50 protein-coding genes and 1 riboswitch (2 of these 51 running past the window's edge) are annotated in these 57,173 nt (G+C 62.0%); of the genes, 30 read left to right on the forward strand and 20 right to left on the reverse strand.

The annotated features are described in order from the left end of the window. Window positions 1-88, forward strand: the final stretch of a protein-coding gene (locus LBW87_RS05900; protein WP_225200519.1) for a hypothetical protein. It extends 119 nt beyond the left edge of the window; 88 of the gene's 207 nt are visible here — the last part of the coding sequence; its start codon lies off the left edge, out of view; its stop codon occupies window positions 86-88. 101 nt (window positions 89-189) lie between these two features. On the opposite strand, the gene prpF is transcribed toward LBW87_RS05900, so the two are convergent. Genes prpF through LBW87_RS05915 form a run of 3 tightly spaced genes read right to left on the reverse strand, consistent with a single transcriptional unit; the run spans window position 190 to window position 4,782 of the window. Then, a complete protein-coding gene (prpF, locus tag LBW87_RS05905; protein ID WP_225200520.1) occupies window positions 190-1,380 on the reverse strand; it encodes a 2-methylaconitate cis-trans isomerase PrpF in 1,191 nt (396 codons plus the stop codon). Between the two features lie 57 nt (window positions 1,381-1,437). After that, entirely contained in the window at window positions 1,438-4,047 is a 2,610-nt protein-coding gene (acnD, locus tag LBW87_RS05910) for a Fe/S-dependent 2-methylisocitrate dehydratase AcnD (protein ID WP_225200521.1), read from the reverse strand. Between the two features lie 27 nt (window positions 4,048-4,074). Beyond that, window positions 4,075-4,782 carry a GntR family transcriptional regulator gene (locus LBW87_RS05915; RefSeq protein WP_225200522.1) on the reverse strand — a complete coding sequence of 236 codons (708 nt, stop codon included), beginning with the start codon at window positions 4,780-4,782 and terminating at the stop codon, window positions 4,075-4,077. A gap of 249 nt (window positions 4,783-5,031) precedes the next feature. Here LBW87_RS05915 and LBW87_RS05920 point away from each other — a divergent pair, with 249 nt between their 5' ends. The 10 genes from LBW87_RS05920 to LBW87_RS23870 all read left to right on the forward strand — a co-directional run bounded on the left by LBW87_RS05920 (window position 5,032) and on the right by LBW87_RS23870 (window position 13,639). Next, window positions 5,032-5,769 carry an IclR family transcriptional regulator gene (locus LBW87_RS05920; RefSeq protein ID WP_225200523.1) on the forward strand — a complete coding sequence of 246 codons (738 nt, stop codon included), beginning with the start codon at window positions 5,032-5,034 and terminating at the stop codon, window positions 5,767-5,769. A 117-nt stretch (window positions 5,770-5,886) separates the two neighbouring features. Next, entirely contained in the window at window positions 5,887-6,642 is a 756-nt protein-coding gene (locus LBW87_RS05925) for a glutamine ABC transporter substrate-binding protein (RefSeq protein ID WP_225200875.1), read from the forward strand. 107 nt (window positions 6,643-6,749) lie between these two features. Beyond that, on the forward strand, window positions 6,750-7,415 hold the full coding sequence (locus LBW87_RS05930) for an amino acid ABC transporter permease (protein WP_225200524.1): 666 nt from the start codon (window positions 6,750-6,752) through the stop codon (window positions 7,413-7,415). After that, window positions 7,415-8,188 (forward strand): amino acid ABC transporter ATP-binding protein, encoded by a 774-nt coding sequence (locus LBW87_RS05935; RefSeq protein WP_265112876.1) that lies wholly within the window; start codon window positions 7,415-7,417, stop codon window positions 8,186-8,188. Before LBW87_RS05930 ends, LBW87_RS05935 begins: the two co-directional genes overlap by 1 nt. After that, on the forward strand, window positions 8,178-8,774 hold the full coding sequence (locus tag LBW87_RS05940) for a HutD family protein (RefSeq protein WP_225200525.1): 597 nt from the start codon (window positions 8,178-8,180) through the stop codon (window positions 8,772-8,774). Before LBW87_RS05935 ends, LBW87_RS05940 begins: the two co-directional genes overlap by 11 nt. A 46-nt stretch (window positions 8,775-8,820) precedes the next feature. Further along, window positions 8,821-10,236: a formimidoylglutamate deiminase gene (locus LBW87_RS05945; protein ID WP_225200526.1), complete on the forward strand. Its 1,416-nt coding sequence runs from the start codon at window positions 8,821-8,823 to the stop codon at window positions 10,234-10,236. 15 nt (window positions 10,237-10,251) lie between these two features. Continuing rightward, window positions 10,252-11,052, forward strand: a complete 801-nt coding sequence (gene hutG, locus LBW87_RS05950) for an N-formylglutamate deformylase (RefSeq protein ID WP_225200527.1) — start codon at window positions 10,252-10,254, stop codon at window positions 11,050-11,052. A 223-nt stretch (window positions 11,053-11,275) separates the two neighbouring features. Then, complete coding sequence (locus tag LBW87_RS05955; protein WP_225200528.1) at window positions 11,276-11,713, forward strand: universal stress protein; 438 nt, start codon at window positions 11,276-11,278, stop codon at window positions 11,711-11,713. A 191-nt stretch (window positions 11,714-11,904) separates the two neighbouring features. Further along, window positions 11,905-13,089 carry a Na+/H+ antiporter NhaA gene (gene nhaA / locus LBW87_RS05960; protein WP_225200529.1) on the forward strand — a complete coding sequence of 395 codons (1,185 nt, stop codon included), beginning with the start codon at window positions 11,905-11,907 and terminating at the stop codon, window positions 13,087-13,089. 421 nt (window positions 13,090-13,510) lie between these two features. Further along, on the forward strand, window positions 13,511-13,639 hold the full coding sequence (locus tag LBW87_RS23870; RefSeq protein ID WP_265112877.1) for a hypothetical protein: 129 nt from the start codon (window positions 13,511-13,513) through the stop codon (window positions 13,637-13,639). On the opposite strand, the gene LBW87_RS05965 is transcribed toward LBW87_RS23870, so the two are convergent. After that, entirely contained in the window at window positions 13,633-13,779 is a 147-nt protein-coding gene (locus LBW87_RS05965; protein ID WP_225200530.1) for a hypothetical protein, read from the reverse strand. The two genes, LBW87_RS23870 and LBW87_RS05965, sit on opposite strands and share 7 nt — an antisense overlap. Between LBW87_RS05965 and LBW87_RS05970 the strand changes: the two genes are divergently transcribed. After that, on the forward strand, window positions 13,778-13,954 hold the full coding sequence (locus LBW87_RS05970) for a hypothetical protein (RefSeq protein ID WP_225200531.1): 177 nt from the start codon (window positions 13,778-13,780) through the stop codon (window positions 13,952-13,954). The two genes, LBW87_RS05965 and LBW87_RS05970, sit on opposite strands and share 2 nt — an antisense overlap. Here the strand turns inward: LBW87_RS05970 and bioB are convergent. Continuing rightward, window positions 13,939-14,934, reverse strand: a complete 996-nt coding sequence (gene bioB / locus LBW87_RS05975; protein WP_225200532.1) for a biotin synthase BioB — start codon at window positions 14,932-14,934, stop codon at window positions 13,939-13,941. The two genes, LBW87_RS05970 and bioB, sit on opposite strands and share 16 nt — an antisense overlap. A 144-nt stretch (window positions 14,935-15,078) precedes the next feature. On the opposite strand from bioB, the gene LBW87_RS05980 reads away from it, so the two are divergent. Then, window positions 15,079-15,726 (forward strand): GntR family transcriptional regulator, encoded by a 648-nt coding sequence (locus LBW87_RS05980; protein WP_225200533.1) that lies wholly within the window; start codon window positions 15,079-15,081, stop codon window positions 15,724-15,726. A 12-nt stretch (window positions 15,727-15,738) separates the two neighbouring features. Here the strand turns inward: LBW87_RS05980 and LBW87_RS05985 are convergent, their stop codons facing one another. The 6 genes from LBW87_RS05985 to LBW87_RS06010 all read right to left on the reverse strand — a co-directional run bounded on the left by LBW87_RS05985 (window position 15,739) and on the right by LBW87_RS06010 (window position 24,166). Beyond that, the gene (locus tag LBW87_RS05985) at window positions 15,739-17,229 is read right to left on the reverse strand and encodes a PepSY-associated TM helix domain-containing protein (protein ID WP_225200534.1); all 1,491 of its coding nucleotides are present in this window, start codon (window positions 17,227-17,229) and stop codon (window positions 15,739-15,741) included. Then, window positions 17,229-19,670, reverse strand: coding sequence for a TonB-dependent siderophore receptor (locus tag LBW87_RS05990; protein WP_225200535.1), 2,442 nt, complete (start codon window positions 19,668-19,670; stop codon window positions 17,229-17,231). Before LBW87_RS05990 ends, LBW87_RS05985 begins: the two co-directional genes overlap by 1 nt. An 87-nt stretch (window positions 19,671-19,757) precedes the next feature. Beyond that, on the reverse strand, window positions 19,758-20,771 hold the full coding sequence (locus tag LBW87_RS05995) for a FecR domain-containing protein (protein ID WP_225200536.1): 1,014 nt from the start codon (window positions 20,769-20,771) through the stop codon (window positions 19,758-19,760). Further along, window positions 20,768-21,298, reverse strand: coding sequence for a sigma-70 family RNA polymerase sigma factor (locus LBW87_RS06000; RefSeq protein ID WP_225200537.1), 531 nt, complete (start codon window positions 21,296-21,298; stop codon window positions 20,768-20,770). The genes LBW87_RS05995 and LBW87_RS06000 overlap by 4 nt, the downstream gene beginning before the upstream one ends. 76 nt (window positions 21,299-21,374) lie before the next feature. After that, on the reverse strand, window positions 21,375-22,700 hold the full coding sequence (locus tag LBW87_RS06005) for an LLM class flavin-dependent oxidoreductase (RefSeq protein WP_225200538.1): 1,326 nt from the start codon (window positions 22,698-22,700) through the stop codon (window positions 21,375-21,377). Window positions 22,701-22,729: 29 nt separating this feature from the next. Next, entirely contained in the window at window positions 22,730-24,166 is a 1,437-nt protein-coding gene (locus LBW87_RS06010; RefSeq protein WP_225200539.1) for an FAD/NAD(P)-binding protein, read from the reverse strand. A 250-nt stretch (window positions 24,167-24,416) separates the two neighbouring features. On the opposite strand from LBW87_RS06010, the gene LBW87_RS06015 reads away from it, so the two are divergent. Then, on the forward strand, window positions 24,417-25,208 hold the full coding sequence (locus tag LBW87_RS06015; protein ID WP_225200540.1) for a VOC family protein: 792 nt from the start codon (window positions 24,417-24,419) through the stop codon (window positions 25,206-25,208). A 33-nt stretch (window positions 25,209-25,241) separates the two neighbouring features. On the opposite strand, the gene LBW87_RS06020 is transcribed toward LBW87_RS06015, so the two are convergent. After that, a complete protein-coding gene (locus LBW87_RS06020) occupies window positions 25,242-27,212 on the reverse strand; it encodes a hypothetical protein (protein WP_225200541.1) in 1,971 nt (656 codons plus the stop codon). A gap of 82 nt (window positions 27,213-27,294) precedes the next feature. Beyond that, window positions 27,295-28,905 (reverse strand): phosphoethanolamine transferase, encoded by a 1,611-nt coding sequence (locus LBW87_RS06025; protein ID WP_225200542.1) that lies wholly within the window; start codon window positions 28,903-28,905, stop codon window positions 27,295-27,297. Between the two features lie 258 nt (window positions 28,906-29,163). After that, a riboswitch (yybP-ykoY riboswitch) is annotated at window positions 29,164-29,307 on the forward strand. A gap of 34 nt (window positions 29,308-29,341) precedes the next feature. Between LBW87_RS06025 and mntP the strand changes: the two genes are divergently transcribed. From mntP to LBW87_RS06040, 3 genes are all read left to right on the forward strand, one after another. After that, entirely contained in the window at window positions 29,342-29,905 is a 564-nt protein-coding gene (gene mntP / locus LBW87_RS06030) for a manganese efflux pump MntP (protein ID WP_225200543.1), read from the forward strand. A gap of 766 nt (window positions 29,906-30,671) precedes the next feature. Next, window positions 30,672-32,159, forward strand: coding sequence for a ShlB/FhaC/HecB family hemolysin secretion/activation protein (locus tag LBW87_RS06035; RefSeq protein WP_225200544.1), 1,488 nt, complete (start codon window positions 30,672-30,674; stop codon window positions 32,157-32,159). An 18-nt stretch (window positions 32,160-32,177) separates the two neighbouring features. Next, window positions 32,178-38,798, forward strand: coding sequence for a hemagglutinin repeat-containing protein (locus LBW87_RS06040; protein ID WP_225200545.1), 6,621 nt, complete (start codon window positions 32,178-32,180; stop codon window positions 38,796-38,798). Window positions 38,799-39,300: 502 nt separating this feature from the next. Here the strand turns inward: LBW87_RS06040 and LBW87_RS06045 are convergent. Beyond that, window positions 39,301-39,486, reverse strand: a complete 186-nt coding sequence (locus LBW87_RS06045) for a hypothetical protein (RefSeq protein WP_320442712.1) — start codon at window positions 39,484-39,486, stop codon at window positions 39,301-39,303. Between the two features lie 692 nt (window positions 39,487-40,178). Between LBW87_RS06045 and LBW87_RS06050 the strand changes: the two genes are divergently transcribed. Next, window positions 40,179-40,484: a hypothetical protein gene (locus LBW87_RS06050; protein WP_225200547.1), complete on the forward strand. Its 306-nt coding sequence runs from the start codon at window positions 40,179-40,181 to the stop codon at window positions 40,482-40,484. 166 nt (window positions 40,485-40,650) lie between these two features. Here LBW87_RS06050 and LBW87_RS06055 read toward each other — a convergent pair whose 3' ends face one another. Beyond that, complete coding sequence (locus LBW87_RS06055) at window positions 40,651-40,971, reverse strand: hypothetical protein (RefSeq protein WP_225200548.1); 321 nt, start codon at window positions 40,969-40,971, stop codon at window positions 40,651-40,653. Between LBW87_RS06055 and LBW87_RS06060 the strand changes: the two genes are divergently transcribed. Then, entirely contained in the window at window positions 40,931-41,497 is a 567-nt protein-coding gene (locus tag LBW87_RS06060) for a hypothetical protein (protein WP_225200893.1), read from the forward strand. The two genes, LBW87_RS06055 and LBW87_RS06060, sit on opposite strands and share 41 nt — an antisense overlap. Window positions 41,498-41,691: 194 nt before the next feature. Continuing rightward, window positions 41,692-42,153, forward strand: a complete 462-nt coding sequence (locus LBW87_RS06065) for a hypothetical protein (RefSeq protein WP_225200549.1) — start codon at window positions 41,692-41,694, stop codon at window positions 42,151-42,153. 658 nt (window positions 42,154-42,811) lie between these two features. Here the strand turns inward: LBW87_RS06065 and LBW87_RS06070 are convergent. Beyond that, a complete protein-coding gene (locus tag LBW87_RS06070; RefSeq protein ID WP_225200550.1) occupies window positions 42,812-43,828 on the reverse strand; it encodes a LacI family DNA-binding transcriptional regulator in 1,017 nt (338 codons plus the stop codon). A gap of 330 nt (window positions 43,829-44,158) precedes the next feature. Here LBW87_RS06070 and LBW87_RS06075 point away from each other — a divergent pair, with 330 nt between their 5' ends. The 5 genes from LBW87_RS06075 (at window position 44,159) to LBW87_RS06095 (ending at window position 50,558) form a co-directional block, all read left to right on the forward strand. Then, window positions 44,159-45,307: an ABC transporter ATP-binding protein gene (locus LBW87_RS06075; protein WP_225200551.1), complete on the forward strand. Its 1,149-nt coding sequence runs from the start codon at window positions 44,159-44,161 to the stop codon at window positions 45,305-45,307. A gap of 31 nt (window positions 45,308-45,338) precedes the next feature. Continuing rightward, entirely contained in the window at window positions 45,339-47,309 is a 1,971-nt protein-coding gene (locus LBW87_RS06080) for a beta-galactosidase (RefSeq protein WP_225200552.1), read from the forward strand. 115 nt (window positions 47,310-47,424) lie between these two features. Continuing rightward, a complete protein-coding gene (locus LBW87_RS06085; protein WP_413927618.1) occupies window positions 47,425-48,663 on the forward strand; it encodes an ABC transporter substrate-binding protein in 1,239 nt (412 codons plus the stop codon). Window positions 48,664-48,764: 101 nt separating this feature from the next. Then, window positions 48,765-49,697, forward strand: coding sequence for a carbohydrate ABC transporter permease (locus tag LBW87_RS06090; RefSeq protein ID WP_225200553.1), 933 nt, complete (start codon window positions 48,765-48,767; stop codon window positions 49,695-49,697). A gap of 9 nt (window positions 49,698-49,706) precedes the next feature. Next, on the forward strand, window positions 49,707-50,558 hold the full coding sequence (locus LBW87_RS06095) for a carbohydrate ABC transporter permease (RefSeq protein ID WP_225200554.1): 852 nt from the start codon (window positions 49,707-49,709) through the stop codon (window positions 50,556-50,558). Window positions 50,559-50,639: 81 nt separating this feature from the next. On the opposite strand, the gene LBW87_RS06100 is transcribed toward LBW87_RS06095, so the two are convergent. After that, window positions 50,640-50,981 (reverse strand): CCDC90 family protein, encoded by a 342-nt coding sequence (locus LBW87_RS06100; protein ID WP_225200555.1) that lies wholly within the window; start codon window positions 50,979-50,981, stop codon window positions 50,640-50,642. A 152-nt stretch (window positions 50,982-51,133) separates the two neighbouring features. Here LBW87_RS06100 and LBW87_RS06105 point away from each other — a divergent pair, with 152 nt between their 5' ends. From LBW87_RS06105 to LBW87_RS06115, 3 genes are read left to right on the forward strand one after another with little or no spacing between them, the layout of a single operon-like run. Continuing rightward, entirely contained in the window at window positions 51,134-52,390 is a 1,257-nt protein-coding gene (locus LBW87_RS06105; protein WP_225200556.1) for an MFS transporter, read from the forward strand. Continuing rightward, complete coding sequence (locus tag LBW87_RS06110) at window positions 52,387-53,379, forward strand: GlxA family transcriptional regulator (protein WP_225200557.1); 993 nt, start codon at window positions 52,387-52,389, stop codon at window positions 53,377-53,379. Before LBW87_RS06105 ends, LBW87_RS06110 begins: the two co-directional genes overlap by 4 nt. 40 nt (window positions 53,380-53,419) lie before the next feature. Beyond that, entirely contained in the window at window positions 53,420-54,301 is an 882-nt protein-coding gene (locus tag LBW87_RS06115; RefSeq protein ID WP_225200558.1) for an AraC family transcriptional regulator, read from the forward strand. On the opposite strand, the gene LBW87_RS06120 is transcribed toward LBW87_RS06115, so the two are convergent. Genes LBW87_RS06120 through LBW87_RS06130 form a run of 3 tightly spaced genes read right to left on the reverse strand, consistent with a single transcriptional unit; the run spans window position 54,219 to window position 56,059 of the window. Further along, window positions 54,219-54,686: a YeeE/YedE family protein gene (locus LBW87_RS06120; protein WP_225200559.1), complete on the reverse strand. Its 468-nt coding sequence runs from the start codon at window positions 54,684-54,686 to the stop codon at window positions 54,219-54,221. The genes LBW87_RS06115 and LBW87_RS06120 overlap by 83 nt on opposite strands. Window positions 54,687-54,690: 4 nt before the next feature. After that, entirely contained in the window at window positions 54,691-55,125 is a 435-nt protein-coding gene (locus tag LBW87_RS06125; protein ID WP_225200560.1) for a YeeE/YedE family protein, read from the reverse strand. Window positions 55,126-55,177: 52 nt separating this feature from the next. Continuing rightward, window positions 55,178-56,059, reverse strand: coding sequence for a LysR family transcriptional regulator (locus LBW87_RS06130; protein WP_225200561.1), 882 nt, complete (start codon window positions 56,057-56,059; stop codon window positions 55,178-55,180). A gap of 101 nt (window positions 56,060-56,160) precedes the next feature. Here LBW87_RS06130 and LBW87_RS06135 point away from each other — a divergent pair, with 101 nt between their 5' ends. Continuing rightward, complete coding sequence (locus LBW87_RS06135; protein ID WP_225200562.1) at window positions 56,161-56,781, forward strand: LysE family translocator; 621 nt, start codon at window positions 56,161-56,163, stop codon at window positions 56,779-56,781. A gap of 133 nt (window positions 56,782-56,914) precedes the next feature. Next, a protein-coding gene (locus LBW87_RS06140) for a sugar ABC transporter substrate-binding protein (RefSeq protein ID WP_225200563.1) crosses the window boundary here: on the forward strand, window positions 56,915-57,173 show its 5' portion. The gene runs 689 nt beyond the window's last position; the window shows 259 of its 948 coding nt (coding positions 1-259); its start codon is at window positions 56,915-56,917; its stop codon lies off the right edge, out of view.

A 57,173-nucleotide genomic window follows, 5' to 3' on the forward strand; every position in this document is an offset into this window, starting at 1 on the left:
TCGGCTCACCGATGGACGCACCGTCGATCCCCTGACCAACGAAAAATTCAGGATCGTGCAGACCGGCGAAAAGATTTACCGGGTGTAGTGCAGGTAACGCCTCATGCAATGCTCAAGGCCGGCAATCACTGGATGTGACGCCGGCCTTTTTAATTGCCGTGCAGCCGCTGCGCCTGGCCTGAACTTTACTTAGAAAGCGTCGCCCGGTATCCGCACCCAGCCTTCCATCAGCACCCGCGCACTGCGGCTCATGATGGCCTTGGTCACTTCCCATTGCTGGCCCTGTTGCCGTGCCTCGGCGCCTACCCGCAAGGTGCCCGACGGATGGCCGAAGCGTACGCTGTTGCGTTCACCGCCCCCGGCAGCCAGGTTCACCAGGGTGCCGGGGATGGCCGCCGCGGTGCCGATGGCGACCGCTGCCGTACCCATCATCGCGTGATGCAACTTGCCCATCGACAGCGCCCGCACCAGGACATCGGCATCAGCGGTGGTGACCGGCTTGCCGCTGGACGAAATGTAGTCGCGCGCAGGCGCCACGAAGGCGACCTTGGGCGTGTGCTGGCGCTTGGCGGCTTCTTCCACCGAACTGATCAAACCCATGCGGATGGCGCCATGGGCGCGAATGGTTTCGAACCGCTTCAATGCGGCCGCATCGCCGTTGATGGCCTCTTGCAGCTCGGCGCCGGTGTAGCCGAGCTCATCGGCATTGAGGAAGATGGTCGGGATGCCGGCATTGATCATGGTCGCCTTGAAGCTGCCCACGCCGGGCACCTCCAGGATGTCGACCAGGTTCCCGGTGGGGAACATGGCGCCGCCACCGCCTTCTTCCTCGGCTGCGGGGTCCATGAATTCAAGCACCACTTCGGCCGCCGCAAACGTCACCCCATCGAGTTCGAAATCGCCGGTCTCCTGCACTTGTCCCGCGCGGATCGGTACGTGGGCGACGATGGTCTTGCCGATGTTGGCCTGCCAGATGCGAATCACCGCCACGCCATCATGCGCAATCCGGGCCGGATCGATCAGGCCGGCGCTGATGGCGAACGGGCCGACGGCGGCCGACAGGTTGCCGCAATTGCCGCTCCAGTCGACGAAGTCGCTATCGATGGCGACCTGGCCGAACAGATAGTCGACGTCATGATCGGCGCGGGTGCTGCGCGAGACGATCACCGTCTTGCTGGTGCTCGAGGTGGCGCCGCCCATGCCATCGATCTGCTTGCCGTACGGGTCGGGACTGCCGATGACCCGTTGCAGCAGCCGGTCGCGCGCGCGACCGGGCACGCGCGCGGCCTCGGGCAGGTCGTCAAGCTTGAAGAAGACACCCTTGCTGGTGCCGCCGCGCAGGTAGGTGGCGGGGATGCGAATTTGCGGAACTTGGGACATGACTCACTCCGTTGGATGACTGGCCGGCCCTGCCAGGGCCGGCCCACAGCATGATGATCAGGCAGCGTGGCCCTGCGGCTTGGAGGCTTCCAGGAAATCCTGGGCAAAGCGCTGCAACACGCCGCCAGCTTCATAGATCGAGACTTCCTCGGCGGTGTCCAGCCGGCAGGTCACGTTGATCTCGACCCGTTCACCGTTCTTGCGCACCATCACCACGGTCAGGTCGGCACGCGGCCGGCGCTGACCGATCACGTCATAGGACTCGGTGCCGTCGATGCCATAGGTGTTGCGGTTTTCGCCGGGCTTGAATTCGAGCGGCAACACGCCCATGCCGATCAGGTTGGTGCGGTGGATGCGCTCGAAGCCTTCGGCCACGATCGCCTCGACCCCGGCCAGGCGCACGCCCTTGGCGGCCCAGTCGCGCGACGAGCCCTGGCCGTAGTCGGCGCCGGCAATGATGATCAGCGGCTGCTTGCGTTGCATGTAGGTCTCGATGGCTTCCCACATGCGGGTGACATTGCCCTCCGGTTCGATCCGCGCCAGCGAGCCTTGCCGGATGCTGCCGTCGGCTTTCCTGACCATTTCGTTGAACAGTTTCGGATTGGCGAAGGTGGCGCGCTGCGCGGTCAGGTGGTCGCCCCGGTGGGTCGCATAGGAATTGAAGTCTTCCTCGGGCAAGCCCATCTTGTGCAGGTATTCACCGGCGGCGCTGTCGAGCAGGATGGCGTTCGATGGCGACAGGTGATCGGTGGTGATGTTGTCGCCCAGCACCGCCAGCGGGCGCATGCCGGCCAGCGTGCGCTCGCCCGCCAGCGCGCCTTCCCAGTAAGGCGGACGGCGGATGTAGGTGCTCTGGGGGCGCCAGTCGTACAGCGGGCTCACGCTGTCGTCGCGCACCACGCGGGCAGCAAACATGGGCGTATAGACATTGCGGAACTGCTGCGGCTTGACGGCCGCCTTGACCACGGCATCGATCTCTTCGTCGGCCGGCCAGATGTCCTTGAGCCGGATCTCGCGGCCATCGGGCGCCAGTCCCAGGACGTCCTGCTCGATATCGAAGCGGATGGTGCCGGCAATCGCATAGGCCACCACCAGCGGCGGCGACGCCAGGAACGCCTGCTTGGCATAGGGATGGATGCGGCCATCGAAATTGCGGTTGCCCGACAACACCGCCGTGCTATAGAGATCGCGCTCAATGATTTCCTGCTGGATCGCCGGATCAAGGGCGCCCGACATGCCATTGCAGGTGGTGCAGGCGAAGGCCACGATGCCGAAACCCAGTTTTTCCAGGTCTTCGGTGAGGCCGGCTTCGTCGAGGTACAGCTCGACCGCCTTGGAGCCCGGCGCCAGCGAACTCTTGACCCACGGCTTGCGGGTGAGGCCCAGGCGATTGGCATTGCGCGCCAGCAGTGCGGCGGCAATCACGTTGCGCGGGTTGCTGGTATTGGTGCAACTGGTGATGGCGGCAATGATGACGGCGCCATCCGGCATCTTGCCGGGTTCGTTCTCGACCACGCCGGCAATGCCGGACGCGGCCAGTTCGGACACCGGCAGCCGCTTGTGCGGGTTGCTGGGGCCGGCCAGGGTGCGCACCACGGTCGACAGGTCGAACTGCAGCACGCGCTCGTATTGCACCCCGGCCAAGCTGTCGGACCACAGGCCGGCCACCTTGGCATAGGTCTCCACCAGTTGCACCTGCTCATCTTCGCGGCCGGTCAGCTTGAGGTAATCGATGGTCTGCCGGTCGATCGAGAACATGGCGGCGGTGGCGCCGTATTCGGGGGCCATGTTGGAAATCGTGGCGCGGTCGCCCAGCGTCAGGCTGGTGGCGCCCGCCCCATAGAACTCCAGGTAGGCACCCACGACCTTCTGGCGGCGCAGGTACTCGGTCAGCGTCAGCACGATGTCGGTGGCGGTGATGCCGGGTTGGGCGCGTCCGCTCAGCTCGACCCCGATGATGTCGGGCAGGCGCATCCACGAGGCGCGGCCCAGCATGACGTTCTCGGCTTCGAGGCCGCCCACGCCGATGGCGATCACGCCCAGCGCATCCACATGCGGGGTGTGGCTGTCGGTGCCGACCAGCGTATCGGGAAACGCCACGCCATCCTTGGCATGGATCACCGGCGACATCTTCTCGAGGTTGATCTGGTGCATGATGCCGTTGCCGGGCGGGATCACTTCCATGTTCTCGAACGCCTGCTTGGTCCAGTCGATGAAGTGAAAGCGGTCTTCGTTGCGGCGGTCCTCGATGGCGCGATTGCGGGCAAAGGCGTCGGGCACGTCGCCGCCGCATTCCACCGCCAGCGAATGGTCGACGATCAATTGCACCGGCACCACCGGATTGACCTTGGCCGGGTCGCCGCCCATGTCGGCGATCGCGTCCCGCAGGCCAGCCAGGTCCACCAGCGCGGTCTGGCCCAGGATGTCGTGGCACACCACGCGCGCCGGGAACCACGGGAAATCCAGTTCGCGCCGGCGCTCGATCAGCTGACGCAGCGAATCGCCCAGGGTCGCGGGGTCGCAGCGACGCACCAGATTCTCGGCCAGCACCCGCGAGGTGTAGGGCAGGCCGTCCCAGGATCCCGGCGTAATGGCCTCGACAGCGGCGCGGGCATCGAAATAGTCCAGCTTGGTGCCGGGCAGTTGCTTGCGATATTGAGTATTCATGGCGGTTGGCTCGTGGGAAGGGTGGAATCAGGCTTCGTCGCGACGCGTTGCAGCGTGCGCGATCTGGGCTTCGATATTACGGCGTGAGGCGCCGATATGGCGGCGCATCAGCAGGTCGGCCAGTTCGCCGTCGCCATCGGCCAGCGCATCGAGAATGCGGTGGTGTTCGGCAAAGGCCTGGCGCGGGCGATTGGGCACGGCGGAATACTGGATGCGATACATGCGGGCCAACTGATAGAGTTCGCCGCACAGGATGCGGGTCAGGATCTGGTTGCCGCTGGCCTGGATGATCTTGTAGTGGAAGTCGTAGTCGCCTTCCTGCTGATAGTAGCCACGCCCGGCCTGGAAGGCTTCGTCCTTCTCGTGGGTGTCGAGCACCCGGCGCAGTTCGTCCAGTTCGGCGCGCGTCATGCGCTGGGCCGCCAGGCGGCAGGCCATGCCCTCCAGCGATTCGCGAATCTGGAACAGTTCGACCAGGCCTTCCAGCGTCAGCGACACCACCCGCGCACCCACGTGCGGCACCCGCACCAGCAGGTTCTGTCCTTCCAGGCGGTGGATGGCTTCGCGCAAGGGGCCGCGGCTGATGCCGTAGGTGCGCGCCAGTTCCGGTTCCGAAATCTTGCTGCCGGGGGCAATCTCGCCTTGCACGATCGCGCTCTGGATTTTGCGAAAGACATGTTCAGACAATGTCTCGCCGTCTCGCTCCGCGCCCGGTAATGCGATCAATTCACTCATGTGTCGACAATCCTGGCTGTATTGTGAGGTTAATCATAGCACTGGCGCCAGAAAATCACAAAAGTGTCGACAACTAAATTTTTTGAGGGCTGATCGGTTAAAAAATAGCATGGGGGAAACCTGGTGCTAAGTGAGAAAATCCGGGTCGCCTTGAGAAATTTAGAAACAACACTTGAGATTTTTTAGGTTTATTTCTCAAAAAGCGAGAAGTAAAAACCTAAAATGAGAAAATAACCTTATATTTCACCCATGGACTCTCCTCAAACCTCAACCATCGTCGATCGCGTCCTGCATGTGCTGGCAGGCGTGGCGCGCGCCGGCAAGCCGGTCAGCGCGAAACAGATCGCCGCCATGGTGCAGCAGCCGGTCAGCACCGTTTATCGCCACCTGGCGTCCCTCAAGAAGTGGGGACTGCTGCAGGAGCACATGAATTCAGGCACGTTCGAACCCGGGCCCACCGGCGTTCAACTGGCCTGGGGCTTTGATCAGAACTCGAACCTGATCAGCCAGAGCCGTGAAGAAATCAGCAACCTGGTCGAGCGCAGTGGTGAAAGCGTGGGCCTGCTGGTCTACACCAATGGCGAGATGGTCTGTATTGCCATGGAAGAAAGCACCCAGCCGCTGCGCTGTTCGTTCACCAAGGGTCGTGCCCACTCGCTGCACAAGGGCGCCTCGGCCAAGAGCCTGCTGGCCTTCATGCCGCGCAAGTTGCAGCAGAAGCTGCTGGCCGAGCAACTGGCCGATCGCCCGCAAGAGATCGCCGCGCTCGAAGTGCAACTGGACGAGATTCGCCGCCGTGGCTATTCGATCAGCGAAAGCGAAGTCGATCTGGGCGTGTGGGGCGTGTCGGTGCCGTTGCTGACGCCCAATGCGCGCCTCGAAGGCACGCTCACCCTGATGGCCCCGGCACTGCGCGTGGGGACGCGCGAGCCGGAGCTGGTCCGCATGGCGGTCGAGACCGCACAGCGCATTTGTAATCGTTTTTAAGTCGGCGGCGGGCCAGGTTGCAGCCGACCTGGCCCGTGCAATGCCTTATTGTCGTCGTCGCCCGAAAATCATCCGGCGCCGCTCCAGTTCGCTTCATCTTTCTTCGAGGATCCCATGATGAAAATGTCCCAGTTGCTGCGCGCTTGCACTGCCGTGTTCGCCCTGATCACCACCGTCGCCATCACGCCGGCGGCGCACGCCGCCGATGTCATCCGCGTCGGCACCGATGCCACCTTCCCGCCGATGGAGTTCGTCAAGGACGGCAAGCGCACCGGTTTCGATATCGAACTCATCGAAGCCCTGGCCAAGACCATGGGCAAGAAGGTGCAATGGGTCGACATCGACTTCAAGGGCCTGATTCCCGGCCTGATCTCGAACCGTTTCGACATCGCCGCATCGGCCATCTACATGACCGACGAGCGTCGCAAGGTCGTCAATTTCAGCGATCCTTACTATCGTGGCGGTCTGGCCGTGCTGGTGCGTCGCGATGACAACAGCATCAAGCTGCCGGCTGACCTGAACAACGGCAAGAAGGTGTCGGTGCAGGTCGGCACCAAGTCGGTCAGCTTCCTCAAGGAAAGCTATCCCGGCGCCGAGCGGGTCGAGGTCGAGAAGAACCAGGCCATGTTTGACCTGCTGGCCACCGGCCGCGTCAATGCGGCCGTCACCGGTCGTCCCGCTGCCGTCGAATATGCCCGTACCCAGCCACTGGTGCGCGTGCTCGACAAGGGCCTGACCACCGAACTGTACGGCTACGCCATGCGCAAGGGCGACACCGAACTGGCCGAACAGCTCAACAAGGCGCTGGCGACCCTGCGCGTCAACGGCACCTATACCGCGCTGACCGACAAGTGGTTCGGCAAGAGCGAGTAAATCGTTTCACCTGCCGCCGGCCTGCCTGGGCCGGCGGTCGTTTTTCCTCCTTCACTGCATGATCGATCGGCCTCGCCCCGGTGCCGCATCCGTCCTCGGAGCCCCCTATGGATTTTGACTTTTCGCCCGTCTGGGCAAGCTGGCATTCGCTCGCCACGGGTACCGCCGTCACGGTGGAAATCACCGCCGCCGCGCTGGTGCTGGGATGCCTGTTGGGCCTGCTGGTGGGCCTGGGCCGGCTGGCGCCGCAGCGCCGCTTCATCTATGGCATCTGCACCGTCTACCTGACGCTGGTGCGCGGCACGCCGCTGCTGGTGCAATTGTTCATCTGGTTCTTCGGCCTGCCGCATTTCGGCATCCTGTTGCCGGCCTATGTGTGCGGCATCCTGGGGCTGGGCATCTATAGCGCCGCCTATGTGTCGGAGATCGTGCGCGGCTCGATCCAGTCGATCGAGCGCGGTCAGATGGAAGCGGCGCGTTCGCTGGGCCTGCCCTACAAGCTGGCGATGCGCCGTGTGATCCTGCCGCAGGCCTTCGTGCGGATGATCCCGCCGCTGGGCAATGAATTCATCGCGCTGATCAAGAACTCGGCGCTGGTGTCGCTGCTGACCATCGCCGACCTGATGCACGAAGGCGAGAAGATCATCAGCACCTCGTATCGCTCGCTCGAGGTCTATCTGGTCATTGCTGCGATCTACCTGATACTGACCAGCGTGACCACGCTGATCCTGCGTCGTATCGAAAAAGTCCTGCGTTCGGAAGGGAGGGTGTGATGAGCGAAGCCATTATCGACGTCCGTGGCTTGAAGAAGTCGTTTGGACAACACCTGGTGCTGACCGGCATCGATTTTGCGGTCCAGCCCAGCCAGGTGGTGGTAGTGATCGGCCCCAGCGGTTCGGGCAAGAGTACCTTCCTGCGTTGCCTCAACGGGCTGGAGACGGCCGAAGGCGGCACTATCGTCGCCTGCGGTCATCCGGTGGTGCAGAACGGGCAGATGATGCCCGAGACCAAGCTCGATGCCCTGCGCACCGAGGTCGGCATGGTGTTCCAGTCGTTCAACCTGTTCCCGCACCTGACGGTGCTGGACAACATCACGCTGGCGCCGACCGCACTGCGTGGCCTGACGCGCCGCGACGCCGAAGAGCAGGGCATGCAGTTGCTGGCCAAGGTCGGTCTCGAACACAAGGCCAAGGTGTATCCCGGCACCTTGTCGGGCGGCCAGAAGCAGCGCGTGGCGATCGCCCGCGCACTGGCCATGCAGCCCAAGGTGATGCTGTTCGATGAGCCCACCTCGGCGCTCGACCCGGAACTGGTGGGTGAAGTGTTGCAGGTGATGAAGAATCTGGCGGGCGAGGGCATGACCATGCTCATCGTCACCCATGAAATGGGTTTTGCCCGCGAAGTGGCCGATGTGGTGGTGGTGATGGACCACGGCAATATCGTCGAGGCCGGGCCGCCGTCGCAGATCTTCGGCGATCCGCGCGAAGCCCGCACCCGCAGCTTCCTGCAGACCATGCTGGCACGCGAGGTGGCGCATGGCGGTTAGCACGCTGGTGGCGGCCAGCGGCAGCCTGGGAGCAATCACCGCGATGCCGTGGAAGAATGGCGGCGGCGCCACGCGCGAATTGCATGTCGAGCCGCCTGGCGCCGATTATGCCGACTTCGTCTGGCGCGCCAGCGTGGCCGATGTGGTGCGCGACGGCGCTTTCTCGAGTTTCGATGGCATCGATCGCACCATCGTGCTGCTGGGTGGCGACGGTTTCGTGATGCACGCCCAGGGCCAGCCATCGCATGACTTGCGCACGCCTTTTGCCCCGCACCGCTTTACCGGTGAAGCGCACATCAGCGTGGTGCTCGACGGCAGCCCTTGCCAGGACTTCAACCTGATGGTGCGGCGTGACCAGGCCGAGGCCGAACTGCAGGTGCTGGGCGAACAGGATTCGCCGCGCCTGCCGCCCGACACCGTCTTGCTGTACGTGGCGCAGGGCGCGGCCAGCCTGTCTGACGCCGACGGCCTGCAACACCCGCTGGGCAGCGGTGAGTTTGCCCGGCTGCGCGAAGGCGGGGCCATGCCCGATCTGCATTGCGCCACCGGCGCGGTGGTGCTGGCGGTGCGCGTGCGCCGCCGCTGAACCCGGCCGCCAGCGCATGTATCGAAGAATCCAATAAACGACAATCATGCCAAATCCGATCCAATCCCCCCAAGCCGGCAGCAGCCTGTTCTGTGCGCACGCATTGCTGCCCGACGGCTGGCAGCGCAATGTGATGCTGCGCTGGGACGCCAGCGGCGACCTGCTGGCGGTCACGCCCGACAGTGAGCGCGGCGATGCGCCCGCGGCTGCCGGTCCGGTGATCCCTGGCATGCCCAATCTGCATTCGCATGCCTTCCAGCGCGCCATGGCCGGGCTGACCGAGACCATGGGCAGTCCGACCGATTCATTCTGGAGCTGGCGTACGCTGATGTATCGCTTTGCCCAGCGCCTGCAGCCGCATCACTTGCAGGCCATCGCCCGCCATCTGTATATCGAGATGCTCAAGGCGGGATATACCTCGGTGTGCGAATTCCACTACCTGCATCATGCCGAAGGCGGCCAGGCCTATGCCGACCCGGCCGAATTGTCGCTGCGGGTGGCGCGTGCGGCGCAGGATGTCGGCATCGGCCTGACGTTGTTGCCGGTGCTGTATCAGTACGGCGGCTTTGGTGCCAAGACGCCGTTGCCGCACCAGGCGCGGTTCATTTCATCGCCGCAATGGATGCTCGACCTGCGCCATCGCCTGCAGCAGGTCATGCCGGAAGACGCCATGCGCCGCTATGGCGTGGCGCCGCACTCGTTGCGGGCCGTCAATGCCGAGGGCCTGGCCGCATTGGTCGATGGCCTGCGCGCGCAGCCGAACGGCGCCGATGCGCCGATTCACATCCATATCGCCGAACAGACCGCCGAAGTCGACGATTGCCTGGCCTGGTCCGGCAAGCGGCCGGTCCAGTTGCTGCTGTCGCAGCAGAAGATCGACGCCCGCTGGTGCCTGGTGCATGCCACCCACATGTCGGATGACGAATATGCGGCGGTGGCCGCCAGCGGCGCCGTGGTGGGCCTGTGCCCGACCACCGAGGCCAACCTTGGCGATGGTCTCATCGATGCGCCGCGGCTGCTGGCCGATGGCGCCAACTGGGGCATCGGCTCAGACAGCAATATCGCCATCAGCCTGCGCGCCGAGCTGCGACTGCTCGAATACGGCCAGCGCCTGCATCACCGTCGTCGCAATGTGCTGGCCAGCGACGCCATGCCGGCAGTGGCCGATCGCCTGTTTGCCCAGGCGGTGGCGGGAGGCACGTTGGCCACCGGGCGCCGAGTGGCCGGATTGGCGGCAGGCCAGCGGGCCGATTTCGTGGTGCTCGACGGCGACGATATCAACCTGGCCGATCGCGCGCCGGCGCAATTGCTGTCGGCCCTGGTATTTTGCGAACACGACGGCCAGCCGATACGCGATGTGGTCGTCGGCGGTCGCCCGGTGGTCAGCCAGGGCCGCCACGCACTGGAACAGCAGGCCCGCGCCGACTATCGCGCGGCAGTCGCAGACCTGCTCAATGATTGATAAAGGAATGACCGCATGACACAGGAAATCTTCAAGCTGCAGCAGGGTACAACCCCGCTGCTGATCTCGATGCCGCACGTCGGCACCCAGTTGCCCGACGATCTCAAGCCGGTCTACAGCGACACCGGCCTGCAGGTGGACGACACCGACTGGCACATCGCCGAGCTGTACGACTTTGCGCAGGCGCTGGGCGTGTCGACCATCCGGCCCGTGTATTCGCGCTATGTGATCGACCTGAATCGCCCGGCCGATGGCCAGAGCCTGTATCCGGGTCAGAACAGCACCGGCCTGTGTCCCTTGACCACCTTCGACAACGTGCCGCTGTACCGTGACGGCATGGAACCCGATGCTGCCGAAACGGCGCGCCGCCTGCCGCTGTACTGGCATCCGTATCACAATGCGCTGGCCGGCGAGCTGGCGCGCATCAAGGCGATCCACGGCTATGCGCTGCTGTGGGACGCGCATTCGATCCGCTCGTTGATTCCGCATCTGTTCGAGGGTGAACTGCCGGTGTTCAACTTCGGCTCGGCCAGTGGCGCGTCGTGCGCGCCGGGCGTGGCTGAAGCGTTGCTGGCGCAGGTGCAGCAGCTGGCGCCGCAGTATCCGGCGGTATTGAATGGTCGCTTCAAGGGTGGTTTCATCACCCGCAACTATGGCCAGCCGGCCGATCGCATCCATGCCGTGCAACTGGAACTGGCGCAACGCAGCTACATGCAGGAACAGGCGCCGTATGCGCTCGATGCCAGCCTGGCTGCGCAATTGAAGCCGGTGCTGGAAGTGCTGATCAAGCAGTTCCTGGCGTTCAAGCCGGCCTGAACCACCTGCCGTGGTGCCGGCCCAGGCCGGCACCCAGCGCCTTTCTGCGCCACCAGACAAGATGCAATGGGCGCTGGCCTCGGATTTGATCCAGCGCAAGCCAGCCCCAGCCTGCCGTACCACGCTTCCCACGCTTGACCCACATCAATCCACGCCAGCCGGCGTCGGCCTACGATGAAGCCATCGGATCTCGTGCATCCGACCTACCAGGGAGGGCTTCATCATGTTCAAGAAAATCCTGCTCGCCACCGACGGCTCCAGGCTCTGCAACGAATCGGTGAAGGCCGCCATCGAGCTGGCCAGGAATTGCGGCGGTCGGCTGGTCGGCCTGTCGGTGGCGGCCCGGGTGCGCGCGCTGACCATCACCGAAGCCAACTGCGGCCTTGATCCACAGCAACCGGGCCAGGCCGGACGCGATCGCGCCGTGGCCAGCGTCAACCTGATTTCCGACATGGCGCGCCAGCAAGGCGTGCCGTGCACCGTGCAAGTGGCCGAGGGCGCGCAGCCCTATCAAGAAATCATGCGCGTGGCGGAGCGCGAACAGTGCGATGCGATCTTCATGGCCTCTCATGCCAAATCGGCACTGCAGCGCGTGCTGCTGGGCAGCCAGACGCAAAAGGTGCTGGCGCAGAGTCGCTTGCCGGTGCTGGTGTTTCGCTAGGCCCAGGATTTAAAAGGTGGAGACCGGGTCGCGGCTTGACCCGATAGTTTGTGGCGTGGGTGGGGCCGCTCTCGTGGAGAAGAGTGGCCCCTTTTTTATTCGTGCTTCAAATCTCACATAAGTTGGAGAAACTCGTTGCTCTTGGTACAGTCTGCCGTGGGTCCGAATCATCTATCCCGGGGGAACATACATTGAGCAACACATCATCACAACCGAGAAAGGGCCGCGCCTTTGCCCGATTCTTTGCGCACGAGGCCTCTGGCGGCCTGATACTGGCGGCCGCAGCCGTATTGGCGCTGATTGCCAGCAATTCCGCCTGGCACGATCTTTACCAATCCTTCATCCGCACCACCGGCACGCTCGACATCGGCGGGGTGCTGGTGTTGACCAAGCCCTTGCTGGTGTGGGTCAACGACTTGTGGATGGCGGTATTTTTCTTCCTGGTCGGTCTTGAGATCAAGCGCGAGTTCGTCGAAGGCGAACTGGCTTCCCGCCGCCAGGCCTTGTTGCCGGCAGCCGCGGCGCTGGGCGGCATGGTGGTGCCGGCGGTGATCTATGCGCTGATCAACCTGGGCGATGCGCACGCATTGCGGGGTTGGGCGATTCCGGCGGCGACCGATATTGCCTTCGCGATCGGCATCGTGATGCTGCTCGGCTCGCGGGTGCCGACGTCGCTCAAGGTGTTCTTGACGGCCGTGGCCATCATCGACGACCTGGGCGCCATCGTCGTCATCGCCCTGTTCTATACCGACAACCTGTCGCCAGGCATGCTGGCCGCCGCCGTCGGCGCCGGCTTGTTGCTGCTGGCGATGAATCGCGCTGGCGTGCGCCGGGTCGACGTCTACCTGCTGCTGGGCCTGGTGATGTGGGTCTGCGTGCTGAAGTCGGGCATCCATGCCACGCTGGCCGGGGTGGTGACCGCATTGGCGATCCCGCTGCGCCACGCCGACGGCCGGCCGCTGGCCGGACCACTCGAACATGGCCTGCATCCCTGGGTCGCGTTCCTGGTGCTGCCGCTGTTTGCCTTTGCCAATGCGGGCGTGTCGCTGCAGGGGATGTCGCTGGGCAGCTTGCTCGACCCGGTTCCGCTGGGTATCGCCGCCGGGCTGGTCGTGGGCAAGACCATCGGCGTGTTCGGCGCCAGCTGGCTGATGATCCGCAGCGGCCTGGCCAGTCCGCCGGGCGGCGCCAACACCCGGCAGTTCATCGGGGTATGCGTGTTGTGCGGCATCGGTTTCACGATGAGCCTGTTCATCGGTGGCCTGGCATTCGACGGCCTCGGACCTGATTTCGAAATCCGCCTGAAGCTGGGTGTCCTGTTCGGTTCTCTCGTGGCCGGTCTGCTGGGTACGCTCATCTTGTGGCGGCGGGCCTGAGTCGGGCTTGCCTGCGTCGCCATCAGGCGACGCAGGCGAAACTTTTCGTATTGCGATGCAAGATGCGGTTTCCTTAGTCCTGACTAATCAGGAACCCGCAGTTCCTTGAGGAAATTCGTAAATCTTTTATCTGCAAAATAGAATTATTGATATGCTTTTTCTCGAATAATTGCTGCTTTGCACGATAAGTGCTTCTTTACTTCATCATTTTGCTAGAGCAAGATGAGTTCAAACCTCAGGTCTGGAGCGGAGTTCGGGAAATTTCGCCGCTGATCTGATGGTGTGGGAATAGTCGGGGAGCCGGTTGCTGAGCGTTGTTGATCTCGGGCGGCGAGAAACATAACAAGACCATTTATTTCTTATTTGATATTTCAGTGTCTCTGCTTTTACTGCGACACATAAAAAATAGGTGGAGACGCTCATGAATCTCATCGAACTCATCATGTCCTACGGGGCGCAGGCCCTCATCTGGTATATCGCTTACGTGCTGATCGGCAGCTTTGCCTTCGGCGCCTACGTCTGGCGCAGCACGACCCGATTCGGTCACTGATCCATGCGCGTGCATTCGGCGGCCCGATGGGCGCGCCGGCAGGGATGATGTCGGGTCGCTGGCCCGGCATCGGCGGTGGCCGCCATGCGTCTTTCGCGCATGTCGTGCCGCAAGCCATTATCGAGGGGGAGGGTAGCCATGAAGATCATCATCGACTGGCTCATGGAGTACGGACCCGGCGCGCTGATGGCCTACGCCATCTACGTGCTGGTCGCAGGCTGTGCCTTCGGCGCTTACCTGTGGTACCGCATCTGGCACCACGAACACGATCCGCGTTTCAAGACACACGACATCGGGCATCACGGGGCCGAGTGACGGGTGCTGGCCTGCATCGGCTTCAATCCCAATCGCTTGAACAGCTGCTGATCACGATCGGCCTCCGGGTTGGGCGTGGTCAATAGTCGCGCGCCGGTGAAGATCGAATTGGCGCCGGCCGCAAAACAGAGCGCCTGCGTGGCGTCATCCATCTCTTGCCGTCCGGCCGACAGCCGCACCATGGTGTGCGGCATGCAGATACGGGCCGTGGCCACGGTGCGCACGAATTCCAGCGGATCCAGTGCCGGCGCGTCGGCCAGCGGCGTGCCGGCAATCGGCACCAGCTGATTGATCGGCACCGATTCGGGATAAGGATCGAGATTGGCCAGCTGCGCAATCAGCCCGGCGCGCTGGCGGCGACTTTCGCCCATGCCGATGATGCCGCCGCAGCATACCCGCAACCCTGCCTGGCGTACTTCGCGCAGCGTCGCCAGACGGTCTTCATAGCGCCGGCTGGTGACGACATTGGCGTAGAAGTCAGGCGCCGTGTCCAGGTTGTGGTTGTAGTAATCGAGCCCCGCCTCCTTGAGCGCATCGGCCTGGCCGGCATCGAGCATGCCCAGCGTCATGCAGGTCTCCAGCCCCAGCGCGCGCACTTGCGCCACCATCTCGGTCAGCGCCGGCATATCGCGCTGCTTCGGGTTGCGCCAGGCAGCGCCCATGCAGAAACGTGTCGCACCGTCGTCCCTGGCCTGGCGAGCTGCCTGCAGCACCTCGGCCGGCGCCATCAAGCGCGTGGCCTCGACGCCGGTGGCGCCATGGCGCGCCGACTGCGAACAGTAACCGCAGTCCTCCGGGCAGCCGCCAGTCTTGATCGATAATAATGTCGACAGTTGGACTTCGTTAGCAGCGAAATGCCGACGATGCACGCTTTGCGCCTCGAACAGCAGATCCAGGAACGGTCTTTCCATCAATGCCTGCACGGTGGCAGTGGTCCAGGCAGTGGTGTCGGGGCGTGTGGCGGCGATAGCTTGATCCAAGTGACTTCCTCATGGCGGTAACATGCCGCCAAATTATCTATAAATAAATTGTCGCCTCTGATCCATTGAGGCTTGCACGACGTTTTTTATTCTATAGTTGCCAAAACATGCAGAACAACACTTAAATTTATAGATAATCTATCGATGCAAGATTCATCCCTAGCCGCTACCGCCTCACCCACCACCGCCGATCGCATTGCAGACCTGCTGCGCTTGCGCATCGTGCGTGGCGAGATCGAGGGTGGTGCGGCGCTGCGTCAGGATCATATCGCCAGCGAGTTCGGCACCAGTCATGTCCCGGTGCGCGAAGCCTTCGCCCGACTTGAGGCGATCGGACTGGTGGTGAGCTTGCCCCGGCGCGGGGTACGCGTGACCACGTTGAGCCAGGCCGCCATCAAGGAAACGGTAGAAATGCGCGCCGCGCTCGAATTGCTGGCCTTGCGCCATAGCGTGCCGCACCTGGGTGAGCAGCATGTGGCACAACTGGAAGAGGCGCATGCGCTGTGTTCGCAGGCAGATACGCTGGTCGAATGGGATGCCGCCAACTGCCGCTTTCACGACATCCTGGCCGGGCAATGCGGCATGCCGCGCCTGCTGGCCAGCCTGAAGCAACTGCAACTGACCAATTCGCGCTACCTGTTTGCGGCAGGTCTGCAGCGTGGCTGGCAGCCGCGTTCCGACCAGGACCACCGCCTCATCATCGACGCCCTGAAAGCGGGTGACGCCGAGCGCGCCATGCAATTGCTGGGCCGTCACATCGGCACCATGGAGCGCATCGGCTTTGCCAGTTAGTTAGCTAGTTAGCTAGTCTCGCCCCAGGCGGGCTGCCACCAGCAGCAAGACAGCACCCGTGAGTGCAAACAGCGTATCGCAGGCGACGAACACCCAGTCGCCCGCCAGCCAGCTACGGTACAAGCCGCGGCTGGTCAGTGCGGCATTGACCGCGGGCAGCGCCAGCCATAACAGGGCCGCCGCCGTCACTTGTTCGCGCCAGGCAGTGGTCGGCTTGCGCCATGCGGCGTGCAACAGCGCGATGCCCCAGCACGCGAAAAAACAATCGATCTCCCGGTTGCTGCGTTGTGCCAGATCCAGTGGCAGCAAGCGATTGGCCAACAGAAAAGCCGGCACCGCTGCCAGCAGTCCCGCAATGCAGGCGAGATTGCCGCGTTCCACCAGCAGCAGCACGCGAGGTGGCCAGCGGTGCTGTCGCTTCAGCACCCACAGCAGCATGCCGGTGGCGACCATGGCGGCGCCGGCCAGGCTGCACAGCAACAGCATGAAGCGCAGATAAGGATCGGCGAAGCGTCCCACATGCAGCCCGTAGGCCACGCCCCAGGCGGTGATGGCCGGGCTGGCGCCATCATGCGCGGCCAGCAGGGCGCCGCTGGCGCCGTCGAACAGCAGGTAGGCCGGGGCCACCGACAGGCGGTCGCGTGCGCCGCGGACGATGGCCACGCGCGCATTGGCGTCGCCCGGATGGCTGATCACGATCTGGCTTACCGTGGCGTCACCCCAGCGGCGGCTGGCCTGTTGCAGAATCGGCGGCAGCGCCGTCAACGGGTGCGCGATGCCGCTGCGGGCGGGGGTGTCCGGACGCACTTGCATGATGCTGGCCAGTGCCGGTCGCGCCTGTTCGCCGTAGACCGCCTGCGCGCCCCAGGGCATGTAGGTGAACATCAGCGTAACCAGTCCGGTATAGACGATCATCAGGTGAAACGGTAGCGCCAGCACCGACAGGCCGTTATGCGCGTCCAGCCACGAACGGTTCGCGCGCCCGGGACGAAAGGTGAAGAAGTCGCTGAAGAGGCGACGATGCACGATCAGCCCCGACACCATTGCCACCAGCGCCATCATGGCGCACAGGCCGACCAGCCAGCGGCCCGTCATGCGCGGCAGGTAATGCAGCGAAAAATGGAAGTAATAGAAGAATTCGCCAGCCAAGGTGTCGCGCGCCACTACCTGCTTTCCGGTGGCGGGGTCGAGCAGGGCGCGCTGGTGCCGGCCACCGTTTTCCCACTCCAGCTCGACCGCATTGCTGCGTGGGCCCGGCAGTGTCAGCACCCACTTATCGCTGCCAGCGGCGACCTGCGACAGCGTCGCAAGCGCGCGTTGCACCACCACCGCATCGTCTTGCGGCGACGCCGCGGCGATCTCGGGGCGCATCCATTGCGACAGCTCTTGCCGGAAGAAGCTGATGCCGCCGGTCACGAAGATGGCATACAGCAGCCAGCCGGCCAGCACGCCGACCCACACATGCAGGCCGGCCATGGCTTGCCGCAGACCGGGCTTGGCCATCAGAAGCGGTAGCTGGAGCTCACGTTGATGGTGCGCTCGGCATTGCGATAGCAGAAGGTGCCATTGCAATCAACCAGGAACTGCTTGTCGAGCAGGTTATTGATGTTGACCGAAAAGCGCCAAGGCCCCTGGTCGAAGCCCAGCGCCGCGTCGAGCAGGCCGAAGCCCGAATTGCCGATGTTGCGGTTGTCGTCGTCCTGCGAGGAACGGGCCCGGCCGAAGCCACGGATGCCCAGCGCCGAATAGGCACGGGTAGCGTCGCCCAGGTTAAAGCTGTATTTGGTCCATACCGATGCGCTCTGGCGTGGCACGCCTTGCTGCGCCAGACCCTGGTCGCCGTTGTTGCTCTGCGTGATCCTGGTGTCGAGATAGGTGTACTGCGCCACGATGCTGAGGTTGCGGGTGAGTTCGCTTCTGGCTTCCAGTTCCAGGCCCTGCGACCTGACCTCTCCGGTTTGCACCAGCGCGCCCGGATCGCTCGGCGCGGCCGTCGTCACGTTGTTGCGCAATAGCCTGAAAATGCTGGCGGTATAGCTGGTGCGGGCATGCTCCGGCTGATAACGCAGGCCGGCTTCGATCTGGCGTCCGGTCGAGGGCTTGAGCAACTGGCCGCTGACGTCACGCCCGGTCTCGGGCGTGAATGAGGTCGAGTAACTGACATAGGGCGCCCAGCCCGAATCGAACAGGTAGACCGCGCCCAGGCGCCCGGTGGTCTTGGCCGTGGCCTGGTCATACGACAGGATGCTGGTGCCGGCGGCCGGCCGCACGGTGGTGTTGGCGGTCTGTGCGCGGTCGCGCCGCAAGCCGCCGGTCACGACCAGCTTGTCCCACTTCAACTGGTCCTGCAGGTAGACCCCAAGCTGGCTCGATGGATATTGCTCTATGCGCGGATTGGTCGATGGCACCACCGTGGCGTTGTTGCCATAGACCGGGTTGTAGACGTCGAGGTTGCTCATCGCCGAGATGGCATTGGGAAAACGGTCGGTCGACTGGCCCTTGGCGTAGTCCACGCCCACCAGCACCTGGTGCGTCATTTCGCCGGTACGCAACCGGGCCTGCAGGCGGGTGTCGGTCAACAGGCCGCGCCAGGCCGAGGAGCGCGGATAGAACAGGCGGGTGATGGTGCCATCGCTCTGCAGCACGCGCGGGAAGACGTTGGTCTCATTGCGTTCGGTCTCGGTATAGCGCAGGTTCTGCTGCAGCGACCAGGTATCGTCGAAGCGGTGTTCGACTTCATAGCCGAACATGTGGTTCTCGCGCTTCCAGCGATTGTCGCGACCGCCCATGTTCAGGCTGGGCGACAGTTGCCCGCGCGCGCCCGGATTCTGCAGCTGGTTGCCCCAGACATACGACTGGTCGTCCTTCTGGTAGTTGGCCAGCAGCGTGATGCGGGTAGCCGCGCTGGGCTGCCAGGTCAGTGCCGGCGCCACATACAGCCGGTCATCGCGGTCGAAATCGAGCCGGGTGCCCGATTCGCGGGCCAGCATCGTGACCCGCCAGGTCCATTCGCCGCTCGCATCGAGGGCGCCGCCGATGTCGGCCTTGAGTTGCTTGCGATCATAGGTGCCGTACTCCACCCCGATCTCGCGCACGGCCGTGGCCGATGGGCGCTTGGTGACGGCGTTGACCATACCGCCCGGGGGCGATTGGCCATACAGCACCGAGGCCGGACCGCGCAGCACTTCCAGCCGTTCCAGTCCATAGGGTTCGATCGGTGCCGAATAGGCGCGCCCGGTAGTGAGCAGGCCATCCTGGAAGATGCCTGCCGTGCCCAGCGTAAAACCGCGCAGCATCGAGAATTCGTCGACCGCCCACGGTTTCATGTTGGGGGTGACGCCAGCGGTGTAGCGCAAGGCTTCGTCCAGCGTCTCGACCTTGCGATCGGCCAGTTCGTCGGCGCTGATCACCGACACCGACTGCGGATTCTCGATCAGCCGGGTATCGGTCTTGGTGGCAGTGGCGCTGCGCCGGGCCACATAGCCGTCGACGTGGCCACGGGCCGTCTCGCCTTCGGCTTGCACCCGCACCTCGGGCAACATGTCCGTCGCAGCGGGCGCTGCCGTCGCCGCACCCGGTCGCAGGACATAACGTCCGTCGCCTTGTGCCACCGCCTCCAATCCGCTGCCTGACAGCAACCGGGCCAGCGCTTCCTGCGCCGTCAGCGCACCTTGCAGCCCGGGGCTGGTCTTGCCGGCGGTCAGCGCGCCATCGGCGGCCACATACACGCCCGATTCGGCAGAGAAGCGGGCGATCACGGCATTGAGCGGACCGGCCGGAATGCTGTAGCTGCGCGGCGCAGATGGTTGCGATGGGGTATCGGCAGCGTGCGCGGCGAGTGGCGCACCCACGGCCAGCACACCAGCCAGCAGGGTGCGGGCGGCCAGGGCAGTGGGTGTCAGGGCAGCGCTGAATGCGGAACGACGAACGGAATGGGATGTCATGGACGCTTTCGGAGATGAGTTCTGGTTGTCTTCACTCAGCTTTCCGAACGAGCCTGGAAAAAGGGAACTGATTGCCCGCCAATATTTTTATTGATCGGCGCGACGCGGCTTGAGCGTCACCCACCACGGCATGATGGCGCGCACCTGTACCGGCAGCGCCGCCTCCAGCATGGCCAGTGCCTGGTCGGTATCGCGCAGCGGAAAACCGCCCACCACGCGCAAGCCGGCCACTGCGGGATCGCATCCCAGGTAACCGCTGCGATAGCGCCCCAGTTCGGCCAGGAACGCATCCAGCGGCTGGTCCTGCGCAATCAGCAGCCCCTGCGACCAGGCCGTGCGGGCTGGCGGCAATGCGACTGGCGTCGCGATTTGCTGGTGGGTGAAGGTGGTCTCTTCACCGGCGGCGATGATCTGGCGCGCCGCGCCGGGCAGGGCGGGAGTGATTTCGACCCGGCCCTCGATCACGCTCAGGCGGGTATAGCCATCGAACTGGCGCACGTTGAAACGGGTGCCCAGGGCGCGCATGCTGCCATCGCGAGACTGCACGATGAAAGGGCGCGGCGGTTGGCGCGGATCGGTGCCGGTCTGGATCAGCATCTCGCCGCGGACCAGCGTCAACTGCCGCAGTTGGTCATCGAATTGCGCATTGACGGCGGTGGCGGTGTCAAGCCAGAGCTGGCTGCCGTCGGCCAGCGTCACGTTGCGGCTTTCACCGATGCCGGTGCGCCAGGTCGCATTCAGGGCGGCGATGGCCGACGGCCATTGTTGCTGGCGGGCCAGTTGCCAGCCGAGCCCGGCCGTCACCGCCGACAGCACCAGCGTCTTGAGCAGCTTGCGGCGGCGGCGCAACTGGCTTGCCGCATGCAGCGCCGAACTGGCCGCTGCCGGTTCGGCGCTGGCCACCGAGATCCCGCGGCTGATGGCCTCCACCTGGGCCCAGGCATGGCGGTTGGCGGCGTCCCGCGCCAGCCAGTCCTGCCAGCGTTGACGCTCGTCCTGCGCCACCTGGCCCGAGCGCAGCACGGCAAACCATTCGGCCGCCTGTTCCAGTGTGGCAAAGGGGATTTCCTGGATGGCGCCATCCATGCGTGGCCGGCTCATGCCAGCGCCTCCCGAAAACTGGCATTGGCCGACAGGCAATGCAGCATCGCCTGCGCCATGTATTTCTTGACCATCCGTTCCGACACGTTCAACTGCCCGGCAATCTCGGCATAGGTCAGGTCATGCAGATGCGCCAGCAGGAAGGCGCTGCGCGGCTTTTCCGGCAGGCTGGCCAGGATCCGGTCAACTTCCATCAATGTTTCGATGATGATGGCCTGCTGCTCGGCCGACGGCATGACCGCCTCCGGCAGCAGCATCAGGGTCGCGACCCAGGCCCGCTCGATCTCCTGGCGGCGCCAGTGATCCACCACCAGGCCCTGGGCGATGGTGCTCAGGTAGGCGCGGGGATTACGCGTGCCATCGAGTTCGCGCGGACGCACCAGCAGCCGCACGAAGGTGTCCTGGGTCAGGTCCTCGGCGGTGAAGTGGCAGCCCAGCTTCTTGCGCAGCCAGGTCTGCAGCCAGCCATGGTGGTCGGCATACAGGGCCTGCAACTGCGGTGGTGGAATGGAATCGGAATGCGACATGGCGCGCCCCCTGGATCTTTCTGATAATAATTCTCATTATTATAGATCGAGTTCGAGGACATGCGATGCCGCGTGTTCAGCCGCGATGTGCCGGTCGCCGCAAGCCCAGGTGCTCGCGCAGGGTGCGCCCTTCGTATTCGGTGCGGAACAGCCCGCGCCGGCGCAGCTCCGGCAGCACCAGCGTAATGAAGTCGGTCAGTCCCACCGGATGCACCGGCGACATGATGTTGAAGCCGTCGGCGCCGCCATCCCTGAACCAGGCCTCCAGCAGGTCGGCAATATCGGTCGGACTCCCTACCACCTGCTGGTGGCCCCTGGCGCCGGCGATGCGCAGGTAGGTCTGGCGAATCGTCAGTCCTTCGCGGCGGGCCAGGTCCAGCATCAGTTGCTGGCGACTCTTGGCGCCGTTGGTGGGCGGCAATGCCGGCAATGGCCCGTCGACCGGGTAGGGTGTGAGGTCGAAGCTGACCATCTGCGACAGCAGCGCCACGCCCACCACGGTGGGAATGAGCGACTGCAAGGCCTCGAATTTGTCTTCCGCTTCGGCGCGCGTGGGCGCCACCACCGGGAAGATGCCCGGCATGATCCTGATCTGGTCCGGACTGCGGCCATACGCGGCTGCGCGCTGCTTGATGTCGCGGTAGAAGGTGCGCGCCTCGTCGAAGGTCTGGTGCGCCACGAAGACCACTTCGGCGGTGCGCGCCGCCAGGTCGCGCCCGGCTTCAGAGGCGCCGGCCTGCACCACCACCGGCTGGCCTTGCGGCGAGCGGGCCACGTTGAGCGGGCCGCGCACCGAGAAATGCTTGCCCTGGTGGTTCAGTACATGCAGTTTCTCGGGCGCGAAATAGAGCCCGCTTTCCTTGTCGCGCACGAAGGCGTCGTCTTCCCAGCTATCCCACAGGCCTGTCACCACCTGATGGAATTCGGCCGCCCGCTCGTAGCGCAGGCCGTGGTCGATGTGCTGGCTGAGATTGAAGTTCTCGGCCTCGCCGTCGCCGCTGGAGGTCACCAGGTTCCAGCCGGCGCGCCCGCCGCTGATCTGGTCCAGCGAGGCAAACTTGCGGGCGATGTTGAAGGGTTCGTTGAAGCTGGTCGAGGCGGTGGCGATCAGCCCGATGCGCTCGGTGACGGCGGCCAGCGCCGACAGCAGCGTGAGTGGTTCGAACTGGTCGGAACGCGCAGTGCGCGACAGCGACGCCAGGTTGCGGCCACGCACGCCGACCGAGTCCGAGATGAAGATGGCATCGAATTTGGCCGCTTCGGCCTGCCGCGCCAGGTCGACGTAATGGGCAAAATTGCCGCCGGCATCGGCCTGCGCGTCGGGGTGTCGCCAGCCAGCGATGTGGTGGCCGGTCTGCATCAGGAACGCGCCGAGCGCGAGGTGGGAGCGGGGAGCTGTCATTGGTATCGGTCGGTGTCGCACGGGTTGTTTCAAATGCTCTCGGCGGTCTGCCAGGCGGCGGTCAGGGCAGTGGCGGTGTTCTGCGCGCCTTCGATCTGTTCGCCCAGCGAATTCGACTCCCACACTGCGCCGCGCAGCGGATGGCCGACCGCAAACAGGGTCTGGCCGGCCACGGCGCCGGTGGCCGGATCGGCGTCGATGCCAAAGCCGGTTGCGTGGCGCCGCACCAGCTTGCGTTGCAGCAGTGCGCGCACCAGCGGGTCGTCGATGCGGTCCCAGTCGAATTCGTAACCGGCCGCATTGGCGACCCGGTCGACCAGCAAGGTCCTGGCTTGCTGCTGGCCGCGTGGCGTCCATTGCACTTCGACCTTGTCGCCGGCCAGGCGCAGCGAACGGATGCGCCCGGTCAACTGCTGCAGCCGGCCTTGTTCGATATAACGCGCCAGCTTCTTGCCCGACTCGGGCGCGGCGCGATGCAGGGTGATTTCCCAGAACGGACGAATATGACGCACAAAGCGCTGGCGCTCGGCGGCACTGGCGGCTTGCCACAGCGCCGGCAGGTGCGGCCGGATCGCGCCCGGCAATTGTTGCCAGTCGGCGCCGGCGCGCCTGACTTCGCGGCGCGCCGCGCGCGTCACGCGCAAGACATCGCGCAGCGTCGTCGGCAGCCGTTGCGGATCGAACAGGTTGGGCCAGGGCGCGGTCTGGCGCCGCGCCTGCACCAGCAGGCCGCGCCGCGACAGCGCGTGGAAGCGGCCATTGAAACCGGCGCGCTCGGCGTTCAATGCCGCGTCCAGCGCCGTCAGGCTGCTACCGACCAGCAGAATGTCCTGGTCCTGCGCGCTGGCCTGCCAGGCCGCGCCATTCCAGACGTCATCGATGTAGCGCTGGCCCAGCTTCTCGCGTTCGTCCGCGCCGAGAAAGCGGTCGCCCGCGGCCCGAAACAGGCCCAGCGCCAGGACCACGCGTGCGGCCAGCCACTGTCGGCCATCCTGCAGGGTGATCCGGTAGCCATCATGGCCATCGGACCGCGACTGCAGGTCGACCGCGCGGCCCTGGACGATATCGAGACGGGCGCGCTGGCCGGCCTCCTTGAGCGCCACCTGCAACTCGTCCTGCACATAGGTGCCGTATAGCCAGCGCGGCGGGAACGCCTCGGCCCAGCCCACCCCCGGCGGCGGCGTCCAGCCATGGCGCGCGGCATTGGCGGCGAGCCAGTCGGCCAGGTGCGACGGCCGCTGCGGGTAAAGACCGAACAACTGCGCCGGACCATTGACGATGTGGTCGGCGTTATCGGTGCTGTAGGCAATGCCGCGTCCCACTTCGCGCCGGCTTTCGATGATGGTGATGGCGAGTGCGTCAGTGCCCGCGTCGCCTTCGGCCAGCAGGCGCAGCAATTTGATGGCGGTCGCCGCGCCGGCAAAACCGCCGCCGACGATGGCGATGTCCGTGACCTGTTCTGGCATGGGGGCTCCGTTGAAGTTGGATAGGGGGTGTGACGCAGAATAAGGCAGGCGGGGCGCTTGCGTTGCGTTGTTTTTTTCTGTGCTTATGCATTTTCTGGAGCGCAGGCATGCATGCAAAAACCGCGCTTGCATATGCGGTAACGATCTTTGTTGGCGTGGCTGTTTGAGTGTTCATCGATCAAACGTTTCGGCGCGACGGTATACTGCGGGCGGCCCGCATGCCGGCCCTCGACCATCTGAAAGATTCACCATGAGCCAATCTGCCCTCGACCATCTGGTCCTCAATACCCACTACGACATCGATGCGGCGCAAGTCCAGCTGGAGCAGCTGGGTTTCATCGTCACGCCACGCGGCTACCATACGCTGGGCTCGGTCAATCATCTGGTCGTGCTGCCGGGCGGCTATCTGGAGTTGATCGGCCAGCCGCGCGAAAGCAAAGTCGTACGCCAGGAGATCCTGGATAGTCCGGTCGGCATTGATGGCCTGGTCTACGCCGTCGACGATGCCCAGCATTGCCACGATGCCTGGAGCGGGCAGGGCCTGGTCGCGCAGCCGGTGCAGTTCTTTTCGCGCCCGGTGGCGATCGACGGCCAGGCCCACGACGCGCGGTTTTCAACGGTACGGCTGGTGCCCGGGCAATTCGCCGCCGGGCGCGTCTATGCCTGTCATCACTTCACGCCGGAATTGGTCTGGCGCCCGGAGTGGATGGCGCATCCCAATGGCGTGCAGGGCATCGCCAGCCTGTTGGTGGTCAGTGCCGACCCGGCCCGCGCGGGCGCCGATTTCGCCCGCCTGGGCCAGTTGGGGGCAGGATTCGCGCTGGAATTCACCGATGCCGCCGGCCTGGTCGCCCGTTTCGGCGCCTTGGCCGGGCATGCACCGGCACGCGCCGAGTTCTTCGCTGCGATCCGTTTTGCCGGTGGCGACCTCAAGGCCATTGCCGCGCATGCGCGCAGGCTCGGCCTGCCATTGCACGAAGAGGCGCGGCGTGTGGTGCTGGCCTTGCCGCAGTTCCAGTCGTTGCTGGAGTTCTCGGCATGAGCCCGGGTAATCCCGGCGCCGGTTGATCGCCGCCTAGCGTCGATTCAGGAAATCCAGCTTGTCGCTCAAGCCACGTGACTGGCCGACATTATTGCGCTGGGCTTGGTCCAGGGCGTGCAACTGGGCGGCATAGGAAGACGTCTCCCATCCCTGTTGCTGCGCCTGCTGGCGCAGTGTCGTTATCTTGAGCGCGTTGTCCTGCCATTGCGTCGACAGTTGCTGCAGACGACCGTCGTAGTGCTTGCGGATCAGTTCGGTCTGTTCGCCGACCAGCTTGGGCGGTGGGGCCGACGATAACGATGCGAAACCGCGCAGCATGGTGTCGTCGATCTTGGCGTCGAGCATCTGGTGCAGGGTGTCTTCGCAGAATTGCTGGCGTTTGCGCGATTCTTCGGCGAAGGCCGTGGCGGTAGCGCGGTCCTTGTCGGCCTGGGCCACAACCGGCCCGTGAACCTGTTCGGCCTGTTGCAACTGCGCATAGGTGCGCTGCACGTTCGCTCTTACCTGGTCATTGATGGCCGCGCCGGTGCGCTGCATGACTTCCTGCTGCTGCATGAACTGCTGATGTGCCGGCTGGTGCTGCCGGCGTGCCGTATCCAGCTGGCGGCGGGCATCGATGACGTGCGCGGATTCGCTTGGCACCTGGGTGTTCTGCTTGTGCATCGCGATCAGGTTGACCAGGCTGCCAGCCGCTTCCGGCACGAAATCCATGCGTAGCGCCGTCTGGCTGGAATAGGCTTGCTCCACCAGCGAGCTGGTGCGCTGGTTTTCAGCCCTGAACATATCGCCGATCATCTCGTTGACCTCGGCCCTGAACTTTTCCAGTTCATGCGTTTCGGGCTGGTTGTTCCTTCTGGCCAGGTTCCCGGCGCGGTCGGCCTGGTTGCGCAAGTCGTGCAGTGCCTGGCGCAGCGGTTCGTAGCGCTTGGCCAGGTAGCGGTCGGACACCTCGGTCGACAGCACCAGGCTGTTTTCCTGCTGCGATATCTGGCGTGGGTCCACCTGTGGCTCCAGGGCCATGATCTCGGATTGCAACACGCCCGCAGCCATCGACAATCTGTTGTATTGCTCGACCTGCTGTGAGCTTGCGCCGCGTGGCGGCGGGCTGCCGAGCCGGGCGCTGATGTCGGCGAGCTGGTTGCGCTTGACCTGCAGTTCCAGCGGCCGGGTGTCCTTGAGATAGTTGCGCAGGCCGTCGCGCGACTGTGGCGAATCCATCATCTGCTGCGCCACCCAGGTACGCATCGGATCTTCGCTGACGCGTACCAGCGAATGCGCCTGCAAGGTGTAGATCGCTTTCTTCTGTTGCTGGCATTGCGCCGACAGTTGCGCTTCCATCGATTCGATGTGGTCGGCTGACCAGCCTTGGGCTTGCAGCGCCGCGGCCAGTTCAGGGTCGGTATCGACGGCCTCGAGGTAGCGGTGGGCCTGTTTTTCGAGCGATGACAGTTCACCCAGTCGGCGCTCGAGCGCTTGTTCTGCGTTGACGCTGAGATGCCGGGTATTACCCAGGAATTCAGGATGGAGCGGCGTATAGGCAACGCCGCCGGCGGCATTGGCGTGAAAGAAATCGATGGCCCGCTGGGCCCGTGCAGCCGGAGGGCTGGTCATCGGCGCGGCGTGCTGCAGCTGGGCCGATGGCGTCGATGAGGCGGTGGTGGAATAGGAGGCCTGCGAAGTCCAGGAGTCGGACCGTGCGAACGATGAGGCCGACAGATCCGATAGATCGGTCAATCCCGATTGCTGGCGTTGCGGCGCCGGCGCACCGCTCATGGCACCGAAGAACAGTTCGTCATCGCGAAGCGGCCCGGCCGCATTCATCGTGTGCATCAGCTGGCCGCGACCGCGCCGGGCGGCCGACTGCAGCTGCGGGGATGATGGCGGCTGTGCCGCCTGCCGCAGCGGCAGCGCCGGGCGGGCGAATGGCTGAGGCCGTGTGTCGGGATGCTCGGCGTAGGCGTTGGCGCTGGATAGCGACGTCGATGGAAAATTGGTCTGTCGCATACCTCCCCCCCGTCAAATAAGCGATGTGCACGATGGGTGGCAGGTGCTGCAGCAAAGTTCCATTCGGGGCGCGTGGTTTGACTCAATACATCACGCTACGCGGCTCGTAAGGCTTGCCGTTGATGCGCCGCAGTCCATTGAAAAAATCCTCCCGCAGGAAACCGTCGCTGAGGATGTCGCGGGCAGGGCGGTAGTAGCTCGATTGAATCCCCAGCAATGCCATCATCGTATGTTCGAGATGATCGGTCTGGTAGGGCCGGTGCTCCAGCTGCGCCTTTTCGTCCACGCTTTTCGCCACGAATGAGCGGGTCCACATGAACATCGGTATTTCATAGCCGGACGCATCGGCCACGGATTGGCCGGCATGGTCGCGGGTATGTCCCACTTCCTGCGCGTGGTCCGAGCTGAACAGCACGCTGGCGTGGCGGTCAGGATGGGCGCGCATCACCCGTTGCACCATGTTGGCCACCACGAAATCGTTGTATGCGATGGCGTTGTCGTATTCGTCGCGTTGCTGGCGCACCCACATCGAGCGACCGGCGCTGGTCAATTGCTCGCTCACCAAGTCGCGCACGCCTTCGAATCGGGAAAATCCCTGCGGATAACGCATGTCGTAGGTAGGGTGTGCCCCCAGCAGGTGGACCACGATGAATTTCTTCGGTGTCGGGTCGTCGAGCGCCCGTTCCAGGCCGGGCAGCAGGTTGCCGTCGTAGTTGTTCTCGCCACGACCGGCGCCGCGGTTGATGAACACCTGTTCGTCGGCGCGGCCCGACACCAGCCCCAGCCAGCCGTCATTGGGCACCTGGTTGGAAATCCAGAAGGTCCGGTAGCCGGCCTCCCTGGCCAGCATCAGCATGTCGGGCTTGCTGCTCCAGGCCAGCGGGTCGTTCAGATCGGCGGGGGTGAGCATCTTCATCAGCGACGACATCGTCGCCGGTTCCGACGACACCACATCCCTGAACACGATCAGGTCGCGCCGCATGGCGTCCAGCATCGGCGTGGTGTTGCGGGAGTAACCATACAACGACATGTTGTTGCGGTTGATGCTCTCGCCGATGATCCATACCACGGTGTTGGCGTCCGGCCCCTGGTATCGCACCTGCCACTGCGAGCGATGGGCCATGCTGCGCGCGACATTGCGCTGCATATCCTGTGCCTGCGCCAGTTGCGCCTGGTAGTCGAGATAACGGATCGGCCAGAACAGAAGCGGGTTTTCCTTGGCCATGGTGGGGTTGAAGTGCAGCGCCAGGAACACCGTGAGCAAGCTGCCGATGGTCACCATGCCGCCACGGCCGATGGCCGGCGGGGTCTCGCTGCGCGACAGCCGACGCTCGGCCCAGCAGATGGCCAATGCCACCAGGGCGAACGCCGCCACCGCTTGCGCCAGGTCGCGCCAGTTATGGCGCAGGAATTCGCTGGTCTCGGCCGGATTGGAGTTGAAGATCGCCTGCAGCACCAGGATCGGGTTGGGGCGCAAGCCGAAGTGGTCGCGCAGGAAACCCTTGATGGCGGCATCCAGGAAGAACAGCAGGATGATCAGCAGGCTGGCGCCGGACAGCCAGCGCGGTCTGTTTCGACAATAAGGAATAACAATCAGCAGGCCGGCGATCCCCGGCAGGCTGGTGGCCATCAACACGCTGCTCTTGGCCAGTTCATTGGCGCTGAGCATGCCCAGGGCCCAAAAGAAGAACATGCCGGCCAATCCTAGCCAAAGCCGATTCATTAACTGTTTCACACAAGCACTTTCCGCCGTCCCGCCGGCCTTTTGGATAACATGGCGTCGCCCCCAGCAACGCCCAATCCCCCTCGACTAAACGTGAGCCGTCGACATCATAACCAAAGATGCGAGAGCGCACGCGGCCCTTATGACAGGGCCTTCAGGAAAAAGTGCGCAAGAAAATAATCCGAGCACAAAAAAATCTTTGGCGCCGCCTCATGCTCAGGTAAAATGCCGGTTCTCTTTGGGGAGTAGCCAGCTTCCGAATCACTCGGAAGAGCCCGTGTCAACATTCTCGACTTTCTGTCGTGGCACGGGTAGCCAAATGCGGTAGGCGAGACCATTGACGTTTCCACGCCTTTGGTCGGGCGTGTGGCTACGTCATGGATTTCGCCCGACCCGGAACCACCCCATGAATTTCCCCTCTTTGATTCTCCTCGCGCTTGCGATGTCTACCGACGCCTTTGCAGCGGCCATCGGCAAGGGCGCGGCCATGCAACGGCCCCGGTTCTTGCAGGCATTGCGTATCGGCTTGCTGTTTGGCGTGATCGAGGCCATCACGCCGATCATCGGCTGGCTGATCGGATCGATCGCCACCGAATGGGTCGCCGCCTGGGATCACTGGATCGCCTTCACGCTGCTGCTGGTGCTGGGCGTGAGCATGGTGCGCGAAGGCCTGAGCAAGGCCGACGACGATGAAGCCGCGCCGGCGCAGAATCAATCCGTCATCAAGCTGGCCCTGACAGCCGTGGCCACCAGCATCGACGCCATGGCGGTCGGTGTGGGCCTGGCGTTTATCGACGTCAGCATCGTCGAGGCCTCGCTGCTGATCGGCCTGGCGACCACCGTCATGGTCACCATCGGTATCCTGCTGGGGCGGGCGTTGGGCGGCTTGATCGGCAAGCGGGCCGAGATCATCGGCGGCATCGTCCTCATTGGCGTGGGGGTGGCCATTCTCTATGAGCATCTGGGCTGAGACGGCCGGATTATTCTGGTTGGCAGCCGGGCACCGGTTGCGTGGTGCCGAGAGTGATGATGCCTCGGTGTCCGCACAGGTGTTGCCACCATCGCGGGGGTGAGGGGCGGCGCCATGCCGGCTTGTAAAAAAAGTCGCTGGGTCCCGGCCTTCGCCGGGACGACAGGACACTTATAAATTAACCTCCGTCGCCTTCGCGGAGAGGCCCGGGTACATTCTTGTAACAGGGCACTCGCCTCTAAGCCCGGTGGCTTATCAATCAACTTCAGTCGCCCTGACGAAAGTCAGGGTCCAGCGTCTTTCAGCACCCCAAGGCCGCCCCGAATCTTCGCCGACTTGGCAATTTGTATAAATATTTAGACAAGTTGCCTTGTGTTGCTGATAAGTATTTGTTGTGTCTGGGCAAATTTCTTCACAAAAACATACGTTCCCGTTTTGCGAGAAGAGTGCTCAGCAGTAAAATTCCGTGCAGAAATAATTTGAAGATAAACGGGGTTTTACGGGGTGTAGTTTGCTTGTCCAAAATAGAAAATATAAGTGCGCCAAAGTGGGGGCTGCACTGTGGTTGTTGGTGTCTTGTCATGTGGGTTCAGCGCAAACGGTGCAGACGGGGGACAGCGAAGAGCAGCGACGGCGCGCCCGCGCTGAAGCTTCAGAACGCGAACGTCAGCTGAATGCGCCTAAAGTTGATTTACAGGAAACGGTCGAAGCACCGGACTCCTTAACCCTTCCAACGCAATCGCCGTGCTTCACGATCGACAGTTTCGTGCTGCGCGTGCCCGAGCAGCTTCCCGCAGCGGCGCATGCCGCCGGCGCCAGCGCCTTGCAGCAGGATCCTTTCCGCTTCGCGCAGCAATACCTGGAGCAATATACCGGCGCCTGCATTGGCCGTGATGGCCTGAACCTGATCGTCAAGCGCCTCACTGCGTTGATCCTGTCAAAGGGGTACAGCACGACCCGCCTGGGTATCCCGGCGCAGGACTTGTCCTCGCGCCAGCTGGAACTGACACTGGTGCCGGGCCTGATCCGCTCCATCAAGTTTTCAGCCGAGGCAGATAGCGCGAACTGGAAAAATGCCTTTCCTACCGGCCCTGGCCAGTTGCTGAACCTGCGCGATCTCGAGCAGGGACTGGAGCAGATGAAGCGCGTGCCAACCCAGGACGTGGCGATGGAAATCGTGCCCGGCGAACTGCCCGGCGAGAGCGATGTGGTCATCAACGTCAAGCGCGTGAAACCCTGGAGGCTCACGCTGTCACTCGATGACAGCGGCGCCAAGGGCACCGGCAAGCTGCAAAGCAGCGCCAATTTCGCCTGGGACAACGCCCTTGGCCTGAACGACCTGTTCAATGTCGGCGTCAACACCGACGCCGATCGCCGCGGGCAGCAGCGCGGCACCACCGGCGGCAATGTCTATTATTCGATTCCCTACGGTTATTGGACCTTCTCTGCTGCTGCCAGCACGTTCTCGTATCACCAGCAGATAGCGGGCCTGTTCCAGACCTTCGTCTCCAGCGGCAAGAGTCGTAACCTGGAGTTCACGGTCCAGCGCCTGTTCTACCGCGACCAGTTCGCCAAGCACAGCGTGCAGTTCAAGGTGGCCAAGCGCTGGAGCCGGTCTTACATCGACGATACCGAGATCGAGGTGCAGCGTCGCAATACCACCTTCGCCGAACTGGCCTGGGTGCATACGCGCTACATCGGTGATGCGCAGTTCAACCTGGTGCTGGCCAATCGCTGGGGCGTGTCGTGGTTCAACGGCCAGCCCGACCTTGAACCGCGTCTGTCTGACGCGCCCACCCACCGCTATACCTTGCAGACCGTCGACGCCAGCCTGTATGCCCCGTTCAAGCTGGGCGGCCAGCCGTTCGCCTACATCGGTGCATTGCGCGGGCAGAACACCCAGTCCACGCTTTTCCTGTCGGAGCAGTTCTCGATCGGCAACCGTTATACGGTGCGCGGCTTCGATGGCGAACAGACGCTGGCGGCCGAGCGCGGTGTCTATCTGAGAAATGAAATCGAGATGCCATTGGGGGGCAGTCGCCAGGCGCTCTACGTGGGTCTGGATGCGGGACGGGTGTTTGGTCCCGGTGCCCAAACCCTGCTCGGCACCACGATGGCGGGGGCCGCTATCGGCATGCGCGGCAACGCCGGTGGCGTGCGCTATGACGTCTTTGCCGGATGGGCGCTGGTCAAGCCAGATGGCCTCAAGACGGCCACGCCGTCAGCCGGTTTCAGCATCAGCTACCAATACTAAATAATCGGGCCAGGAAAAATGAACAAGAAAGCATATCGAATCGTGTTCAATGCGCATCGGGGCGCATTGATGGTGGTGGCCGAGAACGGCTCAGGGGATCGCGGCAATGGCGCGCGGGGCGCCGTCGACGCTGCCGGCGCGGAGCCGTTGCGTCCCGCCAGGAGCATGCGCCTGGCGCAGGTGGCGGTCTTTGTCTGTGCGTTGTTCGGTGGCGTGACGGTGGTGTCGGCCCAGATCGTGGCCGACCGCAATGCGGCCACCCGGCCCGTGGTCGACCAGTCGGCCAACGGTTTGCCGGTGGTGCAGATCGTGACACCGAATGCCGCGGGCGTATCGCACAATCGCTACGACCAGTTCAACGTCGCCAGGGGCGGCGCCATCCTCAATAACGCAACCACGTACACCCAGACGCAGCAGGCAGGTTATATCGCTGCCAACGCGGCGCTGGTCGCGGGCAGCGCGCGCGTCATCCTTAACGAAGTCACCGGCGCCTCGCGCAGCCAGTTGAACGGTTTCATCGAAGTCGCCGGCCAGCGCGCCGAAGTGATCGTGGCGAACCCCAACGGCATCTCGTGCAGCAATTGCGGCTTCATCAACACCAGTCGCGGTACCTTGACCACGGGGTCGCCAGAGTTCGCCGGCGATGGCAGCGTGGCTAATTTGCGCGTGACGCGGGGCGATATCAGCATCGGCAGCGGCGGCATGAACGCCTCCAGCCTGGACCAGGTTGATCTCATCGCCCGCAGCGTGCAAGTCAACGGCGAGCTATGGGGCAAGCAGCTCAATGTGATCAGCGGCGCCAACCTGGTGAGTTATGCCAACCTCGGCGTACAGGTGATCGGGGGCCAAGGCACACAACCTACGGTCGGTATCGACCTGGCCCAGATGGGCGGCATGTACGCGAACCGGATCCGACTGGTGGGCACCGAGAGCGGCGTCGGCGTGCGCAGCATGGGTAATATCGCCGCGCAGGCCGGCGACATCAACATCGACAGCCGTGGCATGCTGACACTGGGTGGCAGCACGACAGCCAGCGGCAACATCGCTATTGCCGGTGAGAGCAATGTCGCGAACAGTGGCAACCTCTATGCAGGGCAGGCGGCCCGGATTAACGCTGCCGGCGCGCTGGACAACACCGGTGTCATCGCCGCCAGGACCGACGTTACCGTGCAGGCGCACGACATCAAGTCGTCCAACTCGATCGCCGCCGGCATCGACGCTTCGGGCAATGCGGCCAACAACGGCAACCTGACGCTGACTGCCGCCACCGACATCGATAACACTGGTGGCAATCTCTACGCCAAGGACAACTTGCTGCTGCGCGCTGGCGCCAACCTGAGCAACGTCAATGGCGTCATCCATAGCGACGGCAATCTTGACGTGGCGGCCAGCGGCGCCTTGAAGAACAACGGCGGGCGCATCGAAGCCGGCGGCAGTGCCGCGACATTCGACCTGGCCGCCGCCAGCATCGACAACAGCGACGGCAAGATCGCCAACAGCGGCAGCGGGTTGACACAGATCGACGGTGGCGCGCAGATTCTTAACGCCAACAATGCACGGGTGGCCAACACTGGTGTGATCGGTGGCAACGGCGACGTGAAACTGACCAGCCAGGCGATCAACAACGGGCAGGGCGCACAGGTGCTGGTGGGCAACGACCTGTCGCTGCAGGTTGCCTCGCTGGACAACCAAGGCGACATCAGTGCGACACGCGACCTGAACGTCAATGTGACCAATGGGTTCACCAGCACCGACACCAGTTCGCTCAGCGCCGTGCGCAATCTCAATCTGACCGCCAACAGTGTTGACAACAACGGACTGATCAACAGTGGTGCCACGACAGTGGTTCGGGCCGCGACCAGCTTGCACAATACCGGCAAGATCTATGGCGAAGACATTGCATTAGGCGGGCAGAACTTCACCAACAACGTCAACACGGCAACCAACGTGGCCGGTGTCGTGGCCGCACGCAACAGCGTGCAGATCGGCGCGGACCAGGTAACCAACAGCGAGCACGCCTTGCTGCAAAGCCTGGGCGACATGACCATTGCCGGCGCATTGGACGGCAACAACCAGGCCACCGGCAGCGCCACCAGCATCATCAACGAATCGGCAACGATCGACGCCGGTGGCGCGCTGAGCCTGCAGACGGCTACGCTGATCAATCGCAACAATCACTTCAGCACCACGCTGCAGGACGATGCCGCGCTGACCCGATACGTGACCCAATATGCCAACTGGGCGGCCCCTAACACCTGGTACGACGCCAATCAGGTCAGTTGGAGCGACAGCGGTGGTGGCGGCATCGTGCTGGTGATCCCGGACGGCAACCGCTTCGAACAATTCTACAAACGCGACTATGTCGAGGTGGTGCAGAAGACCGTGGTGCTCAGTAGTGATCCGGGCCGCATCAGTTCTGGCGGCAACATGCTGCTCTCCGGCAGCGTGACCAACGACAAGAGCGTGATGATTGCGGGCGGCACCTTGTCGGGCTCGGTGGGGGCCATCGACAACATCGGCGCCACCGGGACGCAGACCACCATCTGGCACATGACTGCCGGACAAAACTATTACCACTGGGTCAGCGGCCATCCGCACACCAACTATTACACCTATAACAACGGCGGTGCGGCCTATGACAACGTCATGGCGTCGGCCACGCTGGACTTGCCGGTGGCGAGCGTGCAGCAGAATGCCACGCCTGCGGGAATCAGCAACCCGGCCCTGAGCGCTGGCGCGCCCGGAGGGACCGGCGTTGGCGCCGGCGGATTGCCGCATTTCTCGATTCCCAACAGCGGCCTGTTCACGGTACGTAACCAGCCAGGACAGAACTACCTGATCGAGACGGACCCGAAATTCACCGACTACAAGACCTTCATCTCCAGCGACTACATGCTGGGCCGGATGACGCTCGACCCGCAGATTACCCAAAAGCGGCTGGGCGATGGCTTTTACGAACAGAAGCTGATCACCGACCAGGTGGCCGAACTGACTGGCAAGCGCATGCTCGACGGTTACGTCTCTGCCGAGGACCAGTACAAGGCGCTGATGGATTCCGGCGTAGCCAGCGCATCGCGCTTCCAGCTGACGCCAGGCATCGCATTGAGCGATGCGCAGATCGCGGCGCTGACCTCCGATATCGTGTGGCTGGTGGAGCAGGATGTAAAACTGCCTGACGGCACCACCACCAAGGCACTGACGCCGGTGGTGTACCTGAGCCGCGCCAGCACCGAAGATATCAAGCCTGCCGGAACCTTGATCGCCGGTAAGGACATCGACCTGAAGGTCAGCGGCACGCTGGACAACGGCGGTATCTTGCTGGCGTCGAATAACTCGGTGGTGCAGGCGACCGACATTCATAACACGGGCAGCATTGCCAGCTCATCTACCACGGGCAGTGTCGCGTTGACGGCCACCAACGACGTAGAGAGCAGCGGCAACATCAGCGGCAACCGGGTTGGCATCCTGGCTGGGCGCGATGTGAATCTGGTGACCACCACCGCGTCGAACATGACGCATGATGGCTTGAATACCAAGGTTGATCAGGTCAGTAGTGTCAATGCGGGGCAGTTGGCGATTCAGGCGGGGCGGGATATCAATGCGGTGGCGGCATCTGTTCAGAGCAGTGGCGATGCGGTTCTGGTTGCCAATCGCGATATCAATCTCGGGACGGTGAAGACCAGGGATAGTTACGACGTTACCTTCGATAGCCAAAACCATCTCTACACGAGCAATACCCAGGTAGCGGGTTCCAGCATTGGCACGACCGGGGCCTTGACGATGTCGGCCGGGCAGGACATCAATGCGCAAGCCGCCTACGCCAATTCTGGCGGCGCACTGGTCGCTGCTGCAGGCAGAAACATCGATCTCGGCGCCGCACAACAGGAAACGACGGTCGACCAGGCGATCTATACGACCAGCAAGGGTCTTTTGTCTTCGTCGAGCAGCCGTTCGCAGCGGGATATCGCGACCACCACCAGCGTTGGCACGACTTTCTCGGGGGATAGCGTGCAGATAGCTGCCGGCAACGATCTCACGGTGACCGGCAGTAACGTCGTCGGTACGAATGACGTGACACTGGCTGCGAATAACAACGTCAATATCGTTACCTCCAAAGACACCAATAACAACCGTTTTCAAAGCGAAGAAAAGACGTCCGGTCTCTTCAGCGGTGGCAGCTTCGGCGTAACCATGGGCAGCAAGTCGCTCGAAACAGAGCAGGCAAGCAAGCAGGTCACCAATAACGCCAGCACGGTCGGCAGCACCGGCGGCAGCATCTCGATCGTTGCCGGCAATGGTTATTCGCAGTTGGGCAGCAATGTGATGGCGCCGTCAGGCGATATCAGCATCCTCGCCAAGAAGGTAGATATCCTGGCCGCCTATGACACCCAGGCAAGCACGCAGGACATGGTGTTCAAGCAGAGTGGGCTCACGTTGCAGATCACCAGCCCCATCATTTCTGCCATCCAGACGGCGCAGCAGATGAAGAAGGCGGCTGAAAGTACTTCCGATTCGCGGATGCAATTGCTGGCGGCGGCCAATGTCGGCTTTGCGGCAAACAACGCTGTCGATGCAGTCAAGGCTGGGCAGGGTGTTGCTGTCGCTGGAAAAGACAACCCACAAATCTTGACCAACGCCAAGAATGAAGACGGAACGCTCAAGACCAATGCCGATGGCACGCCTGAAACCCGCGATGCGACTGCGGCAGATCAGGCCGGTGGCATCAATCTGGCCATCAGCATAGGCGGCAGCAAGAGTGAGAGCCATTCTGCGCAGAGCGCTTCGACCGTGCGAGGCTCGGCTGTCGCCGCCGGTGGCAACGTCACCATTGCGGCACAAGGCGGCGGGACTGACAGCAATATCGTCGTCCAGGGCAGTGATATCAAGGCAGGCGGCAACACAACACTGAAGGCCGACAACGCGGTCCAGTTGCTGGCTGCCCAAAGCACGACAGAACAGCACAGCAGTAACAAGGCCATGTCGGGTTCAATCGGTATTTCGATTGGTACAGACGGGCTGTTACTCAACGCAGGCTTGTCGGGAAGCCGTGGTCGCGGCGATGGCAATGACGTCACGCAGACAGTAACGCACGTTGATGCCGGCAACACGCTGTCTATTACGTCGGGCACCGACACGACATTGAGTGGCGCCGTCGCCAGCGGCAAGCAGGTCGTGATGGATGTGGGCACCAGTGGTTCGGGCAACCTGAACATCGCCAGCCTGCAGGACACCAGTACCTACAAGAGTAATCAGCAAAGCCTGGGTGTTAGTGTGTCGTTCGGCATGGGCAAGATGAGCGGCAGTCTCAGCGCCAGCCGCAGCAGCGTCGACGGCAACTACGCCAGCGTGATCGAACAGTCGGGCATCAATGCCGGCGATGGTGGTTTCCAGATCAATGTGGCGGGTAATACGGCTCTCAAGGGCGCTAAGATTTCAAGCACTGAGAAAGCAGTGGCCGAAGGAAAAAATAGTTTTATTACTGATACGCTTATTCAGTCTGATATTCAAAATCGCAGTGACTACAAGGCTGAAAGTCAGAGTATAGGCGTCGGCACAGGTTATAGCGGATCCAATTTTTCGATGAACGGTGCGGGATTTGGCATGGGTGGTGCTAGTGGGAGCCAGAGTAGTGTGACGACGTCAGGAATTTCGGGTATCGCAGGAGATACCTCTGTCAGAAGCGACAAGGACAGTAGCGGAAAAATCAGCAAGGACTGGGACGGCCAGCAGTTGCAAAACGATGTGGTCGCACAGGCACAGATCACACAGATGTTCAGTAAAGAAGCAGGGAAATCCATCGCCTCCTACTCTGCGGGAGAACGTGAGCGGTTGAAGGAAGAAATCAAGAAAGCCAAGACTGACGAAGAGAAGAACGCCTTGCAGCAAGAGATCAAAGATATAACCATGCAGGAGCGGGCACTCAATGCTTTGGTAGGATTTGTGACCGGAATGGGTACCATGGCACTCACTAAGGAAGGGATATCTACTGTTGCAGACAAAATGCGAGACTGGACCATCGAGGATTCAATGAAATTTCCCGGTGTAATCGATGGAGATGTGGTCCTTAGCAACCAATCCGGGCCGAGCGGCGGCATCCGTGGCGATGATTTCAAAGCTGGCGGAGTACGTGTTGATCTGGATGCTGTTTGTGGTGTTACCAATGAGCGATGCAAGACTCAATACGATACAGACGGCGCCCAAATCCTGGACGAACGGGGTATTCCAAAATTAGCGCTTGATGCGTATGGAAGAGTGCAATTCGACAGTAAGGCTGCGGATATGTCCTTGACGGCCTTCCTGGATAAACACCCCGACGCTCAACTCATGGTGGGACCAACCGGGGGAATTCAGGGGAGCAAGGGTACCTTGTTCGGAGCTCCTTACGCGCCAGGAAGCTGGCAAGATAAGCTAATTGAATCATTTGCGGGGAGCCATGACATGCTGGGTGGCAAATGGAGCGGTCTATATGATGATCAAGGCAATATTAAGCGGAATATGACGGATCTCGAGCGGAAGATCTACGATAATGCCGTGACGACGACGGCCTTGTTGCCAGCGACGCCGTTGGCGCTTTCGGAGTTTTTGTCACCAGCATTGTGGAATGCGGTAGTGACAGCGTTGAAAATGGGAATCAAATGAATGGCATTTTCCGAATCGGTGTCCTCTTCGCTTCGTCCGTCATTTTTTCCGGTTGCAGTGTGTTATGCATCGGTGGGACGGCAACATGTGGCATGAGTGATGAGGCAAGATATCGGCTGCTTCATCCTAAAGCCTATGGTCAGAAGTGGGAGAAGAAAGATGCGAGCATTGAGAGCTGGCGGCAAGATTGGGTGGATTGCGGCGGGGGGGGGAACGGCAGTTATGGAGTTTACATGCCGCCCGGATCGACCTCGGAGCAAATGCAAATAGCTTACGGGGAAAAGATCAATTCATTAGATGTTTGCATGATTCAAAAAGGATACATATTTACCGGGGCATGTTACGACAATGAAATCGGGCGAGGTTCGGTTGCGTGCCGGGGTAGAGTCCTCACGCCGTTGCGATAACGGAAATCATCCAAGTAACCTGCTTTAAACCCCCGTCATCCTGACGAATTTCAGAACCCAGCGACGTCAACTGCACCTCTCCGCCGCTGGCTCAATCAAAAGAACCCCTGCGTAGGCATCCCCACACCATTAATACTCAAATTCCCCAGCGCATAAGCCCTATGCTCGGTATGGTTGTGCGAAGAAATGGTGCGGATATTGCGCCAATGCCGATCCAGGTTCAGGTGCGCCAGCGTGGCCGATGCGCCAGCGATATCTACCGCTACAACGCACATATTCATTTACATTGAATGTTCTACAAACCGATTCGCCGACACGGCTCCACAGGCGACCTGTCACCTGTAGAGTTCGAGAAGCGCTACGCGCTAAATGACTTGTGAGTGTCTACTGAAGGCTGGTCGGTCCAATCAATTGACGTCAGAGTGGCATCGTGAACTAGCGGAGAACTACTGGTGCAGATGATCGATTTGAAAAGAGCTTGCCGCGTTTTTCTTTATCTGGCACCTGTAGTGGGAGCAGCCAGATGCCTATTCCTATTTTTGTCTGGTCAACGTGCAGAACTACCATTTTGGATAGTTGGCGTTGCATGGGTCACCTGGATTCTCTTTGCGTATTGCTATGACAAGGATTTGCCTGCAGTAGGTCCGTTTGGTTATAACAATGGAAAAAATCAACCAGCTCGCACAATTTACACAGTAGTTATTCCGACTACGACGCTTATCGTCTTGTTCTTTTTTACTTAGCTTTATTTCTGCTGTCAAAAGTACGTCTTTACTCGCAGCCATACCCGGCAATACCTCGTACGTTTTTTCTAGATGCTGCGGTTAAAAATCAGCGTCTGATATGCAAGGTTCTACTTTTTTTATAGCAAAGAAAGGGCGCACTTTTGGTGGAAAACAAGTTGGAGTTAATTTCGGTAACACTACTTCTTTGGGCGGTTCTGTTGATCCATATTTGATCCGGCAACAAATCCATGGGGGCGAGCAAAGAATACTTGGAATTTATTGCAAGGTGTGAAATGAGTCTTGGCTTCGGAATTGTTGCGATATCACTGTTGTCGGTATTTGTTACTTATGGTTTGTTTGGAAGAAAGGTAGAGAATTCATTTCGCAGCAAGTTTTTCTATTGGTTGAAATCCACTATTCTTTTAGCGGTACTTTTATTTTTTTGGTTTGGGCACAAGGAACCAGGCGGATTTAGCTGGCTCGGCGTTTTAATGAGTTTTGGTTTATCTGGTCTGTTTAATTTATGCCGCTCGCAAATAGGGGCTGGATTATAAAAAGTGAAGAGCTATTGGTAGACAAGGCTCCAGATGTCTGGCTGTCTGAGAATCCTCCCTTACTTAATACTAACGTGGCGCCTTCAGCGATTAGCGCAGCATTTGAGTTATCAGGATTTGTAGGAGGAGACGGTATCCAACCGTAATTAACGGTGCTGCCGTCGTCTCAAGAGTTAGGGGCCGGTCGGCGATAGACGCCGCCAGGACGACGGCCCATATACTGGTCACCATAAGTATCTACATCCCCGTCATCCTGACGAAAGTCAGGACCCAGTGACGTTAGCCGCGCCTCTCCGCCGCCAAACCAATCAAAAAAAACCTGCGTAGGCAACCCCACCCCATTAACACTCAAATTCCCCAACGCATAAGCCTTATGCCCGGTATGGTTGTGCGAAGAAATGGTACGAATATTGCGCCAATTCCGATCCAGGTTCAGGTGCGCCAACGTGGCCGATGCCCCAGAGATATCAAACAGTGCCGTGATCATGGAATTAATGAAAAAAAACTTTTTCTTCTCGTTGTTATGGTTTTTGATCGCTGGATCGATAGCGCCACTTGTAGCGATGTTCGGAGCGTTAAATCATATACCAGTGACTTTAATTTATTGTTCTTTTATATGGGGAAACTTATTAATTTTAAAAAGAATAGAAATTCGTTTTGAAGTCGGGAATGCGGGAAATGTAATATTTAAAAATATCTTTCTGGCGATTGGTTGTCTTATCGCGATATTTAACTTGTGGAAATTATTTTTCGCTGAATTTTTCTCTATTTTTTTCCCTGGCAAAGAAGACCTGGCTTCTTTATTTAATATTTCCGGAGATATCATTCTAAGTATTGGATTTCTTGAGGGTATTTTGCTGTGGGGTTATGCATCTCTTAGTTACGGGAAGAGCTCTTTTTCTAACCGGCGGAAAATATTTCTTCGTTATTTTTTGATAATAACAATGTCACTTTTCTTGCTGAATACATTTCATCTAGATGGAAAGTGGGTGAGGGACATCTCAGGTTATTAATTATGTGCCAACAAGGCAGGCATCCCGCTGCCTCCAGGCCAACACCGACCCAACCAATAATGCCGTAGCCGATAAAACCAAGCCTCGTTGCAAACCGCCGGCGCTATCGGCAATCCATTTATGTAATGCCCCCTAAAAGAAAACACCGTATAGCTGTCCAGGAAAAAATTAACATGGTAAAGACGAATAAACCCATGAAGGACATTTTGCCAGACGTAGAGACCATGCCTGCTTCTCTTCCTAGGGAGATGGAAGAAATTTTAACGGCAGGTTTCAACAAGGTAGAGGATGCGGTATTTTTCTCTACGCAATTTGATAGGGATTGTCTGCCTGATTCTGAATTTATAGAAAGTGCATACACAGATTTAAGTGGATACGAATTTTCTGTAAATAAATTGCATCTGGAAGATTATTGCAACTTCCAATGTCTGCGGGCTGGCATGTTATTCACTGATAAGTTTGTGCGCCTTTGGAGAAGCCAATTCTCTGCAAGTGCTATCGCTTTACTTAGCTATGATAAAAATCCAGACTTTGGAGAAATTTGTACTTTTCGATTTCATAAGAAGCGAGAGGGGGAGCTAATTATTGATCTTGAAAAAATAGAAGAATTTTCAGCGCCTCTCCTCGTGGTTGATACATCCCTGTGGCGAAAGTAGATTTTTCTCGGCGTGTGGTTAACCAATCTAGGATCGATCAGCGCCACCTTCGTGGCTTTTTTGTTATACCCATTCAGCAGCGTTAATCCACCTGTTATTTTGCACCGACGGTGATTGGAGTAATTGCGGTATTGATAGCGTTCATCGGTTCCTTAAGTAAATCGGAGCGACCAAAAGAGAAAGAGATGGATAAACACTAAAGAGTGCGCGGTAGTGTACTGCTCATGCTCATCATGTTTCGGCATTTGTGCAGGTGTTGCCTTCGTCTCAGCGATAAGGATCCACCGGCGATAAAAGACGCTGGATCCCGGCCTTCGCCGGGACGACGGCCTCCATATCGATCGCCATCAATGTCTGCACCTCCGTCGTCCTGACGGAAATCAGGATACTCAAATCCCCCAACGAATAAGCCTTATGCCCAGTATGGTTGCGCGAAGAAATGGTACGAGTATTGCGCCAATGCCGATCCAGGTTCCGGTGCGCTAGCGTGACCGATACGCCTGCAGTATCAAACAGCGTCGTGGCCGCATGGTGCGCAATCCGATCCACGGTGATCTTGGCTTTGGCGGCTGCAGCCGCCGCCGCTTGCAGATGCAGGTCGACATCAGGGCCGTTCTCGGCCAGCGCGGCATAGGTGTAGCTGACGCCGCAGACCCGTTCAGCCTGATCGGGGCACTGCGGTCGAGGCCCGTTCGACCAGTTCCGGGGTGGCGGTCACTCGCATCACGGGTGAGCTGCTGGTGCGGTTGATCAGGGCCAGCAGCAATTCGATCGCCATCTCGGCGGCGCTGTCGGTCGGCACCGCCACGGTGGTCAGGGCCGGGCGCGACAGGCGCGCCCATTGAATGTCGGTAATGCCAATGACTGAGATGTCGCGCGGCACCTGCAAACCGAGGTCGGCGATGGCGTTCATCGCGCCCAGCGCCGGCAGGTCATTGCTGGCGAAGATGGCGGTCAGTTGCGGGGTCGCCCTGAGCATGGCGATGGTGGCATCGTAGCCGGCCGCGACCGTGTCGGCGATGAACTGGGTGCGCTGTGGCGGATGCTTTTGTCCAGCCTCGGCGCAGGCGTCGAGAAAGCCCTGGTAGCGCTCGGCGTGGATGCCATTCTTCTTGCTGCCGACCAGCGCGCCGATCTCGCGATGCCCCAGGCCGATCAGGTGGCGTCCGGCAATGGCGCCGGCCTGCCTGAAATCGACCGCGATGCTGGGCAACTCCGGCGGCGCAGAGGGTTTTTCCCACATGCACAGCACCACCGGCGCGCCGCGCTGCTGGGTCTTCTTGAGATCGTCGATGGGCAGGTTGGCGTTCATGATCAGCACACCGTCCGACAAGGTGCCGGCAATCTGGTCGAGATAGGCGCGACCGGTCACCGGATCGTCGTTGGTATTGCAGACAATCAGGAAGCGGCCATGCGCACGCGCGGCGCGTTCGGCCGCCAGCGCGAATTCGGGGTAGAAGGGGTTGGCGATGCTCGATACCATCAGCGCCAGCGTCGGCGCCCGGCCTTCGGCCAGCGCCCGCGCCGTCAGGTGCGGCCGATACCCCAGTTGCTCGACCGCTTCCAGTACGCGCAGCCGCGTCTGCTCGCCGACCTTTCCGCGTTGACGCAGAACATTGGAGACGGTGGCAGAGGTCACGCCGGCCAGGCGGGCTACTTCGGAGAGGGTCGTCATGGACTAAGTAAAATTGGCGCTGTCGCATTCAATCCTCTATCCCGGACCTTGTCAACGATGGCCGTGACGGTCTTGTTTCCTGCGAAAAAGCTGTCAGGCGGCAAGCGCGAATTCTTGTTGCGTCCTAAAAACAAGATGGGTATCATCGGTCGCAACAAGTGTTAAAAAAACACGCCAGCAAGTGGCATCACAATCAGAACAACGATGTGGAGACAAGCCTGATGAAATATCGAACCGACAGCATTCCTTTTTTTTTGGATAGCCTGATTAAGCGCTTAACCTGATTCCGGTAAAAGCGTTCCAGCGAGACATTCCTCTGAGGAAAAGACGATGGCGAGCATTACCCTACGTGCAGCACAAAAAGCCTATGGCGATAGCCCGGCCGTGATCCGGAACGTCGACCTGGCCATTGGCGAGCATGAATTCTGTGTATTCCTGGGACCGTCCGGTTGCGGCAAGTCGACCTTGCTGCGGGTGATTGCGGGCCTGGAAGACCTGACCAGTGGCGATCTGCTCATTGGCGAGCAACGCATGAACGACGTGCCTTCGGCGCAGCGTTCGGTGGCGATGGTGTTCCAGAGCTACGCGCTGTTTCCGCACATGACGGTCTTCGAGAACATGAGCTTCGGCCTGACCCTGGCCAAGCTGCCCAAGGCCGAGATCGAGCAGAAGGTGCGTGAAGCGGCGCGGGTATTGCAGCTGGAAGAGTTATTGCAGCGCAAGCCCAAGGATCTGTCGGGCGGACAGCGCCAGCGGGTCGCGATCGGCCGCGCCATCGTGCGCCGCCCGGGCGTGTTCCTGTTCGATGAGCCGCTGTCGAACCTGGATGCCACCTTGCGCAGCCAGACGCGGGTCGAGATCGCTCGCCTGCACCGGCAGTTCGAGCAGGCCAGCGTGGTCTACGTGACCCACGACCAGGTCGAGGCGATGACACTGGCCGACCGCATCGTGCTGCTGCACGCCGGCGCCGACACCGCGCGCTTCGGCAGCATTGCCCAGGTCGGTTCGCCCATGGAGCTTTATCACCATCCCAAAAGCCGTTTCGTGGCGGGTTTCATCGGTTCGCCGAGGATGAACTTCATCCCGGCGGTGGTTGCTGACGTGGATAGCGCCCGGGTGACGGTGCGCCTGCCAGGGTCCGACGAAATCATCCCGGTGGCGGCCAGCGGCGCCGGGGTCCAGGTCGGCCAGCGCGTCACCCTGGGCATTCGCCCGGAGCATATGGATATCGGCAATGGCCTGCCAGCGGGTCTGGTCCGGGAGGTGCTGCTGGTGGAACGCCTGGGCGAACAGACCTATGTGCACCTGGAACAACCGGGCGGCGAGCCGCTGGTGGCCAAGGTGCCGGGCAATGCCCGCATCGCCCGCGGCGAACGCCTGCGCTTCGGCATCGCGCCGGACTGCGCCTATCTGTTTGACGAGGACGGCATCGCCCTGGAACGGCCGCAAGCCGCGCTCGGCCTGGCGGTTGCGGCCTGAGTACTACCCCATTTACTAAGGAGTGACATCGATGTCGATACGATTGGGGGTCTGTTATTACCCCGAACACTGGCCTGAAACGATGTGGGACAGCGACGCCCGGCGCATGAAGGCGCTCGGCATCAAGCAGGTGCGCATCGGTGAATTCGCCTGGAGCCGGATCGAACCGTCGCCGGGCGACCTGCGCTGGGACTGGTTGGACCGCGCCATCGATGTGCTGGCCCGGCACGGCCTGGAAGTGGTGATGTGCACGCCGACGGCGACCCCGCCGAAATGGCTGGTCGATCGCCATGACGATCTGCTGGCGGTTGACGCCAACGGTCGCCCGCGCGCCTTCGGTTCGCGTCGGCACTACGATTTTTCGTCGGATGCCTACTTTGAAGAGTCGCAGCGGATTGTCCGGCTGGTCGGCCAGCGTTATGGCAATCATCCGGCCGTGACCGCCTGGCAGACCGATAACGAATATGGCTGCCACCAGACGGTGGTCAGTTATTCGGCCGCGGCGCAGCGCCGTTTCAGGCTGTGGCTGCGTGCGCGCTACGGCAGCATCGAGGCGCTCAATACGGCCTGGGGCACGGTGTTCTGGAGCATGGAATATCGCAGCTTCGATGAAATCGATGCGCCCATCGGCACCGTCACCGAAGCGCACCCGTCGCATCGACTCGACTACCGCCGCTTCGCCTCGGACGAGGTGGTGCGCTATAACCGCATGCAGGTCGAGCTGTTGCGCGAGCACTCGCCCGGTCGGCTGATCGTTCACAACTTCATGCAGATGTTCCTGGAGTTCGATCACTACCCGGTGGCGGCGGACCTGGACGTGGCTACCTGGGACAGCTATCCGCTGGGCGCCCTGGAGGTGATGTGGTTTACGCCGGAAACCCGGGCGCGCTGGCTGCGCACCGGCCATCCCGACTTTGCCAGCTTCAACCACGACCTGTATCGCGGCATGTCGGCGCAGCCGTTCTGGGTCATGGAGCAGCAACCGGGTCCGGTCAACTGGGCCGACTGGAACCCGCACCCGCTGCCGGGCATGGTGCGCCTGTGGAGCTGGGAAGCGTTCTCCCACGGGGCAGGTTGCGTGTCGTATTTCCGCTGGCGGCAGGTGCCGTTTGCCCAGGAGCAGATGCATGCCGGCCTGAACCGTCCGGATGACCAGCTCGATGTGGGCGGCGAGGAAGCCGCCCGCGTGGCGCAAGAGATCGAGCAGGTCACACAAGCCGCCGGCGCGCTGGGACAACCGCGCGGCAAGGTGGCCTTGCTGTTCGACTACAGCGCCAAATGGCTGTTCGAGATACATCCGCAGGGCGAGGACTTCCTGTATGCGCGGTTTGCCTTCGAGTATTACTCGACCCTGCGCTCGCTGGGACTGGACGTCGATATCATCCCGGTCGAGGCGCCGCTGAACGGTTATGCCCTGATCGTGGTGCCGCCCTTGCCGGTGGTGCCGGACGATCTCGCAGCCCGGCTCCAGCATAGCGGCGCGCAGGTGGTGTTTGGCCCGCGCAGCGGTTCCAAGACGGTGTCGCTGCAGATCCCGGCGACGCTGGCGCCCGGCGCCTTGCAGGAAATCCTGCCGATCAAGGTGTGGCGCGTCGAGTCGCTGCGCCCCAATGTCAGCGAACCGGTGCAGTTGGGCCGGCTGCAGGGCCATGCCACGCATTGGCGCGACCTGATCGAGACCGGCGACGGCGTCGAGACCCTGGCTGAGTTTGCCGATGGTCATCCGGCCATCGTCAGGCACCAGCGGGTACATTACCTGGCGGCGATTTTCGATGCCGGTCTGACCCAGCGCTATTTCGAGCAACTGGCCCAGGCCGCAGGGCTCGAGCCGCAGCGCCTGCCCGACACCTTGCGCCTGCAGCGGCGCGGCGGTTTGACCTTTGCGTTCAATTACGCCGACACGGCCGTGGCGCTGCCGCAGGTTGCTGGCGCCACGTTCATCGTGGGCCAGCCGGACGTGCCGCCGCAGGGCGTGGCGATCTACCGGCCAGCGCAGGAGTAGGGCGGGAGCAGGGCAGATACACGATCAGGAAGAGTGTGAAAAATGTGCAAACAGGACGCTAGAGCCTGCACCGCATACAAGAACCGGATTTGCTAATAATTACCTGGAGACAACAATGATTAAATCCCTACGCATGGGCTTGCTGGCGACCCTGATCGCCGGCGCCTCGGTATCGGTCGCAGCGGGTACGCTTTCGCTCAATATCGCCTACAAGGGCGCGGTCCAGCGCACGGTCTGGCAATCGACCCTGGATGAATTCAAGAAGGCCAATCCCGATGTCGAGATCAAGGCCACCTTCGTCGAGGAAGAAGCCTACAAGGTGCAATTGCCCGGCTGGCTGTCGACCCAGGCGCCCGACATCATCACCTGGCACAACGGCGAACGGATGGCTTTCTATGCCAGCCGCGGCCTGCTGGAAGATGTCAGCGAAGACTGGAAGAAGAACAACTGGGACGCCACCTACGCGTCCACCAAGGATTCGTCCTCCTACAAGGGCAAGCAATACGCCTTGCCCACCGTGTACTACTCGTGGGGCATGTTCTATCGCAAGGACGTCTTCAAGACCGCCGGCATCAGTGCCGAGCCGAAGACCTGGGATGAGTTCCTGGAGGCCTGCAAGAAGCTCAAGGCCGCAGGCGTGACGCCGCTGGCGGTGGGCGGACGCGACGCCTGGACCCTGGCGGGCTGGTTCGACTACCTCGATCTGCGACTCAACGGCAATGCGTTCCACCAGCAGTTGATGGCCGGCGAGATCGCCTACACCGATCCGCGCGTCAAGAAGGTCTACAGCGCCTGGAAAACCCTGATCGACAACAAGTACTTCATCGACAATGCGCTGTCCTACGACCTGGACGGTGCGCAGCCTTTCCTGTTCCAGGGCAAGGCCGCGATGATGCTCATGGGTACCTTCATCGCCAAGGGCTTCCCGGCCAACATGGCGGCCAACATGGGTTACTTCCAGTTCCCCATCATCGACGCCAAGGTGCCGACGGCCGAAGAAGGCCCGACCGAATCGATGCATATTCCCGCCAAGGCTCGCAACAAGGTCGATGCCCGCCGCTTCCTGGCCTTCGTCGGCACCCCGGCCATCAGCGCCAAGCTGGGCGAGGGGCTGGGTTCACTGCCGGCCAACAGCAAATCGCCTGAGCCGACCGACCCGATCTCGCGCATCGGCTTCCAGATCCTGTCGGAGGCCAAGGGCGGCGTGTCGCAGTTCTACGACCGCGACATGACCAAGGAAATGGCCGACGAGGGCATGAAGGGGATGCAGAAGTTCGTCAGCGATCCGAGCAAGATCGACGACGTGCTGAACCAGCTCGAACAGAGCCGCAAGCGCATCTACAAGAAATCCTGAGCCTGAGTAGTCAGTATGTTGCAAGGTGCTTGCCCGGTGGCCGGGCAGCACCGTTTTCCGACCGCAAGCCATGCGGCTTCGGACAATAGGAGTCCATCGTCATGCTTGCGCAAACGCCTGTGATCCATCCACCAGGGAATTCCACCGTCGCGCCCCCGACGTCCAACGCCGCGTCCCAACGGCAAACGGCGGCCCGCCGCAACCGTGCAGCGCTGTGGTTTCTCGCCCCAGCCTGCCTGATGACGCTGGTCTATGTGCTGTACCCGATCGGGTACACCATCTACCTTAGTTTTTTCAACTGGGATGGCATGACCGCGCCCCAGTTCGTGGGCCTGGCCAACTACATCGAGCTGTTCCAGGCGCCGACCTTCCATACCGCCCTGAAGAACAATGTCGCCTGGCTGGTGATGTTCTTGCTGGCGCCGCCGATGGGTCTGGCCATTGCGCTCTACCTGAACCAGAAGGTGCGCGGCATGCGGGTGGTGAAGTCGCTGTTCTTCGCGCCCTTCGTGCTGTCGGGCGTGGTGGTGGGGCTGATCTTCAGCTGGTTCTACGATCCCACCTTCGGCTTGCTGTCGGTGGTGCTGGGGCATGGCATCCCGGTGCTGGGCGACGCCCGTTACGTGACCTTCGGCATCATCGCCGCGGCGCTCTGGCCGCAGACCGCCTACTGCATGATCCTGTACCTGACCGGCCTGACGGCGATCAACAACGACCAGGTCGAAGCGGCGCGCATGGAAGGCGCCCGTGGCTGGACCATGCTGCGCTACGTGATCCTGCCGCAGTTGCGCCCGACCACCTTCATGGCCTTCGTGGTCAGCATCATCGGCGCGCTGCGCAGCTTCGACCTGATCTCGGTGATGTCCAGCGGCGGCCCTTACGAAAGTTCGACCGTGCTGGCCTATTACGCCTATGACCAGGCGATCAAGTATTACCGCCAGGGTTATTCGGCGGCGGTGGCGGTGACGCTGTTTGCGATCATGCTGGTCTATATCGTCTATCAACTGCGCCGCATGCTGCGCTCGGAACGCTAGGAGAGCGCCATGTTTCCAACACCAATAGAAAAATGGAAGCCGCTCAACCGCCTGTTCTACCAGTTGTCGCTGCCGGTGGCACTGCTGATCTGGCTGTTGCCGATGCTGACCGCGCTGGTGACCTCGATCCGTTCGACCGATGAGTTGATGGCGGGCAACTATTGGGGCTGGCCACGCGACTTTGCGATGCTGGAGAACTATCGCCAGGCGCTGACGGCGTCGCCCATGCTGCATTATTTCTGGAACAGTTGCCTCATCACGATCCCCTCGGTCATCGGCGCCATCGCGCTGGCGGCGATGGCGGGTTTCGCGCTGTCGACCTACAAGTTTCGCGGCAACACCCTGTTGTTCGCCACCTTCGTGGCCTGCAACTTCGTGCCGCAGCAGATCCTGATGATCCCGGTGCGCGATCTGACCCTGTCGCTGGGACTGTTCAATACCGTCACCGGCATGGTGTTGTTCCATGTGGCCATGCAGACCGGATTCTGCACGCTGTTCCTGCGTAACTTCATCAAGCAGCTGCCCTACGAGATGATCGAGGCGGCCCGCATCGAAGGCGCCAGCGAGTGGACCGTGTTCTACCGGATCGTGCTGCCATTGATCCGCCCGGCGCTGGCGGCGCTGTCGGTGCTGGTGTTTACCTTTGTCTGGAACGATTATTTCTGGGCGCTGGTGCTGACCCAGGGCGATGATGCCGCACCGATCACGGTCGGCGTGGCGGCCCTGCGCGGGCAGTGGACGACGGCATGGAATCTGGTGTCGGCGGGATCGATACTGGCGGCGCTGCCATCGGTATTGTTGTTCTTCGTGATGCAGAAGCAGTTCGTGGCCGGATTGACGTTCGGTGCAAGCAAGGGCTAAGGGCTAACGACTGAAGGCCGAGCGAAATGAATCGGCTCGGCCCGGTTCGGTGAAGGGCGGGGCGCCGCCTGAAGGTGGCGATCAGTTGAGCAGTTGCAGCAAGACTCCGACGGTGGCGGCCATCAGGAAGCCCAGCATCCATTTCAACAGGGTGAACTGACCATTGACGTCAGCACGAAATTCGCAGACCTCGAATCGCAGTTGATTCAGGTCCGCTTTCTTTGCAAGTTCGTTATCCATGGCTTGGGCAAGTGATTTGGCGTGGGCTTCAGCCTGAGGTGTCGGGATGCCGGCGCTCTCAAGCCGCTTGATGTATTCGTGGGTGTCGAACAGTGTGGTAGACATCGTTTGTCCTGAAAAGGTTGTGCACTCGGCGTTCGGTGGATGATTGGCAACGCAGGGAAAGTGCATCAGATGTGCCATTGCTGTCTTTACATGATGATGAAACGCCACATTTCTCGTTCGATTTCGGTGTCCGACGGCGTGGTTGGCAGGAATTGACGGTCTTGTGTCATTGACGCCAACCGGGCGGAGATCGACAATTTCCGTTCCCCATCCCATTGGCTCGCTCCCCCATGTCTTTTGTCTCACCCCTTGTCGATAATCCCGCTGCCGCCGATCCGGGGCGGCGCAACGCGGCAGTCCTGGCCGTGTGCCAGGGCTTGTACACCTGCGCCATTTCGATCGACCTTACCTTGACCGCACTGACTGGCTGGCAACTGGCGCCCGACAAGGCGCTGGCGACGCTGCCGTTTGCGCTGATCACGGTGGCCGGTGCGGTCGTCACCTGGTTCGCGGCTTTCCTGATCCAGCGGCTGGGCCGGCGCCTGTCATTTGCACTGGGTGCGGCCAGTTGCACGGCGGGCGGCCTGATATCGGTGTGGTCGGTGTTTCACGGCGACTTCTGGGTCTTCTGTGCCGGCACCGCACTGGTCGGCGTTTTCCAGGCCTTTGCCCAGTATTACCGGCTGGCGGCGGCCGATGCGGTGGCCAGCCAATTCAAGAGTCGTGCCATTTCCACCGTGCTGGCCGGCGGCGTGATCGCCGCCATCATCGGCCCGGCGCTGGCCGCATGGAGCCGCGACCTGTTTCCGACGGCGCTGTTTGCGGGAGCTTATCTGGTGGTGGCGGCGATGGGCGCGTTGTCGGTGCTGGTACTGCTGCTGGCCTATCGCGAAACCTCGGTGTCGACCCCGGCGGCGGCCATCGAAGCTGGCGCCGCGGCTCGCCCGCTGGGGCAGATCGTGCGTTCGCCGGTCTTCGTGGCATCGGTGGCCAACAATGTGGCCGGTTCGATGGTGATGATGTTCATCATGACCGCCGCACCACTGGCGGCAGTCGCTTGCCACTACAGCATCGACGATGGGGCGGCCATCATCCAGTGGCATCTGGTGGGCATGTACGCGCCATCCTTCTTTGCCGGCCACCTGATCAAGCGCTTTGGCCTTGGCCCGGTGTTGCTGGTGGGCCTGGGTCTCAACCTGGGTTGCGCGCTGACCGCCATGGCCTCGACCAGTTTGCCGGCTTTCCATGCGGCCCTGTTGTTGCTGGGCGTGGGCTGGAACTTCATGTTCGTCGGTGGCACCACCTTGCTGGCGCAGGCCTATGCCCCGGCCGAGCGCGCCAAGACCCAGGGCTTCTCGGAATTGCTGCGCTATGCCGCCACCGCCCTGGCCACGCTCGGCGCCGGTCCCTTGCTGGCCCGGTTCGGCTGGCAGACGCTGAACATGGCGATCCTGCCGGTGCTGCTGTTATGCGCCATGGCGACGGCGCACTGGATGCAGGCGCAGCGGCGTGCCCGCTCGCTGGCGCCAGCATCGGATACCGCATGAGGTCCGCCATCGCCAAGCCGCCGCACCGGGTCGTCCTGCTGGCCTATGACGGCATGAACCTGCTCGACCTGTCCGGGCCGCTGCAGGTATTCGCCACCGCCAACCGGCTCCATGCAAAGGGTGACCTCTATCGGCTGCAGGTGGTCTCGGCCCGGGGTGGCGTCATTCATACCAATGCCGGGCTGCCGGTAGCCACCGAAGCGTTGGCGCAACTCGACCTGCGCGAGGCGAGCGGCATCCACACGCTGATTTCGCCAGGCGGCAGTACCGGCGATTCGTTTGTCATCGACGCCGCACTGGTGCAATGGATACGTGACCATGCCGCGTTGATCCAGCGGGTTTGTTCGGTCTGCACCGGCGCTTTTCACCTGGCCGATGCCGGGCTGCTGGACGGCTTGCGGGTAACCACGCACTGGGACTGGGCGAGCCGCCTGCAACAGCAATATCCGGCCCTGCAGGTCGATGCCGAGCCGATCTTCATCCGCCAGGGACGGGTCTGGACGTCGGCCGGCGTGACCGCCGGCATCGACCTGGCGCTGGCCTTGGTGGAGCAGGATTTCGGGCACCCGAAGGCGATTGCCACGGCGCGCCAGCTGGTGATGTTCATCAAGCGCCCGGGCGGGCAATCGCAATTCAGTGCGCCCCTGGCGTCGCAGACGGCGGGCGCCGGTCGTTTTGCCGAATTGCATGCCTGGATCGCGGCCAACCTGGGCCAGGACCTGCGGGTCGACAACCTGGCCCGCCACGTTCACATGAGTCCGCGCACCTTCGCCCGGGCCTATGTCGCCGAGCTGGGGCGTACACCCGCCCGCACGGTCGAATTGATGCGGCTGGAAGCGGCGCGCCGCGCCCTCGAAGAAACCGCCTTGCCGCTCAAACGGATCGCCACCGAAGCCGGCTATGGAGAAGAGCAGAACCTGCGCCGGGTGTTCCAGCGTCAGCTAGGCGTCAGCCCGGCGCAGTATCGCGAAAGGTTCTCTGCGCATTGAGGGCATAATCCGGGTTTGGCCAATTCGTTTCGAACCCAGCATGCAAGCACCGCAACTTCCCCGATTGCGCAGGATGACGCTGTCAGCCGCCGGCATCGGCGTGACCCGGGCCACCCTGGCGCGACCGCTGGCTTCGCCGCCCGTCATCGAGCTGCCGTGCGCCGATGCGTTTTCGGTGATCGTGCAGTTGAAGGACTTCCGGCACCACAAACTGTGGCGCGGCGGCCAGTTACTGCATGCGGGAGGGCACAAGCGCGGCGAGATCGCCATCACCGACATGAACGATGGCTGGCGCTGCCAGCATCTGAGCAGTTACGACAACGTGCGCTTTCATCTGACCAGGTCGAGCCTGGATGAACTCAGCCGCGAAGGCGGGTTGCGCGTCACCGGGCTGGATCCGGTACAGGCAGCGCAGGACCCGGTGGTGTTTCACCTGGCCCAGGCGGTGCTGGCCGCCGACGAGGCCGATTCGCTGTTCTTCGACACTCTTACGCTGGCATTGCACACCCATCTGGGCAGTCGCTACGGCCAGCAGGCCAGGCCGCGCCGCATCGGCGGGCTGGCGGCCTGGCAAGAAGCGCGTGCGCGCGAATACCTGATGGCCCACCTCGCGCGACGCCCGACCCTGATCGAGATTGCCCTTCAATGCGGCCTCTCGCGCGCCCATTTCACACGCGCGTTCAAGATCAGTTTTGGATTGCCGGCCTACGCGTGGCTGCAACAACAGCGTATCGACCGAGCACGTCAACTGCTGGCCAGGGGCGACAAGAGCATGACGCAGGTCGCGCTGGACTGCGGCTTTTCGGACCAGAGTCATTTCATCCGGGTGTTCAAGCGTGTTACCGGCCTGACCCCGATGGCCTGGGCCCGCTCGGCGAGCGGGAGTCAGCCTGCTTCCGGCGAGCCCATCGGTGAAAGATGAGCATTCCCGCCAGCATTGCCACGACAAACACGGCGCCCTTGACTTGCCCCGCGCCCAGCAGCACCAGCGCCGGCCCTGGACAGATGCCGGCGATGCCCCAGCCGACGCCAAACAGCAGGCTGCCGATCACCAACCGCCGATCGATTCCTTTGGCCGTGGGTAATTGCATAGCCGCGCCCAGCAGCGACTGACGCCGCCTGCGGGCGACCGCGAATGCGGGCAGGCCGACACCGATGGCCCCGGCCATGACCAGGGCCAGGGATGGGTCCCACGCGCCGGCGAGGTCCAGAAAGCCCAGCACCTTGGCCGGATTGGCCATGCCGGAAACAATCAATCCAAGACCGAACAGCAGGCCGGCCAGCAGGGCGGTCAATTTGCCTGTCATCGGTTTAGCCCCCTATCAAATGCCGCAGCACATAAGCGGTAACGAAGCCGGCTGTCATGAACGTCAGCGTCGCGGCCAGTGAGCGCAGCGACAGGCGCGACAGGCCGCACACCCCATGACCGCTGGTACAGCCTGACCCCAGCCGGGCGCCGATGCCCACCAGCAGGCCGGCGGCGATCAGCAGCGGGTATCCGGCGTCGATGCGGATCTCCGGCAAGACCGTGAAAGCAGCAGTCAGCAACGGCGCCAGCAGCAGGCCGAGCACGAAGAGCACGCGCCAGCCGGTATCGCCTCTGCCAGGCGCGAGCAGGCCGCCGACGATGCCGCTGATGCCGGCCACGCGACCGTTGAACAGGATGAGGATGGCCACGGCAAGGCCGATCAGCATGCCGCCGGCCAGCGAAGACCACGGCGTAAAGTTATTCCAGTCGATGTGCATGGTGTTAATGGCGTGGATGGTTCAGGGCAGTGGGGAGCAGGGCGCTACCATATCATTTTCCCTGCGAGCGCAGCCAGGCCAGCAAGGCTGCCGGTATCGCATGGCCACTGGACGGCTCGCGGGACAGCAGGCAATAGGATGATCCATCCTCCACAAAACCCATCGGTGCGACCAGTATCCCCGCCGCGATGTCATCCCTGACCAGATGCCAGGGCCCCATCGCCACGCCGATGCCGGCCGCGGCTGTCTGCAAGCTGAAATAGAAGTGATCGAATTCATGGTGCTTGCCACGTGACGCGCGCGCACCGACCAGCGTGCGCCAGTTTTTCCAGGCCTCTGGCCGGGTCCTGGTGTGCAGGCAGGGGGCGCCTGGCCGCAGGGCGAACTGGCCATCGTTGGCATCGAAGAACGCGTCGAGCTTGTCGGCCCGGCAGACCGGGCCGATTCTTTCCGAAAAAAGCGTCTCTGAAAAAACCTCGCTGCCCCATTCGAAGTCATCGCGGCGGATCGCCAGGTCGATCCCGTTATCGAACGACACCGGCCCGCCGCCGGCAACGAACTGCACATTGAGCTCGGGGTGTGCCGCCTGGAAGGCCGGCCAGCGCGGGATGAGCCAGCGCATCAGCAACGTCGGTTCACATGACAGGCTCCAGCGCGAGGTGCGATCGGCCTCGCGGCGCAACGCCAGGGCGGCGCTGCGGATCAGGCCAAAGCCCTCGGTCGCCGCACCGGCCAGCCGACGTCCGGCCTGGGTCAGGAAGACCCGGCGCTGGCGCCGCTCGAACAGCGCCACGCCCAGATCGTCTTCGAGCGTGCGCACCGCGCGACTGACTGCGCCATGCGTCATGTGCAATTCATCGGCGGCCCGGGTGAAGTTTTCCAGGCGCGCCGCGACCTCGAAGCAGCGCAACGCCATCAAGGACGGCATTCTCATGCTTTTCAGTGAGTCTGGCTCACTATCACCGTGACTATTCATCGTTATTAATCTTCGCTCTCAGGCAATAGAATTTGACCTCATTCTAACGGGAGCCGGACATGACCGAACTGTTTGCTGTAGTCACCATCACTTTATTGGCCGTCATCAGTCCCGGGCCGGATTTTGCGATGGTCACGCGCAACAGCGTGGCCCGATCGCGCACGACCGGCATCGTCACGGCACTGGGGATCGGCAGCGGGGTGCTGGTCCACGTCGGCTACACCATGCTTGGCTTGGGACTGTTGCTACATCGCTCGCCAGGCTGGCTCAATGCGCTCAAGATCGCCGGTGCGCTCTATCTGCTCTACCTCGGCCTCAGGATGCTGCGCAGCGCGGCGGCACCGGCGCCCACCGGCCAGCGCGCTGCCGCCTGGTCCGGCTGGCAGGCGTTTCGGACCGGGTTCCTGACCAATGCGCTGAACCCGAAGACGTCCATCTTCATCGTCAGCCTGTTCATGCAAGTGGTCGCGCCACATACGCCCCTGGCGATCCAGGTGGGTTATGGGCTGTTCATTGCGTTAGCCCACGTGATCTGGTTCAGCCTGGTCGCTACGCTGTTCGGCAGCCCCCTGGTCAAGGCCCGGTTGAACGCCTGGGCGATCTGGATAGACCGCGCTTTCGGCTTGCTGCTGGTGGCGTTCGGGATAGCGCTGGCGGCCTCCAATGTGGTGGCGCCCTGAATTTTTCGTACTGCACTGCAGCTTGTTTTTGAATATTGTACGGTGCTATGCTCTGGTCCGCGCAAACGTTTGCGTGATATTAACGGTGTGCAACATCGTTGAAAAGCCAACAACATAGAACATGGAGACAGAAATGAAAAAGCTGACCCGCCGCCAATTTGCCGTCGCCGCCGTCCTGGCCTTCTCGGTCGTGTCGCTGCCTGCGCTGGCGCAAACGCCGGCCAAGCCCAAGGTCGCGCTGGTCATGAAATCGCTGGCCAATGAATTCTTCCTGAACATGGAAACCGGCGCGCGCGAACATCAAAAGGCGCACGCCAGCCAGTACGACCTGATCGCCAACGGCATCAAGGACGAACAGGACACCGCCAACCAGATCAAGATCGTCGAACAGA

Origin of the sequence: Herbaspirillum sp. alder98 (genome assembly GCF_020179755.1) — a bacterium.
In the GTDB taxonomy this organism is placed as follows: Bacteria; Pseudomonadota; Gammaproteobacteria; order Burkholderiales; family Burkholderiaceae_D; genus Herbaspirillum.

Bases quoted from the DNA above. Each gene is read 5' to 3' on its own strand.
- prpF (WP_225200520.1), bottom strand. From the start codon at position 1,380: ATGTCCCAAGTTCCGCAAATTCGCATCCCCGCCACCTACCTGCGCGGC.
- acnD (WP_225200521.1), bottom strand. From the start codon at position 4,047: ATGAATACTCAATATCGCAAGCAACTGCCCGGCACCAAGCTGGACTAT.
- LBW87_RS05915 (WP_225200522.1), bottom strand. From the start codon at position 4,782: ATGAGTGAATTGATCGCATTACCGGGCGCGGAGCGAGACGGCGAGACA.
- LBW87_RS05920 (WP_225200523.1), top strand. From the start codon at position 5,032: ATGGACTCTCCTCAAACCTCAACCATCGTCGATCGCGTCCTGCATGTG.
- LBW87_RS05925 (WP_225200875.1), top strand. From the start codon at position 5,887: ATGAAAATGTCCCAGTTGCTGCGCGCTTGCACTGCCGTGTTCGCCCTG.
- LBW87_RS05930 (WP_225200524.1), top strand. From the start codon at position 6,750: ATGGATTTTGACTTTTCGCCCGTCTGGGCAAGCTGGCATTCGCTCGCC.
- LBW87_RS05935 (WP_265112876.1), top strand. From the start codon at position 7,415: ATGAGCGAAGCCATTATCGACGTCCGTGGCTTGAAGAAGTCGTTTGGA.
- LBW87_RS05940 (WP_225200525.1), top strand. From the start codon at position 8,178: ATGGCGGTTAGCACGCTGGTGGCGGCCAGCGGCAGCCTGGGAGCAATC.
- LBW87_RS05945 (WP_225200526.1), top strand. From the start codon at position 8,821: ATGCCAAATCCGATCCAATCCCCCCAAGCCGGCAGCAGCCTGTTCTGT.
- hutG (WP_225200527.1), top strand. From the start codon at position 10,252: ATGACACAGGAAATCTTCAAGCTGCAGCAGGGTACAACCCCGCTGCTG.
- LBW87_RS05955 (WP_225200528.1), top strand. From the start codon at position 11,276: ATGTTCAAGAAAATCCTGCTCGCCACCGACGGCTCCAGGCTCTGCAAC.
- LBW87_RS23870 (WP_265112877.1), top strand. From the start codon at position 13,511: ATGAATCTCATCGAACTCATCATGTCCTACGGGGCGCAGGCCCTCATC.
- LBW87_RS05970 (WP_225200531.1), top strand. From the start codon at position 13,778: ATGAAGATCATCATCGACTGGCTCATGGAGTACGGACCCGGCGCGCTG.
- LBW87_RS05965 (WP_225200530.1), bottom strand. From the start codon at position 13,779: ATGGCTACCCTCCCCCTCGATAATGGCTTGCGGCACGACATGCGCGAA.
- LBW87_RS05980 (WP_225200533.1), top strand. From the start codon at position 15,079: ATGCAAGATTCATCCCTAGCCGCTACCGCCTCACCCACCACCGCCGAT.
- LBW87_RS05985 (WP_225200534.1), bottom strand. From the start codon at position 17,229: ATGGCCAAGCCCGGTCTGCGGCAAGCCATGGCCGGCCTGCATGTGTGG.
- LBW87_RS05990 (WP_225200535.1), bottom strand. From the start codon at position 19,670: ATGACATCCCATTCCGTTCGTCGTTCCGCATTCAGCGCTGCCCTGACA.
- LBW87_RS05995 (WP_225200536.1), bottom strand. From the start codon at position 20,771: ATGAGCCGGCCACGCATGGATGGCGCCATCCAGGAAATCCCCTTTGCC.
- LBW87_RS06000 (WP_225200537.1), bottom strand. From the start codon at position 21,298: ATGTCGCATTCCGATTCCATTCCACCACCGCAGTTGCAGGCCCTGTAT.
- LBW87_RS06005 (WP_225200538.1), bottom strand. From the start codon at position 22,700: ATGACAGCTCCCCGCTCCCACCTCGCGCTCGGCGCGTTCCTGATGCAG.
- LBW87_RS06010 (WP_225200539.1), bottom strand. From the start codon at position 24,166: ATGCCAGAACAGGTCACGGACATCGCCATCGTCGGCGGCGGTTTTGCC.
- LBW87_RS06015 (WP_225200540.1), top strand. From the start codon at position 24,417: ATGAGCCAATCTGCCCTCGACCATCTGGTCCTCAATACCCACTACGAC.
- LBW87_RS06020 (WP_225200541.1), bottom strand. From the start codon at position 27,212: ATGCGACAGACCAATTTTCCATCGACGTCGCTATCCAGCGCCAACGCC.
- LBW87_RS06025 (WP_225200542.1), bottom strand. From the start codon at position 28,905: ATGTTCTTCTTTTGGGCCCTGGGCATGCTCAGCGCCAATGAACTGGCC.
- mntP (WP_225200543.1), top strand. From the start codon at position 29,342: ATGAATTTCCCCTCTTTGATTCTCCTCGCGCTTGCGATGTCTACCGAC.
- LBW87_RS06040 (WP_225200545.1), top strand. From the start codon at position 32,178: ATGAACAAGAAAGCATATCGAATCGTGTTCAATGCGCATCGGGGCGCA.
- LBW87_RS06045 (WP_320442712.1), bottom strand. From the start codon at position 39,486: ATGAATATGTGCGTTGTAGCGGTAGATATCGCTGGCGCATCGGCCACG.
- LBW87_RS06050 (WP_225200547.1), top strand. From the start codon at position 40,179: ATGGGGGCGAGCAAAGAATACTTGGAATTTATTGCAAGGTGTGAAATG.
- LBW87_RS06055 (WP_225200548.1), bottom strand. From the start codon at position 40,971: ATGATCACGGCACTGTTTGATATCTCTGGGGCATCGGCCACGTTGGCG.
- LBW87_RS06065 (WP_225200549.1), top strand. From the start codon at position 41,692: ATGAAGGACATTTTGCCAGACGTAGAGACCATGCCTGCTTCTCTTCCT.
- LBW87_RS06070 (WP_225200550.1), bottom strand. From the start codon at position 43,828: ATGACGACCCTCTCCGAAGTAGCCCGCCTGGCCGGCGTGACCTCTGCC.
- LBW87_RS06075 (WP_225200551.1), top strand. From the start codon at position 44,159: ATGGCGAGCATTACCCTACGTGCAGCACAAAAAGCCTATGGCGATAGC.
- LBW87_RS06080 (WP_225200552.1), top strand. From the start codon at position 45,339: ATGTCGATACGATTGGGGGTCTGTTATTACCCCGAACACTGGCCTGAA.
- LBW87_RS06085 (WP_413927618.1), top strand. From the start codon at position 47,425: ATGATTAAATCCCTACGCATGGGCTTGCTGGCGACCCTGATCGCCGGC.
- LBW87_RS06090 (WP_225200553.1), top strand. From the start codon at position 48,765: ATGCTTGCGCAAACGCCTGTGATCCATCCACCAGGGAATTCCACCGTC.
- LBW87_RS06095 (WP_225200554.1), top strand. From the start codon at position 49,707: ATGTTTCCAACACCAATAGAAAAATGGAAGCCGCTCAACCGCCTGTTC.
- LBW87_RS06100 (WP_225200555.1), bottom strand. From the start codon at position 50,981: ATGGCACATCTGATGCACTTTCCCTGCGTTGCCAATCATCCACCGAAC.
- LBW87_RS06105 (WP_225200556.1), top strand. From the start codon at position 51,134: ATGTCTTTTGTCTCACCCCTTGTCGATAATCCCGCTGCCGCCGATCCG.
- LBW87_RS06110 (WP_225200557.1), top strand. From the start codon at position 52,387: ATGAGGTCCGCCATCGCCAAGCCGCCGCACCGGGTCGTCCTGCTGGCC.
- LBW87_RS06115 (WP_225200558.1), top strand. From the start codon at position 53,420: ATGCAAGCACCGCAACTTCCCCGATTGCGCAGGATGACGCTGTCAGCC.
- LBW87_RS06120 (WP_225200559.1), bottom strand. From the start codon at position 54,686: ATGACAGGCAAATTGACCGCCCTGCTGGCCGGCCTGCTGTTCGGTCTT.
- LBW87_RS06125 (WP_225200560.1), bottom strand. From the start codon at position 55,125: ATGCACATCGACTGGAATAACTTTACGCCGTGGTCTTCGCTGGCCGGC.
- LBW87_RS06130 (WP_225200561.1), bottom strand. From the start codon at position 56,059: ATGAGAATGCCGTCCTTGATGGCGTTGCGCTGCTTCGAGGTCGCGGCG.
- LBW87_RS06135 (WP_225200562.1), top strand. From the start codon at position 56,161: ATGACCGAACTGTTTGCTGTAGTCACCATCACTTTATTGGCCGTCATC.